This window comes from Paeniglutamicibacter sp. ORCA_105 (genome assembly GCF_045798545.1).
GTDB lineage: Bacteria > Actinomycetota > Actinomycetes > Actinomycetales > Micrococcaceae > Paeniglutamicibacter > Paeniglutamicibacter sulfureus.
Genome location: NZ_JBIXLM010000006.1, coordinates 56,427 through 112,747 on the forward strand (window position 1 = coordinate 56,427; position 56,321 = coordinate 112,747).

Consider the following 56,321-nt stretch of genomic DNA (forward strand, 5'->3'; position numbering starts at 1 on the left):
GTCCCATTCGTAGCGCCATTGCCGCCAGGTGTCCACGGAAGCCTCGGCGCCCAATTCCGTGTCCATCCAGTCGCCATCATCGATCTGAACTTGTACCTTCGAGATTCCCTTGGTCTGCGCCCAGGCGGTTCCTCCCATGACAACCGTTCCCGCCGGAACGCTTGCGAAGGACCGCGGCACATCCACCCGGGAGGAGAGCTTGATGGGACCGTGATCCGACCAGCCTCGCGTGGTCCAGTATGCGACCTTGTCTTCGAAGCGTGTGACTTCCAGGTCAACAACCCATTTCGTGGCGGAAACGTAGCCGTAGAGACCGGGCACCACCATGCGGACCGGGAATCCGTGCTCCAGCGGCAAGGGCTCGCCGTTCATGCCGATGGCCAGCAGGGCCATGCGGTCGTCGGTGAGAACCTCGAGCGGCGTGGAGGCACTGAAACCGTCAATCGATGTCGAGAGGACCATGTCCGCGCCGTCCTTGGGCACCGCACGCTCCAGGAGCAGGCGCAACGGATACCCCAGCCACTTGGCGTTGCCTACCAGCTGGCCGCCAACCGGGTTCGATACACAAGTCAGCGTCAGATAGCTTTCCACGAGGTCCTCGGCCAGAAGTTCCTCGAAGCTCATGGTGAATTCCTTTTCCACCATGCCGTGGACCCGCAGCGACCATTCAGTCGGGTTGATGCGCGGCACCGTAAGAGCGGTGTCGATCCGATAGAAGTCCTTGTTCGGCGTGATGAACTTCGGCATGCCCGACAATTCGACCTGTGCGCTTGCCGGTGGCGCCTGTGCCAGCACCTTGGCCGCGGGGAGCCCGAGGGCCGAACGGGCGGAATCGGCTACGTTGCGTGCGGTGGCCAGGGATTTTCCGACGCCCGTGGCGATTGCCGCGCCAACCAGGGAAAGTGCAGTGCCCAGCAGGAAGTTCCTGCGCGAGGCCCCGGGTGCCGGCACCTCTTCGGGTGTCGAAGGCCGGGCCTTCCCGGCGAGCGCCGAGAGCCAGCGCAGGGCGGCCAGGCCCGCGACGGCACCCAGGATGATGGGGGTCAGGTCCACGAGTCCGGTGGCCGGCCTGGAAAGCACGGCTCCGCCGATTGCCACGGCGAGGACCACGATGCAACCGGCCGCCAGGGCAAAGCTGCGCCTGGCGATCATTCCGTCCAATACCGCGGCGATGGCGGCAATCACCCCCATGGAGATGAAGAGTGCCAGTTTGTCATTGGTGCCGAACGTGGCAATGGCGAAATCCTTGAGCCATGGCGGCGTCAGGTCGATGAACACCGATCCCATCGCCACCAGGGGCGCCGATGATGTGGCGAAGAAGGCCGACACAAATTGAGCCACGGAAAAAAGCACGGCAGCCGACGCGAAGCCCGCGAGCCCGAAGGTGCCCAGGTCCCGCAGCCTCGTTGCTGTTAACTTGTTCATGAGTTCACCCACCCGTACGTTGTGATGCTTCCTCCCCGCGACTGCGGGGAACAACTAACCACTACGTATTCGGAACGGTACCACCGGCGGATTGGAAGACGGCGGCGTATTCTTTCAGGCGCCTAGAGTTCCTGGACGAGGATCGGTTCGGTCGTTGGCGCCGGGGATCCGGAAGCCGGTTCCACGGTGATGCCGAAGTGTGTCACGCCCTCCATCGCCCCGGAAACCATGACCATGCCATCGGCCTTGGTGCCGTCGACCATTCCGGCAGGTATCGCACCGGTGCCGGAGATGAGCCACAGTTCGTACCCCTTGTCGCTGGGCAGGGCAGGCAATCCGGCGGTGGTCACCGCCATCTTGCCCTCGGATGCCGAGTAGGCCAAGGTAACCGTGGCACCGTCGTCCAGTTGCTGGCTCTTGGACTGGACATCGGCGGCGGTCAGGATGCGGGTCAGCTCGTTTTGCTGCGTGCTGAGGGCAGCCAGCTGTTCCTCCAGCTTTCGCTGCTCCGCATTTTGGTTGACCACCACGCCGCTGAGCACGCCGGATGCCACCAGCAGCACTCCGGCCGCCAAAGCGAACATCCGTTGGTTGGTCTTGGCAGCCGCGGGCGGGCGCTGCGGGGCCGGCTCCTGCGACCGCTCCGATGCGCGGTCCTTCCCTGCTGCCTCTGCGGCGGGGCCCGAAGCCTCCGGGGCTTCGTGGCCAGGAATTTCCCGCTCGGCGTCGACCGGCGGCAACTGCGGGGTGTTCCGGATGGCGGACATGACATTGGCCTTGAGCCTGGCCGGAGGTGCGACGGGTTCGGCCGACTGGCCAAGAAGCGCCGCCGTTTCCTGCAGTGCATCCAATTCGGCACGGACCTCCGGGGAGGATTCTGCATGACGGATCAGTTCGTCGCGTTCGTCGTCGCCCAGTGCGTTCAGGGCGAAGCTGCCGGTCAGCTCGTTCTTGTGCTTGTCCATTACGCCACTCCCATCAGGTCTCGAAGTTTGTTCATTCCGTCGCGTATTCGTGTTTTCGCGGTTCCCACCGGGATCCTGAGCAATTCGGCCACCTCGATGTGCGTGTAGCCCCCGAAATAGGCCAGTTGAATGGCATCGCGCTGCGTCTCGCTGAGCCGTTCCAGGGCCTGGATGACGCGTCGGCTTTCATCATGCTGGATGGCCGTTTCCTCAACGTCATCGTAGCTCGCCTGGAATTCCTTGATGCCTTGGCGCAGGTCGCGGTCCTTGCTCGCCTGGCTGGCCCGGACCCGGTCGACGGCCCGGCGGTGTGCCAGGGTCAACAGCCAGGTGATCGCCTTTCCGCGGGCCGAGTCGTAGCGTGAGGCCTGTTGCCATGCTTCGACGAATACCTCTTGCGTGACTTCCTCGCTTTGAGCCTGGTCCTTCAGGATGCGTCGGACCAGACCGAAGACCTGGGGCGAGAGACGGTCGTAGAGTTCTTCAAAAGCGCTCTCATTGCCTGCCGCAATCCGGAGCATCAGTTCTTCGGTGGTCGGGGCCGAGGTCTGTTCCGTGCCACCGGGTAGATGTGAACTCATGCGATAAAGCGTCTCATGCATTCCAAACCCGTCCTTCATCCTTTCTGGTGCGGCGGCCGAAAAATATTTATCCGCCCTGCCGGAACCACCGGTCGACGCCTATCGACCGCAGGGGGTCGGTGCGTGATGGAAAGGACCATCAGACACCAACCCCCTGGTGGGTTGCCTTGCTGTGCAGCGGCTACTTCTTGGCCGGGGGCATCAGCACGGTGTCGACGAGATAGACGGTTGCGTTGGCGGTCTGGACGCCGCCGCAAACCACCGTGGCGCCGTTGACCATGAGCTCGTCACCGCTGCCGGTGACCTCCAGGTCCTCGCCCTGGACCGTTGTGTGGCTGCCGGGGATGTCGCTCGGTGCGATCTGGCCGGGGATCACGTGGTAGGTCAGGATGCTGCTCAGGGTGTCTGCGTCCGCGACCGCTGCATTGAGGTCCTTTTCCGGGATGGCTGCAAAGGCCTCGTCAACCGGGGCGAAGACCGTGAACTCGGCACCGTTGAGGGTGTCAACCAAATCGACCTTCGGGTTGAGCTTGCCTGACACCGCTGCGGTGAGGGTCTTGAGCAGCGGGTTGTTTGATGCGGCCACTGCGACCGGATCCTTGGCCATGCCGGCAACCGAGCCTTCTCCGCTGGGCACTGCCTCGGCGTATGCCGCGCAACCCGAGCCAACGAGGTTTGCTGCCGGGTCCATGGCCGCTTCGCTGGCCATTGCCGAGCTGCTCGGCGCCGCCGACGAACTGGACGGGGCGGCCGAAGATGCAGGTGCGGCGGTTTCGCCTCCGGTGCCCGCCGAGCAAGCGGTCAGGCCAACGGTGGCAACTGCAATCAGTCCGAGTGCTGAGGCAAACTTGCTGTTCATGCGCTTCATGTCATGCTCCTTGCTTGGCGTCGACCCCTGGCCTCCGCGCCTTCCCGACCACTGTTGGTGCGGGCTGTCATGGAGCATTCGGTGCCGTACGGCAAACGGATTGGAATCATGTCAAAAAAGTTTTCGGGCCTCCGCCACTACCCCCCCCCCAGAGCGGGCTCCCGTCAACACCTGGACATGGAAGAAGCGGAGAAGATGTCTGTTCTTCTCCGCTTCCGGTAAAACTATCTCCAATCATCAAGTTGCTCAGTGTTTCTTGATGTGGGTTACCTGCTCGGTCTCTGTCGCAGGTGCGTTCTTCGAGCGCTTCTCCGCGCGTCGCGCCTTGATCGACTTGCCGGCAGGCTTCTTGTGTTCATGTCTATGTGGTGATTTGTCTGGCATCAATTACCTCTCACCCTGGGGCGGGATCACTTACGACCGCGACTGGTCTCCCCACACATAGACGATACTCCTGAGCGCGCAGGGATGCCAGCACTTTTTGGGGGTCCCGCTTTCCTTGGCTTTCCCCGGGCGTCACCCCTGCCGCGACGTGCCCCTTTACCGCAACGGCATCGGGCCATAGGCTCGGTTTCATGCCGGTGATGATGAGAACCATCCAAACAGCAGTTCCGCCAACCATCCTGTACCAAGACAAGGCACGGGACGTTTTTGCCGCGCAACCCGGGCTGACCCGCCTGGGCCAACGACTGATCAACACGTCGTTTGACTCGGCCCAGATTTCGACCCGCCATACTGCGGTCACCGAATTCACCACCGAGACGGTGGCCGAGAACCCCCTCTTCTTCGACGCGGAGTCGGGGCTGCTGCTGCGACCCAGCACCAAGGAACGCAACGAGGTCTTTGCCGCCACGGCCCCCGGACTCTACATCGAATCGGCACAAAAGGCCCTGGATGCCTGCCCGGATCTTGCACCCGGCGACATCACCCACGTCATCACGGTCTCCTGCACCGGCTTCTACAACCCCGGGCCCGACTACCAATTGGTCAGGGCACTGGGCCTGAGCCCGGCAACCCAGCGATACCACCTGGGATTCATGGGATGCTACGCCGCCTTCCCGGCCCTGCGCGCCGCCAAGAGCTTTTGCGAGGCCGACCCCAACGCAGTGGTCCTGGTGGTCTGCGCAGAGCTGTGTTCCATCCACGTGCGCAGCTCGAACGACCCCGACACCATCATGGGCTCCGCGCTCTTTGCCGACGGTGCCGCGGCCGCCATCGTCACCGCCCGCCAGCACTCCGGGTCCGGCCTGCAGCTGGACCACTTTGAGACGGTGCTGACCCCGGTGGGCGAGGAGGCCATGGCCTGGAACATCGGGGACGAGGGCTTTGAAATGGTCTTGGGAACCTACGTCCCGCACATCATCGACGACCACATCGTTGGCGCCTTGGAACCGCTGCTGGCCCGGGACCCGACGCTGGGCGACGCCTATGCCGACATCCCTCACTGGGGCATCCACCCCGGCGGACGGGCCATCCTTGACCGCGTGCAGAAACGCCTGCAGTTGGGCGACGACCAATTGGTGCCGGCCCGACGGATCCTCAACGACTACGGGAACATGTCCAGTTCCACGGTGCTGTTCGTGCTCAAGGACATCATGGACGAGAACATTTCCCGGGCATCGTCATCCGGCGAGCGCGTGTGCTCCATGGCCTTTGGCCCCGGCCTCACCGTCGAGACGTCCCTGATGACCATGGTTTCCGGGAGGGAGGGCTAGGCGCCCCGGACATGCAACGCGACATTGCCGCACTGGAGGAAATGGACAGGCCCGATGCCGATCCGCTGATGCTGGAGCGGACCTACGCGCAGTTCCCGCTGGTGAACCGATGCGTGTCCGGGTGGCGGAGCGTGTACCTGGGGCTGGTTCGACCGGCGCTTCCGCGCAACCGCACCGCCACGGTCCTGGACATCGGCTGCGGCGGCGGAGACATTGCGCTGGCACTCCTGCGCTGGGCACGGGCCGACGGACTGAGCCTCAAGGTGACGGGCATCGACCCGGACCCGCGCGCCCACGATTTTGCCTCCCGGGCGGCTGCCGCTGCCGGCTTTGGCCCCGCGGAGCTCGAATTCCGGCGGGCGGCAAGCGCGGAGCTGGTGGCCGAGGGACAGGTGTTCGACGTGGTCATCTCCAACCACGTCCTGCACCACCTGGATCCGCCGGCGCTGTCAGGCGTCCTGGCCGACAGCCAGGTGCTCGCCCGCTCGCTGGCGATCCACAGCGACATCCGGCGCCGGCGCAGCGCCCTGCTGCTTTTCGGGCTGGCCGCCTTGCCCCTGGCCGGCACCTCGTTCATCCGGCGCGATGGCCTCACCTCCATCCGGCGCAGTTTCACCCGCGACGAGCTCGCCCGGGTGCTGCCGCGCGGATGGCACGCGCACGCCGCGGGGCTGTACCGGAACCTGGCCATCTGGCACGGGGAACCACCGGCCGGCCGATGATCGACGTCCTGATAGTCGGGGCCGGCCCCAGCGGGATGGCGCTGGCGATCCTGCTGCGCCAGGGCGGACACAGCGTGCGCGTGCTCGAGTCCCGGACCGGGGTCGGGGAACACTCCCGGGCCATCGGGATCCATCCGCCGGGACTCGCGGTCCTGGATGGGCTCGGGGTGGGACCGGCTGCCGTGGAGGCCGGCGTGCGGATCACCCGCGGGGTCGGCATCTCCCGCGGACGGACAGTGGCGGAACTGGGGTTCGGCTCCATCCCGGCCGGTCACCGGTTCGTGCTGTCGCTGCCGCAAAACCGGACGGTCGGGCTGTTGCGCGACCGTCTGCGGGAGCTGGATTCCTCGGCGCTGCTGGCCGGGCACGAATTCACCTCGTTCACCGCGCACCCGGGGTTCCATAGCGTCGAGGCCGCGACCGCTGGCGGACCCGCGCGGTTCGAATGCCGGTTCCTCGTCGGTGCCGACGGCACGCGGTCGGCCGTGCGGCGGGCGGCGCTGGTCCCGTTCCGCGGCAGGGACCTGCCCGATCGCTACCTCATGGGCGACTACCCGGACGGCACCGACTTCGGCCCGGTGGCGGCGCTGTTCCTGCACGAGCACGGGATCACCGAGTCGTTCCCCCTCCCGGGGAACCGGAGGCGCTGGGTATCCCGGCTCCGGGATGAGCGGTCCCCGTCGCTGCCCGAACTCATCGCGCGGCGGACCGGGCACCGGGTGGAGGCCGGCGAAAACTCCATGCTCAGCGAATTCGGGACCGCGAATTTCGCGGTGGGATCCATGAACCACGGGAACCTGGTCCTGATCGGGGATGCTGCCCACGAGGTCAGCCCCATCGGGGGCCAGGGCATGACGCTGGGGTTGCGCGATGCCGCCGCCTTGGCCCCCATCCTGGGGGCGGCGCTGGGCGGGGAGCAGCCCCGGGACCGGCTCGAGGAGCAACTCGCGGGCTTTTCCCGCCGGCGTCTGGCCGCTGCCCGGCAGGCCGGGCGGCAGGCGCAGGTGAACATGGCGCTGGGGCGCCCGCTGTGGGGCCCCGCCGTGGGGACACGCGATGCGCTGGCCCATGTGCTCTTCGGGTCGGAGCGGTTTTCGACCGCCGTTGCCGCCACGTTCACCATGACCGGCAAGGGCGGTTGAAAACGCGCGGGGCGTGGGGGGAAGAACGATTCTTCCCCCACGCCCCGCGGTTGGTTGGTGCCTCCGAGGTTATCCGTTGAAGGCAAACCGTGTCTGCAGGCGTTCGGCGGTGCGGTCCGGGTTCAGCAGCAGGACGCAGATGACACCCACGACGACCAAGTAGATCCCGATCATGGAGAATGACGAGTTCATGCCCTGGGCCAGCAACGAGGCCATTTCCGCGCTGTCGCGCACGCCCTTGGGACCGGGAATGTATCCGGCGCGGTCCATGAGCGATCCGACCATGGCCGGGGCAATGACGCCGCCGACCGAGGCCAGCCCGGTCAGCGTGGCCATGATGGCGGCACGCTGCTTGGAGGCGACACAGAACGCGATGGCGGTGGGGGCCAGCGGGTAGATCATCGCCAATCCGGCGCCAAGGGTCAGCGCCGTCACCGCTGCGTAGCCGTGCAGGTGCGGCAGCACGGTGAAGCAGATGCCCGAGACCAGCAGCGAAGCGCCGAACAGGGCGCCCATGGCCCAGCGCACCGTGACGCCGCGGCGCATCAGGTACCGCGAGGTGTATCCCAGCACCAGCAGCGCCAGGGCGCCGATGACCCACGGGAAGGTCGAGACCAGGCCGATCATCTCGGGCGAGAGGGCGACGACCGAGCCGAGGTATTTCGGCGACCAGGTGGTCAGGAAGCCCTGCGCCCAGAAACAACCCGCACCGGCCAGGACGGCAGCAATGAACATTCTCGAGCCCAGCACCCGGCGGATGGGGACGAGCTTGAGCAGATCGGCACGTTCGGTGATGCTTGCGCCCGGCTTTCCGGCGGCCGGCTGCTCCCGGGGCACCGCGGCTTCCGGGACCTTCGCCGGTTCCGCCTCGGTGGCGGCCTTCTTCGCGGTGATGTGGCTGTAGGGTCCGTCCCGCCCTACGAGGAACCAGACGACGCTCCAGAGCAGGCCCACTATGCCCAGGAACCCGAAGGCCCAACGCCAGCCGAGTGCCGGGTGCGCGATGATGCCGGCCAGGATGGGGGCCGCGATGATGGGTCCGAGCGTGGAGCCAATGGCAATGATGCTGGAGGGGAAGCCGCGCTCCTTGGCCGGGAACCAGCCGTGGACGTGTTGCAGGGAAATGGGGGTTGCCGGGCCCTCGGCCCCGCCGAGCAGGATGCGGGTGACCAGGAGGACCGCGGCGCCGCCCCCGAACAGCATCGGGAACTGCAGCACGGCCCAGCTGATGCCCATGGTCAGCAGGATCCAGCGGGTGGAGACCTTGCCGGCCAGGAAGCCCACGGCCACCGCGGCGATGGCGAAGAGGAAGAAGAATGCGCTGCCGATGAGTCCAAACTGGCCCGCAGTGAGGCCCAGTTCCTTGATGGCCGAGTCGGCGACAAGGCCGAGAACGGCCTTGTCCGCGAAGTTGATGATTTGGAAGACGACCAGCAAGGAGGTGACAATCCATGCCCGGCGATTCATTTTCCCGTATTTGACGGCCGCACGAAGGGTGTGCGGCTGGACGTGTTCCGAGGTGCTCATGCGCCTGCTCCGATGATTTCAAGTCCTGCGGTTTCAAGGTTAGTGGTTGCCCGGTCCCCGGGGAAGAAGACATCATTGTCCTCGGCAATGTGCACGGTGCCGGCGAAGTCCCGGCGGACCGCCTCGCCCATGGCCACCAGGTCGGCGGTGCCCGGGGTGTTGGGCACGATGTGGTGGAGCACCAGGGCCTTGACTCCGGCCGCGGCGGCGACCTTGCCGACCTCGGCAAAGGGAGTGTGCGATTCGCGCAGGTGGACCTCGATCCCCTCGCGGGTGGGCCCGTCGGGGAAAGTCGCCAGGATGGAGGGCAGGTCGATGACCTCGTGCAGCAGCAGGTCGGCGCCCCGGGCGAGCCTGATGCAGTTTTCCGAGTAGGCGGTGTCCCCCGAGATCACGACCGAGCCGTGGCGCGAGTCGATGCGGAACCCGAAGGCCGGGAAGCACAGCCGGTGGTCGACCAGGATGGCGGAAACGACCACGAGCTCGTCGCGGTAGATCTCGAACGGCTCCATCACCGGGTGCCTGTTGGCCACCGGGTCGGCACCCGCGGCCGTGGGGATCTCGATGTCGTGCCCGCGCACCCATTCGTGCGGCTCTCCGCGGCCCTCGTCGGCCATGCGGATGGCGATGTCCGAAGCGAACACAGTGTCGAGCAATGCGTCAACGATCTGCGTGGTTGAGGTCATTTCGCGATTGCCCACGCGGGCGTCGATGTCCCGCGCATGTTCTTCATCGAGGGCCGGGATGCGGGCTGGCTTTCCAGGGCCAAAGACCTCGATGGGTGCCGCGAAGGACTCCCCGGGCACCTGCCAGCCGGTGACCAGGAAGGAACCCAGGTCGTAGATGTGGTCGGAGTGGTGGTGTGTGAGGAAGATGCCGCGCAACTGGCCCCATTCGCAATGCGAGCGGTAGTTGCGGATGCTGCCCATGCCGCAGTCGAAGACGTAGGTGGCATCGTCGACCCGGACCGCGGTGCTGGTGCCGGCCCGGGAACTTGAGACGATCGGTCCACCTCCCGTCCCCAAGGTGTGCACACTCATGCCGCTGAAATTTTTTGTACTCACGCTGGCGCCTCGCTTCGTTTGGAAGGGCTGTCGGTTCATGGCCCGGTCTGTGGTTGGTTCAAGTACGCCGCGGCAATTTGACCTTGCAGCAGCGCACGCCCCCAAGCGTGATCCACATCATATGCACTAGAACTGGCGATCGCAATACCTATTGCATATGGTCGTGGTTTTCTGCCATGCTGGGTCAACCAAGGAAACATGCGACAAGGAGCTGCAATGGAAATCCAACAGGGCCAGGAAATCGTTCTCGGAGATCTACCCAAGGGCATCACCCTCGCCAGCGAGGCCATGGGCAACAAGACCTGGAACGTACTGGGACACACTTATCTATCCAAGGTGGAAAGCTCTTCGTCCTTCGCCTGGCTGTCCCTTGACCCGGCCGGCACCGGCGTTCCCCCGCACGTGCACCCCACGCAGGACGAGCACATCTACATCATGGAGGGCGTGTACACGCTCTATCTCGACGGCGAGTGGACCACCGCGGGCCCGGGCGACACCGTGCGCATGCCCATGGGGCTGCCGCATGCCTATTACAACAAGCACGAAACCCCGGGCAAGTCCCTCTTCTGGGTCAGCCCGGCGGGCCAGCTCTCCACCCTCTTCGACGAGCTGCACAATCTCACCGATCCCGAGGAAGTCGTCCGTCTCTCGGCCCTGCGCGACGTCAATTTCCTGCCGCCGGGAGCCGTTCCGGGCGCCTAGGCGTCCGCTAGAGTCGAGGGCAGTGCGGAACCCGCACTGCCCTCCCATCGTTTGCGCCAAGGAGTACATGACATGACCAGCACGCCCCCGCTATCCGGGATCCTGTCCTACGGCCCCGACGAGGCCCAGCACCTCGTGCTTTCACGGCCCGAGCCTGGAACCCGGCCGCGCGGCATCGCGGTTCTCATCCACGGGGGTTATTGGCGTTCACACCTCTTCGCCTCTTTGATGGACCCACTGGCCGCATCGCTGCGGGCCGAAGGCTGGATCACGGCCAACGTGGAATACCGCCGCGGCGCCACCGGCCGGTGGCCGGCCCCGCTGGAGGACACCACGGAGGCGCTGGAACGCATCGCCGCGTTCCAGCAGGCCGAGGGCATCGGCGGGCCTTTGCTCACGGTCGGCCATTCGGTGGGCGGGCAGCTGGCGCTGCTCACGGCCCGACTCGCGGATGGAGTTGTGGCCCTGGCACCGGTCACCGATGCGGAGCGGACCTACTTGGAGAACCTGGGAGACAACGCGGCGGCCGAATACTTCGGGGCCACCCCGGACCAGGCCCCCGAAATCTACCGCTCCGCCTCGCCGGTGCACCAGCCGCTCGGCACCACGCCAACGGTGATCCTTCATGGGGCAAATGACGACCGCGTGCCGATCGTGCATTCGAACGCGTTCATGGCCGCCGCGGGGTCACAGGGTTCCCCGGTGGAGCTACGCGAATTCAGGACCCTGGGCCACCTCGAAGCCATTGACCCGCTGGCCGTTCACTGGGCCGGGGCACTGTCCTGGATGGCCGAGGCATCGGGCCCCACGCCCCGAGCGGCCAAGAGCGAGTAGGCGTAGGACTTCGCGATGGGGGCAAGCAGCGCATCGATGGCCCAGAATGTGTGTTTGGCAGCGGGGGCCTTCCAACCCTCGGGAAGGAATTCCAAGGGCAGGTTGGGGTCCCGGTAGGGGAAGCGCCGCCACAGCGTCAGCAAGGGCACGTAGAAGGCAAATGCCTCCCTGGCCAACTCGGCGGCGGGATCGCCGCCGCTGCCGGCTTCGAGCCGCGCAGACCATTCCTCCTTCGCCGCTCCGTAAAGCCCAAGGAAATCCCGGTACTGCTCGTCCAGCTCCTGCAGGTCCCACCACTGGGGCACCTTCGCCTTGATGTCCTGCTGGCTCAGGTAGTCTGCGCTGAAGTATTCGACGTATCGGTCAAGTCCCCGGTCCTTCAGCCGCCGCATTGCCTGCGGCAGGACGTTGCTTGGTGCGATGGCAACGCCCGCGCCCACCGCCCCGAAGCCTAGGCTGTTCAGTTCGGTCCGCAGCTCATAGCGGCGGTTGCGTTCTGCTTCCGGCACGGAAAAGATGACCAACGACCAGGGGTCGTTGGGGTGCGAGCGTTCCGGGGCGTAAATCCGCTGGTCGCCCTCGTCGAAGGCATCGAGAACGTCCGCTGAGAGGCGGTAGCTGGCCGTGTTGCCGTCCCGGTGGCTCACGAGCACGCCGTTGCGCTTGAGCCTGGATACCGTCGAGCGCACAGCGGGCGGCTCGATACCCAGCGCGCCGAGCATGTCGACCAACACGGCCACCGGGAAGACGCCCCCCGTCGATCGGCCATAGAGCCCATAGAGGGTGACGATCAGCTGCTGGTGCTGCAGCTTCGACTGCCGTGTTTCCATGCCGGTGCGGATCCGCTTCTCGTAAAGTACCTCGTTGCCATACCCATCCTAGACACACTGCGGGACAGCGCCCGGTCACGCGGGGACGGCCAAGGGATTTCACCGTCCCGACAGGCAGCTTTCGGGACGATCACCGGTTCCCTATCCACACGGGCAGGTATTTTAGGTAGCTTTGGGGAAGCGGGTATTCGCACGCGAAACCAGCCCAGCGCCGAATCGAGGAGGAGACCATGCAGGCACCACGCCCCACGCCTCCATCCGCGCGGTTCATTCCCGCGGTCCAGACGGTCACCGAGCGCTCAGGGGTCACCGTCGAGGTCCGGCACCACAACCAGATCCTTTTTTGGGCAGTGGTTCGAACCACCGCGTTCCAGGTTGTCGGGCAACGGTGCGGAGTCCTGTCCGTCCAAGAATCAGGGCAGCGGCTCGGCGTCCTGGTCACCCATCTCGACAAGGCCATTCGCGCGGTGCGCTGCAATGCGTCAGAACCCGTGTATTGCGACAACGCGTTGCTGAACGGACATATTCGACTCCCCGAGGCATTGGCACAGCTGGGGTTCATGGTTTCGGAGCAGTTCCGTCCACTGGCCGGCGCGAAGGCGGCCACGGCACTGCTCCAGGAACGCATCGAGGACTACTACTCGGAGCTGACGATCACCACCGACGCCTCGCGCAGTTGGCACAGCCCGTTGATGGGCCATGGCTGGATCCTGGATTACGGCCGCGGTACAGCACCCATGATCAATGCCTTCGCCGCCACCGGCAAGGACATCCTTCAGGGCGAACTCAATTCCATCTACTACGCCCTGCTGGATGCCAGCAGGTACCGTGACGACCTGTTCGCCGGATCGGTTCGCTTTCGCATCCGTTCGGATTCGCTCATGGCCATTGACCTGCTCCACAATCCCCAAAGCCACGCCCGCACGAAGTCCGCGGAGGCGAGGACGATCGTGCACAAAATCCATGAGCTGCTCACGCGTTCCAAGGTCAGCTATGACTGGGTCAAGGCGCATTCGGGCGATCCCATGAACGAACTTGCCGACAGATTGGCCCTGGTGGCCAGGCGATGTTCCGCGGCGAACATTTCCTCCGTTGAGCGGCAACGCCTGCTGTTGCAGATCGCCGACGAAGGGGTCGACATTGGCAAGGTGATGCCCTTGCGCACCGGGAGGTTCTTCCAGGTCCAATAGGCGGGCGTCGCCCGCTTGTTTAGCGCCAGCGCAGGCGGGTGTCGGAATCGCTGCTCTTGCAGGTGTAGCTCTTCCCGGTCTTCTTGCCAATGCCCTTGGTGTCTTTGTCGGCCTGCGCACAGTAGGCACCGGGTGATACGTGCTTGGGCTTGGGCGCCGTGGTCGAGGGCTTCTTCGCTGGTGCCGCGTTGGTCCCAGGCGCTACGGTTGGCACCTTGGCAAGCGGCTTGAGCGGGGTCACTGAGGCGGCCTTTTGCTTCGGGCACGTGGAGAGCACGCGCTCCATGGCGTTCTTTTCGGACGCGGTCACAGACAGCGTGTACTTCTTCTTGACGCTGATCTGCGTTGCCACGTACCGACAGCGGAAAGACTTGTTGGCCGGCAACCACTCGGCGGCATTGGCATCGCCCTTGGAACGATTGGCCGATGCTTGCGAGGCCATGAGGTTCAACGGATCGTTGGCGAGACCCTGGCGTTGGTCCTGGGACAGCTGCATACCGCCTGACACCCATGCGTTCTTCAACGCCACCACGTGGTCGATGTCAACGGACCCGCTGTTCACCTTCCACTTAATGGTGGTCCCGGTGTACACGTCAGCCAACGTGCCGGAGGCGAGTTGGCATTTCTTCGCGTCCTTGAACTTTACAGACGACAAGTCGCGCTTGAGCGTGTCCTGGCGCTCGTCGCATTTGTTCCCGTTGAAGTCCTTCCAGCCATTGCCGAACTTCTGGTTCCGGTCGTAGCCGGTTGCCGGCGCCTTGCCCTTGACCGGCAAGGTGTTCAGCACCGACACCGCGGGTAGGCCATCAAGTTTGGCACCGGGGGTGACTCCCGCTCCGGCCACGGACGACGAAGTGCTGCCGGTCCCCAGGGTGGTGACATCAGTGGCTTGATCATTGCCAACAAGGGTGCCGAAATTCGCCACCAAGGCACCGGTCAGGATCAGGATGGAGACGATAATGCTTATCAGGTGCTTCAAAACGCTCTTTCAGGATGAATCAACAACGCACAACGCCGAAGGTACATATAAACACGCGTGGCCCACAGTTTGCCTGCCGGCCACGCGTGTGGATCAACAACCGAAAATGGGCCTAGCGCTTCGAGGCGCGGTATCCGGCCTTGCGTGCGTCGGAAGTGGTCTTGAAGCATTGCTCGGGAACCGTGATGCGATAGAACTGGCCGCCGGGAACGTGGTACTTCCATTCCTTGTTGCTGCCGGTCTGGTTGCCCTTGACGGGGTAGCCTGCGGGGCAGTTCTTGCCCTTTGCCGCGGCCCAAGCCTTCTTCACCTTGGCCTTCTTGACGACCAGGGTTTGCGTCTTGGACGCCGAGAGCTTCTTTTTGCCGATCTTGTAGTTCACCTTGGTCGTGACCTTGTAGGTCCCGGCCTTCAGTGAAACCGACGTTTTGTTCTTGGCAACGGTCTTCTTGCCTTGCTTGACGGTCAACACCTTTGAGGTGACCTTGACGCCCCTGGCCGCCTTGACCGACGGTTTGATGGTGGCCTTGGCGGAACCCTTAACCGTTTTGTTGGCGATCTTGTTGATCGTGATCGCCGGAGCTTTTTTGGCGGCCACCACATTGATCGCTTGGGTCGGCGCTACGGGCGCGGCTGCTGCCACGGCCGCCCCGGAAAAAACGATCGAAACAGCGGCCGCCAAAGCGGTGAGTGTGCGAGTAAATGACTTCATGTCTCCCCCAATATCCGGATGGCACCCCTGGCCATCCACATTCAACTCCCTATCAAACCACAGACCAAGGCCCAAACCGCGGCGAAAGGTGGTTCCACCTCCGTGCTCTTTCCAGCTGAGCACCGGATCCACGGCGACCCCCTTGGAACCGCATGCGCCGGAGCACGGCCGCGGAGAGGCGGGGTCAACCATTTCCATCGCCGCCGGCAACTCGCGTGTTTCGCCAGGTCGTGCGCAATCGTGCAGAGCAAAAGCGCGCATCATTTCACTATCTTGCCGCACGTCGAGGAACTGATACACTTCCTTCCATGGCCTGCCCACACGCACAGACGCCCGAGGGTGCACGCGAAATAGAAGACACCGTCCGTACCGACTTCAGCAACACCATGTCGTACGGAAGCTATTTGGACCTGGGGCGGCTGCTTTCGGCACAGCACCCCGTCAGTGTCCCTGAGCACCACGATGAGATGCTGTTCATCATCCAGCACCAGACCAGCGAGCTGTGGCTCAAGCTAATGCTGCACGAGCTGGTTGAGTCACGTCGCCTGATGGACAGCGACGAAATAGGCAAGTCGCTGAAATGCCTCGCCCGCGTCAAGCACATCCAGAAGACACTGACCGAACAATGGGCAGTTCTGGCCACACTCACCCCGCGTGAGTACGCCCAATTCCGCGGCTCGCTCGGCTCATCCTCCGGTTTCCAGTCGTACCAATACCGTGCCGTCGAGTTCATCCTGGGCAATAAGCACGAAGGCATGCTCAAGGTCTTTGAATCCGATCCCGATGCCCACCAGTTGCTATCCAAGCTCCTGCACGAACCAACCGTCTATGATTCCTTCCTCCGCGCCCTGGCCCGTTCGGGCTATGCCGTCCCCGAGGCGATCCTGGAACGCGATGTCTCCCAGCCGTGGGTCTTCCAAGAGGCACTGGTTCCCATCTACAAGGACATCTACGAATCCGACGACACCACCTGGAGCCTCTACCAGGCCTGCGAGGACCTCGTTGACCTGGAGGACAATTTCCAGGCCTGGCGCTTCCGCCACATGCGCGTCGTTCAACGCACCATCGGCTTCAAGAAGGGCACCGGTGGGTCCTCCGGCGTGGATTTCCTCAAGCGTGCACTGGACCTGACATTCTTCCCGGAGCTGTTTGCCGTCCGCACCGAGATCGGCAAATAGCGCCCGACCATGCTGACCGAGCTCGACGACCTGGATGCCCGCACGGGCAGCACCACCTCCCTGGTCCGCACCATCGTGGGCCTGTACCTGCGCGAGCTGGGCGGTTGGATTTCCTCGGCGCACATGATTGCACTGATGGACGCGCTGGGCACCACGCCCCAGGTGACGCGGACGGCCATCTCCCGCCTGAAGAAGAAGGGGATCCTCGACCAGCAGGCGCGCGGCGGCATCTCCGGACTCGAGCTCACCCCCACCGGTGAACGCATCCTCGCCCGGGGAGACAGGCGCATCTTCGAACCGCGCGCCATGGGTCCGGCGGATCCCTGGTGCCTGCTCTCGTACTCCATCCCGGAGGCCGAACGCGAGCGCCGCTACCAACTGCGCAAGTACCTGCAGGGCATCGGCGGCGGCCTGATGGCGCCGGGACTGTGGATCTTCCCGGACTACCTGCGCGCCGAGGTCTGGGAGATCCTGCGCGTCCTGGGCCTGGAGGACCACGCGACGGTCATCGTCTCCCATCTCCTGGAGTTCACCGGGACCGCCCAGGCGTCGGCTGTTGCATGGTGGGACCTGGATGCGCTTTCGGCGCTGCACCACGGCTTTCTTGACCAGAACAAGGCCGTGGCCGGCGCTGGACAGGCAAGCGCCGCCGAGAGCTTCGCCCTCTACGTGCGGGCCATTGATTCATGGCGGACCATTCCGTATTTGGATCCCGGGCTGCCGGAAAACTACCTCCCCGGGGACTGGCCAGGCCGCCAAAGCGCTGAAGTCTTCCTGTGCATCCAGGCCAGCCACTCCTCCGCGGCACGCTCCCACGTCGACGCGCTGACCGCCCTCGCGTAGGGGCGGGGGCACGGAGACGGAACGGCGGCATCCGGCCGACCAAAAAATTCCAAGGTCAGCACACCCACCTCTTGACTATCGGAAAACACCGGAGCATCGTTGTAATCAACCGAAAGGTTGATCAAGAAAAGAGTTGAATACGTGTCCTTCGACGAGCAAGATCTCAACAGGGCATTCCTGGCCCTTGCGGACCCGACGCGCCGGCAAATCATCGCCAGGCTGTCCACCGGTCCCGCCACCGTCAACGAACTCGCCGAACCGTTCAAGATGTCCATCCAAGGCATCTCGAAGCACATTCAAGTCCTCGAGCAGGCGCATCTGGTGACTCGCACGCGCGAGGCGCAACGGCGTCCGGTCCACTTGAATCCTGCACTGCTCACGGAGCTGACCGGCTGGATCGACAAATACCGGCTACTTGCCGACCAGAAATACAACCGCTTGGACGCCGTGCTCAAAGGCCAATCCGCACGCCACGGATAAATACACGAAAGTCCCATCATGACCAACCCACTGAACCTCAGCATCCCGGAAGGCACGCCCTTCATTGATTTCACCCGGGAATTTGACTTTCCCGTCGCGGCGGTCTTCGAGGCGCACCGCGACCCCGCCCTCATTGCCCAATGGCTCGGACCCTACGGGCTGAAAATGGAAATCGAGACCTACGACTTCCGCACCGGGGGATCCTACAAGTACACCCACTCCAACGAATCCGGGACCTACGGATTCACCGGGGTGTTCCACACCGTCCGCGAAAACGAGTTCGCCATCCAGACCTTCGAATACGACGGCCAACCCGACGTAGTCGCCATGGACTACATGCGTTTCGAAGCATTGGAGGGCGACCGCTGCCGACTTGTCGGACACTCCGTCTATCCCACCGTTGAGGCTCGCGACGGCATGGCCGCCTCAGGCATGGAAGGCGGCATCACGGAGGGGTACGAGCGACTGGACACCCTGCTGTCCACCAAGTAATGACGGGGCTCCGCGGCTTGGGGCGATTCCGTCCAATCCCCAAGCCGCGCAGCCGTCAATCGCAACCTTGTCCAGCCACTCCTTCGGGCACCGATCCGCGAGTGACGCACCGCGTGCGTGGCAACCAAGATGCCCACCGAGCAGAAGATACTGCATCGCGCCATGCAAAAACTAACTCCAATCATCCACCCTCACCCATGGTCAGTAAGCGAAACCACGCCATATTATTTCGGTTTTTTGATTTAAAACATAACCCTTACGAGCGGAATTCCATCGAACCCAAGGAACGCGATCGCTTCGGCTTGCAACCAACAAAATTGGATATCCGCATTGGACAATAATTCTTATACTTAAGAATTATTTTCAATACGAAACAACTTTTGCGCGTCTTCAAATAGAACACACGATTTGACTATTTAGCCGAGGCCTGTTGTCATGGATGTAGAGCCAGTCAACCCACATCGGGCCGAGCGCTGGTTCGTTCGGAACCGCAACGGCCATTATCAGTCGGTCTTTTTCTGTTATTGCGGTGCCTCTCCCCCGAGCGGGATCGAGGCCCCCGGGAGCTATTTGCCATGTGGCGCGTCAGGCGCCTGACCTCATATCCAGGGGAGAGTTCATACTTTCCCCGAGGATCGCATTTCCCGCTGTCGCCCTTCACCGGGACAGTACCGAATTACCGCGATTCGCGGGTATTGAATCGGTCCGATAAATGAGGAGAAAAGCATGAGTTTGCGAGTCGGAATCATTGGAGCAGGACCCAGCGGAATGGCACAGCTGCGGGCATTCGAAGCCGCGCGCGCAAAGGGTGCGGAAATGCCCGAAATCGTTTGCTTTGAAAAGCAGTCGGACTGGGGCGGCCAGTGGAACTACAGCTGGCACACAGGGATTGACGGATCCGGCGAAACGGCCCACTCCTCCATGTACCGCCACCTCTGGTCCAACGGCCCCAAGGAATGCCTGGAGTTCTCCGACTACACCTTTGATGAGCACTTTGGCCGACCGATTTCCTCCTTCCCTCCGCGGGCGGTCCTCTTTGACTACATTTCCGGCCGCGTCGAGAAATCCGACGTGCGCAAGTACATCCGGTTCAACACTGCCGTCCGCTGGGTGAACTATGACGAGGCCAGCAAGGAGTTCACGCTCTTCAGCCAAGACGTCAAGACCGGGGAATCGGAGACCTACATCTTCGACAAGCTGGTCGTCTCCACCGGCCACTTCTCCACCCCGAACATCCCGGACTTCGAAGGGATCAACACCTTCCCCGGCGAGGTCCTGCATGCCCACGATTTCCGCGGCGCCGAGCGATTTGGCGGCAAACGCCTGCTGTTGATCGGTTCCTCGTACTCCGCGGAAGACATCGGCATGCAGGCACACAAAATGGGCGCCGCCAGCGTCACCTTGAGTTACCGCAGCGGACCCATGGGGTTCGACTGGCCGTCAACCACCGTAGAGCGTCCACTGGTTACCCGCTTCGACGGGTCCACCGCCCATTTCGCCGATGGCACCACCGGCGAGTTCGATGCGGTGGTCATGTGCACCGGCTACCTGCACAAGTACCCGTTCCTGCCTTCGGACTTGGCAGTTGATTCGCCGAACGTCCTCTATCCGGGCAACCTCTATAAGGGCGTCGTATGGCAGCAGAACGTCAATCTGTTCTATCTGGGTGCCCAGGACCAGTACTACACCTTCAACATGTTCGACGCGCAGGCATGGTTTGCCCGCGATGTCATGACCGGCAAGATCGCACTGCCCTCCGCCGTGGACCGCGCCGCAGACATCAGCAACTGGCTCGAGGCGCAGGCGGCCCTGGCCGACCACGACGCCGAAGCCGATTTCCAGACCGAGTATGTCCGCGAACTGATCAAGGCGACCGATTACCCGGAATTCGACTTGGACGCGGTAAGCACCCTCTTCAAGGACTGGATGCGCCACAAGTCCGAAGACATTCTGGGCTACCGGGACAAGGCCCACCGCTCGGTGATCACCGGAACCATGGCCGAGGTCCACCACACCCGCTGGATCAACGCGATGGACGACTCGCTTGAGCGGTATCTCACTGGGCCGTCCCAGGACCTGGACACCAATGCCATGGAAGCGATTCAGGCAATGGACGTGCTCACCGAGCAGAAATAGGCTGCTCGCCCGGCACCGAGGCCCATGCCCCGTTTTCCCATCCCCTGATGGGCCGGCGGGGCATACCTCGTTAAGCGGCAATGGCCGGCAATCGCAATCGTTTTACGCTTCAACTTGCCTTCACGAGACGCCGGATGTCTAATACATAGTAGATCTATGTAAGGAGGCATCGTGCGCATCGATAAGGACCTGGTCGCCGCATCGGCGACCCCGCTCGTGCTGGGGATCCTGGAGGGGGACGAAATGCACGGCTACGCCATCATCAAGCGCGTGAGCGAGCTTTCCGGCGGGGACATGCAGTGGACTGACGGAATGCTCTATCCGCTGCTGCACCGTTTGGAGCGGCTCGGCTACCTGCGTTCGTCCTGGGGCGTTTCGGAGGCAGGGCGGCGACGCAAGCACTACGCCATCACCGAGACTGGTCGTGCCGCCCTGGCCGAACGCCAAGGGCAATGGACCGTCGTCGCCGAGGCGCTGCGACAAGTGTGGCATTCGGCGCAGCGCCCGCCGGCCGCGGAAACCGGATGGGCGTAATGGAGCAGCACGCAGGGCTTGAAGCCCAGATTCAGGTGTGGCGCGGCTACGTAGCCCGCCGCCGGGCCATCTCCCCCGCCGACCTCGATGAGCTCGAGGACCACCTGCGCGAGCAGATCGGCGACAGGCGTGCGGGAGGGCTCGACGACGACGAGGCCTTCCTGGTGGCGATCAAGCGCATGGGAAACCTCGATGCGGTCTCTCGAGAATTCGCGAGCGAACATTCGGAGCGGTTGTGGAAACAGCTCGTCCTTCTTCCGGAGGGACCCGCAGTCGCCGGTGCCCCGCCCCGGCGTGAGCTGGCCGTTGTCCTGTCCCTCGCGGTCGGGGCCGGCCTGGCGCTGAAGGCGGGACTCACCTGGCTGGGCGAAGACGCCGCCCTGCTGCGTAACCTCGGGCTGCTGGTCATCCCGTTCGTGGTCGCATACTTTGCGTGGAAGCGGCGGATTTCGGTGCCCACGGCGCTCGCGCTGGCCATCCCCTTCGCCATACTGGTGCTCGCGCTCAACATGTACCCGTTCGATTTTGACGGCTCCACGTGGCTGCTCGCGGGGCTGCATGCCCCGGTGGTCCTGTGGCTGCTCGCGGGGGTCGCCTACGTCGGCGGGCGGTGGCGGTCCGATGGCAGGCGCATGGACTTCGTGAGGTTCACCGGCGAACTTGCCATCTACTTCATCCTGTTGGCGCTCGGCGGCGGCGTGCTCATTGGGCTTACCTTCGCCGTGCTCCAGCTGGTGGGCCTTGACCTGGAACCGGTACTGGAAGGCTGGATCCTGCCGTTCGCCGTTCCGGGGGCCTTGGTGGTAGCCGCCTGGCTGGTTGAGGCCAAGCAGGACGTCATCGAGAACATCGCACCTGTCCTGACGCGCGTATTCACGCCCCTGACGATTGCGATGCTGCTGGCCATGCTCATCGTGCTCACGACCGCCGGCGGACTGGTCGACGTCGACCGCGGCCTGCTTATCCTCATGGACGCGATCCTGGTGCTGGTGCTGTGCCTCTTGCTCTACGCGCTGTCCGCCCGCGACCCGCTGGCCCCGCCGGGGTTCTTCGATGCGCTGCAGCTGGTCCTCGTCGCGGCGGCCCTGGCCGTGGATGCAGTGATGCTGGCTGCGATGCTGGCCAGGATCGCGGAGTTCGGCTTCAGCCCGAACAAGGTCGCCGCTCTCGGCCTGAACCTGCTTCTGTTGGTGCACCTGGTGCGGGCCGCTTGGCTGTCCGCCGGATTCCTGCGCGGCAGGCGTCCGTTCACGACGCTCGAGCGCTGGCAGACGCGCTATCTGCCGGTTTACGGTGCGTGGGCCGCTGTGGTGGTACTGGTATTTCCGCCGGTGTTCGCCTTCGCCTGAGTCCGCCCGCCGGAACCTAGGAATTTCAGGCGGATACGCAAAAGAACTGCTCCGCAGCCACTTGGGGGTTGACTACGGAACAGCTCTCCTGGCCGTTCGTCCGCTCTCGCGAGGGACCGGTTTACTTGGTTGGCAAGTCCAGCGACTGTCCAACAAAAATGAGGTCGGCGCTGGGCGCGACGTCCTGGTTCAGGGCGTGCAGGTCCTGCCAGCTGCTCAGGCCCTGGGACTGGGCGATCTTGAACATGGTGTCCCCGGCCTTGACGGTGTAGTTCTTGCCCGAGTCCTTGACGTTGACGCTGATTGCCGGTGCCTTGGCCACCGGGGCAGCTGCGCGCTTGCCGCTGGAGGCGTAGCTCTTGGCGGGAACCGACTTGGTCTTGTAGGACTTGGTGGAAGAGGTCTTGTCGCTCGACTCGCTCGACTTCTTCACGGTTTCCTTCTTCGGAGCAGACTCGTAGGTCTTGGCTACCGAGCCCTTGCCGCCGGAAAGTCCAAGCTTGGCCGAGCAAGCGGGCCATGCGCCCCAACCCTGGCTGGCCTTGACGCGTTCGGCAACGCGGATCTGCTCGGACTTCGAAGCGTTGTTCGCGCTTCCGCTGCCGCCAAAGGCGCTCCAGGTCGAGCTGGAGAACTGCAGCCCGCCCTTGTAGCCATTGCCGGTGTTGATGGACCAGTCTCCGCCGGACTCGCACTGTGCCAGTGCGTCCCAGGTGCTGGTGCTGGCTGCCGAGGCAGGTGCCACCGACATTGCCATGGCTCCCCCGGCCAAGGCCAGTGCGGCAACAGAAGCTGCGCCGCGGCGAATGTTTTTGCTCTTGGAATTCTGCTGGATCATGTTTCTCCAGTGCCATCCTCCGCATAGGTCGTCCAGGACCATCATGGCGGCGTTGTCCGGCGTCGCAATCGACGATTCGAGTGGCTACCGCCGCAATGGACAACGCACAGATATCCGGCGGTAGTTGAGACGTGTTCCGTAACCTGATGTTATAGAAACGTTACTCAACGACGGTACGACACCACCCCGGGGCCGCGTCAAGCCGAGAGTCCTCCAGGGATCCATTCAACCTAGTCAGAGTGCTAAAAAAAGTTAATCACACGCGACAAAACGCCCCGGAGACCACAATCGACCCCGGGGCGCTGTTACCAAAACGATATTATTTGGGGCTGACTAGTGAAGACTCGAGAACGCCGGGAAGGTCCTTGACACCGTCCAACACCCAGCTGTGCGGGTGCTGCTCGAGATCCTCGCGGCCCAGTGCCCCGGTGAGGACGCCCAGCCCGTGCACCCCGGCGTTGCATGCCGCCAAGAGGTCGACCACCGTGTCACCGCCGGCCACGACGCGGCGCACATCGTGCACGCCGGTGTCTTCCATGACCCGGTGGATCATGTACGGCGCAGGCCTGCCTGCGGCGACTTCGTCGCTGGTGACCACGGCATCGAGCAGCTGGCCTTCACCAATCCCCCAGCCCAGGGTTTCGAGGATCGGGCCCGCAACATCCCGCGAGAACCCAGTGGTCAGTCCGACCTTGATCCCCCGGCCCTTGAGCTCGCGCAGGGCGTTCTCCACGCCCGGAAGGGCGACCGGCGGGTTGGCCGCGTAGCGCTCCGCCAAAAGGGCGCGGAAGTGGTCGAACTGCCGGGCAACCCGCCCGGAGTCCGCCGTGATGCCCCCTAGTTCCATCAATGCGGCAATGGCCTCGGTCTTGTCGGCACCCATCCAGGTTTGCAGGTCGGCGGCATCGACGCTGGCTCCGGTGTCCGTGACCGAATCCTCGAGGGCGCGGTAGACGATCCCATGCTCATCGACGGTGGTTCCGGCCATGTCCAAGACGACAAGTTCAATCATTGTTTCCATCCTTTGGTTGGTTTATCAGATATCAGGCGACCAGCGGGACGCGCACCAAAGCCGCCCTGGACGCCCTGGTGTTTTCGATGACGAAGTTCGCAAGATGCGGAAGGTACCGGTCATCCGAGCATTCAAGGATGCGTCCGTCCGCGGCGTAGGTCAGCCGATGCTCGCGCAACAGCGGCGATCCGGCGGCCACGCCCAGCAGGGAGGCATCCGTCTCATCGGCACCGACGGCATCAATGACATGCCGGCCCCGGCTCAGGTCCACGCCTCGGGATGTCAGGTAGCCGAAGATCGAGCCGCTGTCGGTGTCGAAGTCGAAGAGTGCGTTGCCGACGTCGGCGACGAAATTGCTGCGTTCCACCATGGTCGGATTCCCGTCAAGCGAGCGCAGGCGCAACACCTGGATGACGGGATCTCCCGGTTGAAGGAGCATTTTTCCCGCCAGGTCTTCTCCCGCCGGGCGCCGTGCGATCTCCAGCGTCCGCTGTCCCGGTTCCCGGCCCAGCGAATGGGCCCACTCGGTAAAGGACATGAAGGTGGCAAACGATTGGGAGGGCACCGGGTGGGCGACCACCGGGGGCTTTCCGCGACCCCCGGTGATCAGGCCCTCGCTACGCAGGCTCGCCAGCGCCTGACGGACGGTTCCACGGGAAACACCGTTCTGCGCACAGAGCTCCGCCTCGCTGGGCAGTGGCCTGCCCTCTTTCCAGTCGCCGGAGGAGATCCGTTCACGGAACAAATCGCTGAGACGCTGGTGGATGGGTTCTTCGGAAGTTGACAGCACGTACTTGATCATACAAGTGGAATCGGCGGCATCCCGGGGACTTTGGTGAACCGCGAATGAACAGCTCATGAAGGGACCGGTGGCCAAATGAACCGTTGGTGAACTTGTCTGGACAAGTGCTGTTCTGGCTTGAAAACAGGTCTTGGGACCGGCAAATATCAATGCCGTGAACATCTTCGAAATGAAATCCGGGGCCACCGTAGAACCGGTGGCTAGCACCGACGTCGTGGTGGTCGGCGCAGGCATCATCGGCCTGGCCCATGCCGCGCTTGCGCAACAAGCCGGCCTGAGCGTCACCGTCATCGAACGCGACCACCGTGCGGTGGGCGCATCGGTGCGAAACTTCGGCCATGCCTGCATCACCGCCCAACACGGCGACCTCTACGACCTTGCCCAGGCCGGCCGAAGGCACTGGCTCGATTTCTCCGCCAAGGCCGGGTTCTGGGCCATCGAAGCCGGGGCCTTGGTGGTTGCCGCCACCGAGACCGAGCTCCAGCTGCTGCGCGAATTCTCCGATTCCCGCCCCGAGGGCCAGGTGAGCGTGCTGGGTGCCGAGGAAGTCCGGGCCAAGCTCGGCCGCGAGAACACCGACGGCATCCGCGGCGGCGCCTTCCTCGCCGATGACCTGAGGGTTGACCCGCGCAGCACGGTGGGCACGCTGGCGGGCTGGCTCCACGAACAAGAAGGGGCAGCGGTCCACTTCAACACCGCTGCCTTGGGGTTCGGGCAGGGTTCCGAACGCCGGGCCCGCGTCAACACCAGCCGCGGCGACTTCGAGGCCGACCAGGTGTACATCTGTGTCGGCCACGACGTGGACTACCTGTTCCCGCAGATCGCGGCCGAGCACCGCATCGAACGGTGCGCGCTGCAGATGACGGCCGCCGGAGCCCCGGAAAGCACCACCATCGTCCCTGCCGTGCTCACCGCGACCTCCATGCTGCGCTACGACGCGTTCACGCACATGCCCTCGGCGAGCGCACTGCGCGCCGAGGTCGCCGCGACGCACCCCGACCTGCTGGGGATCGGCGCCAACGTGATGTTCACCCAGCGTCCGGACGGAACCTTGCTGCTCGGGGACTCGCACTCCTATGACCTGACCCAGGACCCGTTCCTCGATGAATCCACGTCCGGGATCCTGCTCCGGGCCGCGGCGAAGGTGCTGGATGTGGAGTCGTTCGCCACCACCGAACGCTGGCAGGGCATCTACGCCTCCTCCGACGTTTCCCCCGTTCTGGTCCGCGACATCGGCGAGGCCATCACCCTGGTTTCCGTGACCAGCGGCATCGGCATGACCATCTCCTTCGGCCTGGCCGAGGCAAACCTCACCGCACGTCCCCTCCCCCGGCCCACCGCCACCGTCACTCGCTAAGGACCCGCCGCACCATGAAAATCCCACGCACCCTCGCCATGTCCCTTGCCGCCGTCGCCGCCCTCGCCCTGGCCGGCTGTTCCTCCACCGAGGCCCCGGCCGCGGCCGACGCCGGGTCGTTCTGCCCCTCCGGCGAACTGAAATTCGGCATCGAACCCTTCGAGGACCCGACCAAGCTCGAACCCGCCTACAAGGTCCTCGCCTCCGCCCTGGGCAAGGAACTGAACTGCAAGGTCGAGGTCCAGGTGGTCGAGGACTACGCGGCCGAGGTGCTCTCGATGCGCAACGGCAAACTCGACATCGGACAGTTCGGGCCCATGGGCTTCGTCTTCGCCTCCACCAAGGCCAACGCCGAGCCGCTGGTCTCCTTCGGCACCGCGGACGGCAAGCTCTCCTCCTACACCGCCGGCATCTGGGTTCCCAAGGATTCCGCCATCAAGGCCATCGATGACTTGCGCGGCAAGGACCTCGCCCTGGGCTCGGTCGGCTCCACCAGCGGGGACGTGCTGCCCCGCTTTGGCCTGAAGAAGGCGGGCATCGCCGAGGACGAGCTGAACATGAACTATGCCGGCGGGCACCCCGAGGCATTGTTGGCCCTGACCAAGGGCACCGTCGACGCGGCCCAGATCAACTCGCAGACCCTGGCCAGCGCCATAGATTCAGGCAACTTCGATCCGACCGGCTTCCGCCAGGTCTGGAAGAGCGAGGCCATCCCGAACGACCCCATCACGGTCTCCGCCGACGCCGACCCGGCCTTCAAGGCGGCGGTCAAGGACGCCCTGCTGAACCTGGCGCCCGCGGACATCGAGGCCGTCGGCAAGTTCCTTGACGTCACCCCGGCCGGACCCCTGATAGAGGTCACCAAGGAAACCTACAACCCGCTCTTCGACCTGGCCGAGACCATGGGCCTGACCGAGAAGGACATCTAATGACCAAGCTACGGCTGCCGCATCGCGCATTGCACCCGGCCGCTCCGGCCGGCGAGGAGATCATGCAGGTCAGGAACCTGACCAAGTCGTTTGGCGGGCGCATCGTCCTTGACGGGGTCGATTTCACCCTCGCCCGCGGCTCCATGCTGGCGTTCCTGGGCGCCAACGGCTCGGGCAAATCCACCACGCTCAAGTGCATCATGGGCCTGGAAACCCCCGAGGCCGGATCCATCACGCTGGACGGCACCGAGCTGTCCACGCTGCGCGGCACCGAACTGGCCAGGGCACGGTCTTCGGTGGCCATGGTCTTCCAGAAGATCCACCTGGTCCCGCGGCGCACGGCGTTGGAGAACGTGTGCGCCGGTGCCCTGGGCCGGCTGCGCGGCCCCGCCTCCGTCAGCCCGATGTTCTTCCCCCGCGAGCTGAAGGAAGAGGCCATGGCGGCCTTGGCCCGCGTCGGCATGGCCGACCGCGCCCACGAGAAGGCCGGCCGGCTCTCCGGCGGCCAGGCCCAGCGCGTGGCTGTGGCCCGCGCCCTGTGCCAGCGCGCCTCGGTGCTGCTGGCCGACGAGCCGGTCTCCGCACTCGACCCGCGCGCCGCCGAGGAAGTCATGGCCTTGCTGGCCGAACTTGCCCATGCGGAGAACCTAGCGGTCGCGGCGGTCCTGCACCAGCCGGAGTTGGCCCTGCGCCACGCGGACAACGTCATTGGTCTGGTGGATGGCCGCATCGAATACTCCGGGGACATCTCCGGACTCGACGCCTCCATGCAGTCCCGCCTCTACACCCCGAATCGAGCAGCGGCATGAGCACGCAGGTTCCCGCCCTTTCAGTCCCCAAGGTCCCCAACGCCGGGTGGCGGATCACCTCGATCCTCACAGCCATCGCGGCGTTCATCGTCCTGCACGTCTTCGCGCTGCGCGGCACCGACTTCGAGGTGTCGGCACTGGTCACGGGCGCCGAGGGCATGGCCGCGTTCCTGGGCGACGCCTTCCCGCCGGACCTTGACTGGGAATCGGTCCTCGCCCCGGCGCTGAAGGCGACCACCGTGACCCTGTGGATCGGGTTGCTGGGCACCACCCTTTCCATCCCGACGGCATTGTTGCTGGCGGTGTTCGCCTCGCGCACCACCACGCCGCACCGGATCGTCTACCAGCTCTCCCGCGCGGTCCTCTCCTTCTTCCGGGCGGTGCCGGACATCGTCTTCGCGCTGATCTTCGTCACCGCGGTGGGACTTGGCCCGTTTGCCGGCGTGCTCGCGTTGATCTGCCACAACACCGGCGTCATGGGAAAACTGTGGGCGGAGTCGATGGAGGAAACCGATTCCGGCCCCCAGCAGGCGTTGGCCACGGCCGGGGCCTCGCGGTTCCAGCAGGTCACCCATGCCGCGCTGCCCATGGCACTGGGCCAGTTCGTGGGATTGCTGCTGTACCGCTTCGACGTGAACGTCCGCTCCTCGCTGGTCCTGGGGCTGGTCGGGGCCGGCGGCATCGGGTTGCTGATCAACCAGTCCATCAAGTCGTTCCGCTTCGATGCGATGGCCACCCAGATCGTGGTGGTCCTGGTCCTGATCATCCTCGTCGACCAGCTCTCCTCGGTTATCAGGCGAAAGCTGGAAGTCTAGTTGGGCCAAGCCCGGAACGTTGCTCCCCTAGACTGAAACACCAAGTCGAATACGAATTACGGAGCGTCATCGATGAACCGCGGCGTTCTTGCGTCCCTGTTGGCTTCAGCATTGTTCGCCACCGTCTTCCTGATTTCCGGTTCCCTAAAGGACATCGGCCACACGGAAGTCTACGGTTGGCGGATTGTCTTGACCCTTCTGATCGTTGCCCCGGTCTATGCGCTGGTTCCGGCCCGCCGCTCCCAGATGATTGCCTTGCTTGGACGCATCAGGGCCAGGCCCGGCTTGCTGTTTTACGGGGCCATCGCCAGTTCCCTGGTCGGGGTGCAGCTCTGGCTGTTCATGTACGCGCCCATGAACGACTTCGCGCTGGCGACCTCTCTCGGCTATTTCCTGCTTCCCCTGGTCATGGTGGTCGTGGGGCGTGCAGCCTTCTCCGAGCGGCTGTCCCGGGGACAGAAAGTCGCGGTGGCATTGGCGGTGGTGGGTGTCGGCCACCAGTTGCTCTTCGCCGGCGGCCTGGCCTGGCCCACCTTGCTCATTTGCCTCGGGTATCCCATTTACTTTGCAGCCAGGCGCGCCGCACGCTTTGAGTCCAATGCCGCGTTCACGCTGGAGATCCTGTTCCTCACGCCGCTGGCCGTCTATTTCATCCTCACCGGAGTCCGCGGGCCGGAGGCGGCCATCGTTCCGGTGCTGTCCATCGGGGTGTTCGGTGCCTTGGCAATGTTCTTCTACCTGGGTGCCGCCTCCATGCTTTCCCTCTCGCTTTTCGGGTTGCTCAGCTACGTCGAACCGGTGTTGCTCCTGGTCGCCGCCGTTGCCATGGGCGAGCAGCTCTTCGTCCGTGACGCATTCACCTACGCACCCATAGTCCTGGCCCTGGTCATCTTGGCCGCCGACGGATTTCGGTCCGCACGTTCCTTGCGCAGGGGAACCTAGGAAGTAAGGTGGGAAAAGACCATGCCAGCCTCGCCGGAAGCAGGTGGATTGCCCAGTGGACCAGACACAAAGCAGTGAACTCGAACTACGCAGGGATTCCTGGCTCTATGCCATAAAGCGAACGGCACGGGAGTTTTCCCGGGACGGGGCCACCGACCTTGCGGCCGCGCTGACCTATTATTCGGTGCTTTCAATGGTTCCGGGGATACTGGCACTGCTCTCGATGCTCTCAATGATCAGCAGCGGACCCGAGACCAGGGATTTCATGGTCCAGACCATCAGCCAGATCAGCACCGCCGAGATGGGCGCCAACGCCGAAACCCTGTTGACACAGCTCGGCCAACAGACCGGGGCCGGGTGGACGTTGATTGCCGGTTTGCTGGTGGCCCTGTGGTCGGCCTCGGCCTACGTGGGCGCCTTCGGCCGGGCTTTGAACCGCACCTATTCCACCGCCGAAGGCCGTCCCCTGTGGAAGCTGCGGCCCCAGATGTACCTGTTGACGCTGGTGATCCTGTGCCTGGCGGTGTTGGCCATTGCCCTCCTGGTCCTTTCGGGACCCGTCGCCGAGGGAATCGGCTCCGTGCTGGGCCTGGGCGAGGCGACGCTCTTGGCGTGGAACATTGCCAAGTGGCCGGTGCTCGTGCTGATTGCGGTGCTCATGGTCGCACTGCTCTACCATTTCACCCCGAACGTCAGGCAGCCCAAGTTTCGCTGGATCAGCGTCGGGTCCCTGGGCGCCTTGGTGATCTTGGCTATCAGTACCACGGGATTCTTCTTCTACGTCGTGAACTTCAGCAAGTACCAAAGCGCATACGGCGCCCTGGGAGGCGTGATCATCCTGCTGTTGTGGATCTGGCTGGCAAATATCTCGCTGCTGCTGGGTTCCGAGCTAGATGCCGAAGTCGAACGAGTCCGGGAATTGCGCGCAGGTCTGGCTGTGGAGGATGAACTGGCGTTACCAACCCGCGACGACACGGGAATCGCCAAGGCGCAATTGGCCCTGCTTGATGACCATGAAGCGGCGCGTGCCCTGCGGGTTCGCGCGGGCGGGGACGCGCACCCCGACGCGGAGTTGCCAGGTCCGAGAGTGCCCTGGGGACTGCTGTCGGCGGCCGCCGGCACCATCGGGGCATATCTGGTGGGCAGACGCCACGGTGCCGACCGCTAGGGGCGCACTGCTAGAAATGCCCCAGCACGTGACGCAAAGCCGATTCCAGATCCGGATGCCTGAACAGGTAGCCGCTGTCCTCGATCTTGCGGCCGGAGACGAGCTGGTCCGCGAACGCCAGTTCCTCGGCACCCTGCTTGCCCAGCAGTAGCCTGGGCCCGAACGCGGGGATCGGGATGCGGGCGGGCCGGCGCAAAACCTTGCCGAGGACCTGCGCATAATCCTTGGCCTGCACCGGGTGCGGAGCGACCGCGTTGACGGGTCCGGCCAGCGAATCGGTCAACAGCGCATGGGCATAGATGCCCACCACGTCATCGATGCTGATCCAGGACTGCCAGGCCTCCGAGCCCAGGGGCCCTCCCAGCCCCAGGGCGTAGAGCGGCAGCATCCGTTGCAGGACACCGGTGGCCGGCGACTGCACCAGGCCGGTACGCACATTGACGACGCGCACCCCAGCCTCGCGAGCGGGCGAACATGCGTCTTCCCAGGCCGCGCAGACCTCCGCGAGGAAATCCTTTCCGGGTTCCGCGTCCTCCCCCAGCGGAACAGCCCGCCCTGCGACGTGAGGATTCGCCCCATAAATGCCAATGCCCGAGGCCACGATGAGGCTGCGTTGTTTCCCGTCGTTGGCGAGGGATGCCAGCGCGCGGGCGAGCAGACCGGTTCCCAGCACGCGCGAGGAGCGTATTTCCTCCTTGGCACTTGCAGTGAACCTTCCGCCAATGGTGTGTCCTGCCAGGTTCACCACGGCATCGACATCGCGCAGTTCCTCGGCGTCGAGCACCGCGTGATCCGGCGCCCAGAAGATCGTGTCCTCGCCGGTGGCCGCGTGCCGGTCGCGCACCAGTCGCTTGACGCGGTGCCCGCCACCGCCCAGCAGGGCGCAGAGCTGGGTGCCGATCAGGCCGGAGGCACCGGCCACGGCAATCGTCAGTGGCTTGGCGTCATGACTTGCGTGGAAGGCCAGGTCCGCCCTGAGCATCCGTTCCCGGTACCGGAAGACCTGGGTGAGTTCGTGCTTGAAGGCCCGCTCGGCGATTTTGTGTGCGCGGTCCAGCGGCAGCCTGCCCATGAGCGGGAGCTCGTACTCCACGACATCACGCATCACGGTGCCGCGGTTCTGCCCGTCGCCGGCGTCGGTGAATAGGTGCTGGTGTTCCCAGCGGGCCAGCGGCCCTGACTCCATGATGTCGGTGAAGTCGTGCCCGGGGTTGAGGGAAATGTGCTTGGCATGCCACGGGATTTCGGCGCGCACCCGGCCGGGAAGTCCCAGCGCCTGTGCCCCCGCGGCGACGGCGGCGGCCAAGCCGGTGCCCAGTGTCCCCGGTGCCGCCACATCCATGACGGCCCGCGATCCCACGGCAATCCCCTTGTCCGGTTCCTGCCTGATTGAACCGCTAAACGGAGCGCAAAGCCGAGGCAAGGCGCCGGGTCGCTCAAACCAGCGGAAAACCGTTTCCCGCGGGTAGGGCAGGTGGGTCGTGTATTCAAAGATTGCCATGGCTGTGTGCATCCTTTATCTCGCGGCGGTTCCCCCTTCCACCCACACTAGGCGAAAGATATGCCCCGCAGCAGATCCCTTGAGTGCGTCGCGGCCTTTCGTCACCGGCCAAAGTGTCTGTGCCGTGCTGTTGAATGTACTTATCGACCCAGTCTGAAGGGAGCGGTGACCATGCGTATTGGCATGCCCGCCTATCCAACCCTCATGGAGCTGCGCACCGCCGGGTGGACGCTGGAACAAATATCCAGGGCCTATGAGGTGGACGAACCTGATATCCAGAGGGCACTTGCGTTGCATTTCATCCAAAGACAGCCTGCTGGCCGGCGGCCTGTCCTGGGCGCAACATCCAAACCGCGGCCTGCGTAATCGACATTGCCGTACGGGGTGGCCGGTGAGCCTAACGCTCCGCATCCCGCGGGCCACCCATGCCGTCCAGCCGGCTCGGTGGATGGGGGAGAAAATGACCGGACGCTAGCGCAGCATCAGAGCGATCATCCAGCCCGCAATCAACACCGAGCCGCCAATCACGACGGTGAAGCCAAGAAGCCAAAACCAGGCCGGCAACCAACTTCGCGTGGCAAGGATGTAGGCGTCCGAAGAGGCGACCAATCCGCGCCGGCGGGTGTGTACGCCAATGACCTTGAACAGGTCTCGCACCGATCCGACCAAGAGCATCAGGCCCAGTCCAAGCACTACCCAGGCGATGGCCCTGACGGGGGTGTAGACCACCAGCAGCTGCGCTGCCAGCGCAGAGCAAAGCGCCACCGCGATGCCCGCCCAATTGCGCAGGAAGATCAGCGAACCCAACAGGACGAGGGCGCCGATGGAAAGTGCCGCGGAAGCATGGCCGTAATACGTCGAGGCGACCAGTGCCAGGCCCACCACCGCAGGTGTCGGGTAACCCCAGAAGCCGCTGAACACCGCGGAGAATCCCGGTTTGCCGCTACTGGCCAATTCCCCCGAATGATCCAACCGGATCTTCAATCCGTGGATGAATCTTCCTGTCAGCAACGCAGCAAAAGCATGGCCCAGTTCGTGCACGAATGTCACGTACAGCCCAAAAATCCGCCAGGTTGCCCGCGGCACGGTCAGCAGCACGCACAAGGCAGCCAAGCCCAGCAACGGCCAGGGGGTCAGTGTCAACGGATCGCTACTGTTGAAGCCCGCGAGCACCGCTTGCCACCACCGCTCAATGATTTCCATTCAGCCAGCCTATGTCTTGCCCCGCGCGCCGATTGCACCAGCCGCGTTGGGGATGAGGTATCCCAACCTGGCTCACAGCTAATGCACAACTGACGTTTATATCGTTGATTCCTCAACTAACAATTTTCACCGGACTTGAAGGGCGGCATGTGCATGAAGCGATTCATTGGACTGCTGCTTGCCCTGGCCTTGATGCTGCCCCTGGGTCAGTCCCTGGGTTCCGATCCCAAGGGGTCCGCGTCCCCGATTCAAGCAATTACGGCACAGACGGCCGGAACATGGCATTGCCCGACGGATTCGCCCACCCAGCACCTTTGCGAACCGATCGTGGACCCCCAGCTCAACGTCGCCCAGATTGCACCGCGCCCCGACACCTCGGGAGCCTATGGCGCCGCGCCGGCAGGCCCGGCTGCACATGGCCACATGTCGGACCAGCAGCAGGCACGGGCACCGGATTTGCACGAACTCTCCATTTCCCGAACGTAGACAACGGCTTCCTCCTCCTGCCGTCCGCGTGCCCGATTCCGGGTGCACCGCCTTCTTCGTTCCGAGGACCCACTATGTCCGAACCGAAAACTTCCCGCGCCCTGGTCATTGCCGTGGTGGCACTCATGCTGGCCATGGCCACCGGCGGCTGGATCCTGGGATCCGCCAATCCGCGCAGCAATTTACCCTCCGAGGCCTCCCCCGAGGCAGGCTTCTCCCGGGACATGCAAACGCACCACCACCAAGCGGTGCAGCTTTCCATGGTCATTCGTGAAAACTCGACCAACCCTGCCGTGCGCTCGATGGCCTACGACATTGCGTTGACCCAGCAGCAGCAATCGGGTCAGATGTTTGCCTGGCTTGAGACCTGGGGCCTGGCCCAAACCGGTGAATCCATGACGTGGATGAGCGACCTCCTCAACGAGGACGCCTCGCATGCCGGCCACGGGAGCGTCGCCCCCGGCGAACCCCACACCATGGCCTCCATGGGCATGGCCAGCGAGGCCGACATCCAAAAGCTCACCGCCGCACGCGGCACGGCCGCGGACCGGCAATTCCTGACACTGATGATCGCCCACCACAAGGGCGGAGTCGAAATGGCCGAGGCCTACCTGCAACGTGGAGACAATCCCATGGTTGCCGCGTTCGCCAACAAGATCGTCAAGACCCAACAGGCCGAAATCTCGGCCCTGACCCAGCTGCTTGCACAGCTGAGCTAAAGGACACACTCCCATGAACAAGCGCGAAGAAGCCCAAATGGTCCTTGCCAAGGCAAAAGCCAAGGAAAAACGAACCAAGCTGCTGACCGTGGCCCTGGTCGCCGCCGCCGCCCTGGCCATCGTCGTCCCCACCGCGGTCGTCCTCAGCGGCGCCGCCCAGGAAAAATCGGCCGCAGTTGCGGAGGCCGCCGCACCCATCGACGGTGTCAAGACCTACGAGGTGGCCTCGGCGAACCACGTCAACACGACCGTCACCTACGACCAGATGCCTGGTGTGGGCGGGGACCACAATCCCGTTTGGCTCAATTGCGGGATCTATGAGACCCCGGTGCCGGAGAACAATGCGGTCCACTCCATGGAACACGGCGCCGTGTGGATCACCTACGACGGCATCAGCGATGCGGAGGTTTCCGCACTGAAGGACACGGTGGGAGACAAGACCTACCTCATCCTGAGCCCCTTCCCCAGCCAGGACGGGAAGATCAAGCTGACGGCCTGGGGCGAACAGCTCAGCGTCGATTCCGCGGATGACCCCCGCATCAAGACCTTCATCACGAAGTACCGCCAAGGACCCCAGACCCTCGAACCCGGCGCCCCGTGCACCGGCGGCATCGGCGTCTAAGCTAAATGGAAAAAGGAGAACCACCAACCATGTCATTTTTGCCCTCGGCAATTGCCGGAACCGGACTCATCGGCGGCTTCGCCACCGCCCGCACCACCAAGAACCGCCCGCTGGGCGGCGCGGTGCTTGCCGCCGCGGGAACCGGAGCCTTCCTTCTGTGGAAAGCCAACGCCGGAACCCCGAGGGCAGCTGCCCTGACAGGGCTCTACCTTGCAGCATTCGGGGCATCCCATCCGCTCGCCAAAAAGATCGGCGCCTGGCCCGCGGTCAATTCCGTCACTGCCGCAGTGATTCTCGCCTCGCTGGTGGCCGGACGGCGCAAGTAACCGCACCGCATTCCATCCCCGCTCACGGCGGCTTTCCCGACGAATCCTCGTTCGGAAAGCCGCCGTGACTTGTCGCACCCGGGAAGCAATCGTTGCAGGAACGAGTCCGAATCAGGGACCCGCGGCCACTACGATTAATGCAGGAAAGGGGCAACACCTTGGGAACTCGCAAACCCTTCTTGATACTTGCATGCATGGCCGTCTTCGTGGGGCTGCTGGGTCTGTCCGGCATGCCGCGCGCAGATGAGCCGGTGCCGCAAGCCTTCGCTGTTCCGGCGGGCGGAAACCACAACACCTTCATGGTGGCCGGGGACTCGATCACGGCGGCGGGAAGCCGCAAGGTGGCCGCCGGCCACGTCGGCGAAGCCTCCTGGGTCAGGTACGTCAACACACCCGGCACGCCCGCCACCCTGGCATGGACCGGCGGTTGGGCTCTGGGCGGTGCCCAAAGCGGGGACATGGCCGTGGCCCTGCGTGCCGGAAGCGCGGATTCCCTGGTCATCCTGGCCGGCACCAACGACCTCGCACACGGCACCAGCCACACATTGATCGGAGAGAACCTGGCGCGCATCGCCCGCATCGTACGCGCACCCATGGTTCTGTTGAGCAGCATTCCTCCCCGCGACGACGCCGTTGCGGCAACGGTGGCCTACAACGAATTCCTGAAAACCTTCGCCGGCGAGCGCGGCTGGATATACGTGGACGCGTCGGCCGGATTGCGCAGCGAGGCGAACACCTTCATTGAAGGACTCAGCGACGACGGGGTGCACCCCAATGTCGAGGGCGCCAAGATCCTCGGAGCTGCCATCGGACAGGCCCTGACCACCAAGCCCATGCAGGCCATCGCGGACACGGCGGGCGTCGAACCCCTAGGCTAGGAGTCATGCGCTCCCCCATCGACAGCTACCTCGCGGACCTCCATGCCGACCTTCTGGATCTCACGGCAGGAACCCCCTACCAGGGCATCCCGGCGATGGCCGACGCCGATCCCTCGAAGTTCGCCATTGCCATGGCCACCGTCGACGGCCACGTGTACCGGATCGGGGATGCCGACCTGGAGTTCTCCATCCAATCCATCTCCAAGCCGTTCTCCTACGCGTTGGCGCTGGACGACATCGGGCTGGAAGCGGTGGATACGAAGATCGATGTGGAACCCAGCGGGGACGCGTTCAACGAGATCTCGCTGGCCCGGGGCAGCGGGCGCCCGGCCAACGCCATGATCAATGCCGGGGCCATTGCCACGGTTTCGCTGATCCGGGACACCGACGCCCCGCGCTTCGAGCGCATCCTGGAACACTTCTCCACTGCCGCCGGGCGACGGTTGGACCTGAGTGATTCCATCTACGCCTCCGAGGCGCTCACCGGGCACCGCAACCGCGCACTGGCCTACCTGCTGCGCTCCTTCGACATCATCGAGTCCGACCCCACACCGGTGCTGGAGGACTACTTCCGCGCCTGCTCGGTCATGGTCAACACCCAGGACCTGGCCATGATGGCAGCGACGCTGGCCAATGGCGGCACCCAGCCGCGCACCGGGATTCAGGTCATGAGCAAGGAAGCGGTCCAGCGCACGCTGTCGGTCATGACAACCTGCGGCATGTACGACGATGCCGGAGCATGGATCTCCGCCGTGGGGCTGCCCGCCAAATCGGGAGTCGGCGGCGGGCTGATTGCCGTGCTTCCTGGCCAGGTGGGACTAGCCATCTACTCCCCCGCCCTGGACCTCCACGGTTCCTCCGTGCGCGGGGTCGCCGCCAGCGAACGCATCAGCGCCGACATGGGGATGCACTTCGTGCGCGCCGCCCGCCTGGGCCGCTCGGTAATCCGCGACCACTTCGACATCACCGATGCCCCGTCCTACACCCGCTACACCGATGCCGCCAGCAAGCTGTTGGCCGAGTACGGGGAACGGGCGCACATCGTGGAGCTGGCCGGCGACCTGCTCTTCGCCGGCACCGAGTCCATGGTGCGCGAAGTCAGCCAACTGGACACTTCCGTGGAACTGGTGATCCTGGATCTGCGCCGGGTCGATGACATCGACCGGATCGCGGTGCAGATGATCCACCAGCTCGGCCGGGAATTTGAGGCCGAGGGCCGAACCATGGTGTTGGTGCAGGAAAAGGCCTTCGAACCGCTGGAGTCGCTGCGCTGCTTCCCCAGCCGAAACGACGCAGTGGAATGGGCAGAGACCACGTTGCTGCAGCGCTACGGCGGCGACGACCTGGTGCCCAGCGAGGTCGCGGTCTGCGACTTCGCGGCACTGGCACCGCTGGACGCCGCGGACATCGACCTGCTCGAATCCCTGATGGAGGAGACCCGGATCGAGGACGGTCGGATTATCCGCCGGCCCGGCCAGGAATTCGGCGGCGTCTACTTCATCCTCAAGGGCAAGGTGGTCACCTCGACCCTGCAGAACGGCAAGCCGGTGCGGCACGCGACGCTTTCGGCGGGCATGACCTTCGGCGAGATCGCCCTGGGCGGTGAGGGCGAACAGACCACCCGGGTCACGGCCGTTGGCAGGCTGCACCTGAAGGTGCTCTCGGCCGCGTCGATCGCCACGCTGGAGGCCGATGACCCGGGAACTGCCTTGCGTTTCTGGAAGGCTGTCGCCCGCGATGCCTACACCCGGGTCGAGGCGAACATCAAGGATTCGAACTTCCCGCTGCACTAAGGCCGGCGGGGCAGGTTCCTATCTGTCGGCCACGCCAAGGGCCTCGGCTTCGAAGAGTGCTTCGTCCCGCGGCGCGGCTTCGTGCCGCTCCGCGTGTGCCAGTAGGCGCTTGAAAGAAAACAGCAGGATCGCAGCCAGCAACACGCAGGCCGCGCCCATGAAGTACGGAATGGCCATCGTGAAGGCGGCCGCCAGTGCCGCCGCAACCGGAGGGGCGACCGCGCCACCCAGGAAGCGGATGCCGGAGTAGCTGGACGAGGCCACCGAGCGTGGTAGGTCGGTGGCCTCCATGACGACTTCGGTGAGCACGGTGTTCATGATGCCCAATTCGAGGCCGGCAACGACCATCATCACCACCAGTGCCCGCGGGGAATCGATGAACAGGGCGAAGGCCACCAGGGTCAGGCTCAGCAGTGCCAGCGTCGCGATCAGTACGGTGGTCCGCTTGAAACGACGCGTCAGTAACGGCGCCCCGAAGACGGAGGTCAGGGCCAGGCCCACGCCCCAGCCGGTGAACACCAAGCCGATGCCCATGGCTGTGAAGTGCAGCGGGTAGGCGGTGAATGACATGATCACGAAGAAGCCGATGTTGTAGAAGAACGCGACCAGTGCCATGACCAGCAGAGCGGGGTTGGCCAGTGCCTTGAATGGCGCGCCGATAGGGGTCGGTTCGTTCTTGGCGGTGGCCCCGCGCATCATGGTGGCCAGCAGGATGAAGCCCAGGGCCATCAGGACCGAGGTCCCGTAGAACGGCGCTTGCCAGGCAACCGAACCCAGCATCCCGCCGACCAGCGGGCCGATGGCCAGGCCAAGCCCGAGGGCAGCCTCGTAGAGGATGATGGCCGAGCTAGGGTTGCCCGTGGATTCGGAAATGATGGTCGACAGTGCAGTGGAAATGAACAGGGCATTGCCCAGTCCCCACACGGCGCGGAAGGCGATGATCCCTTCAATGCTCCCCGAGGAGCCCGCGCCGAAGGAAGACAGGACAATGACCGCCAAACCGATCATCAGTGTCTTGCGTGCCCCGATGCGGGAGGAAATGAAGGAGGTGAAGAGCATGGCCACGCCGGTGATCACCAGGTACGAGGTGAAAAGCAGCGAGGTCTGGGTGGTGGTCGCCCCCAGCTCCTCGGTGATGGAAGGAAGGATCGGGGAAACCAGCCCGATGCCCATGAAGGCAATCATTGAGGTGAACGCGACCGCCCACACAGCCTTGGGTTGCTTCATTTGGTTTCTGCGCTCGCCTTGTCAGGTTTGGAATCGAGGATTTCCGCAGCCTTGGCCAGAACCGCGATCTGTTCCTCGGTGAGATCGTTGAAGTCATCCTTGAGAACTGCGGCCAGGTCCTTTCCGCGCTGGATCAGGGTCTGGCGTCCGGTGTCCGTGATCTCGATGAGCCAAGCCCTTGAATCGGCATCGTCCTGCACCCGTTCGACCAGCCCCTGGGCCTCGAGGGACGCAACGATCTTGGTCATGCCCGGTTGGGAGATGCGGTTTTGTTCAGCCAATTGGCCGATCCGCATGGATCGGACGTCACGCAGGATCCCCAGCGTTCGGTAGTGCGAGGCCGACAGCCCGTGGTCGAGGCGCACCACAGCACTGCGCGAGAGTCGGTGGGTGGCCGCCAGCAGCTTGAAAAGGACCGGGCCGAGTTCGGAAGACATGAAACAAGTATAACGCAGTTATATAACTAAGTTAAGTAAATTGCGGTATCCCCGCCCCCTCATGGGCAAGGGGCACCGGGGCCGGTTAAAGCAAGGGTTTTCCGCGCTCGGCCGGCCGCCGGGTGGTGCTGCCCACCGGGGTAACCGGAACTACGCTTGAAGCATGAGCCTGGAACTGAACATCCCGTGCGAAACCGGAATCGTCACCGCTTTGCTTGATAACGCCGAAAATCCCACGGCGTTCTTGATCCTGGCCCACGGATCCGGGGCCGGAAAGGACCACGAATTCATGTCCGGCTATGCCCGGGCCGTTGCGCGCGAGGGTATCTCGGTGCTGCGATTCAACTTCCCGTACATGGATGCAGGCAAGAAGTTCCCGGACCGGGCGCCTCTGGCAATCAGCACGTGGAAACGGGTGCGCGAGTGGGCCGGATCCAACGTTTCCGGCGGACTAGCGGTATTCGTAGGCGGGAAATCATTTGGCGGTCGGATGGCATCGCTGGCAGTCGCCGAGGGCATGGACAGCCGGTCACTGATTTTCTTGGGCTACCCGTTGCATGCGCCAAAGAAGGAAAACAAGCTACGTGACGAGCACCTCTATCCATTGCAGGTGCCGATGCTCTTCCTCGAAGGCACCCGCGACCCATTCGCGAATCCGGAAATATTGAACCGTGTGGTCTCCGAACTAAACGAAGACAGCGAAGTCGTCTGGTTCGAAGGCGCCGATCACTCGTTCAAGGTAGCCCGCTCCGGCCGCACCATTTCCGAAGACGGAGCCGGGCTCGCCGAGACCACCGCAGATTTCATCCGCAGGCAACTGAACGCGGACTAGTCCATCAACCACCGGCCACCGCGTGGTCGGCACCGCCGGCATTCGCACCCAAATCCGAATTGTCGGTGGCCGGATGCTAGTTTCAGAGCTACGCCTAGGCAAAAGGAGCACCCGTCCCGTGTTTTTCCTCGATCAGGACCTGATCTACTCCGCATCCGACCTCGTGGTGGCCGCAAGCTGCGAATTCGCCTCGCTGAGCAAGCTCGACGAACGCCTGGGGCGCAGCGACAAGGCCGACTTCGGACCCGATGAAATGCTCGACCGCACCGCGGTGCTTGGCGACGCCCATGAACACAAGGTCCTGAAAGAGCTGCGCGCACAATTCGGCGACTACGACCCAACCACCGGCCGCGGCGTCAAGATGCTCGCCGCCGGAGTCCGCGGGGATCGGGCCTCGCTGGAGCAGGCACACGAGGAAACGCACCAGGCGCTGCTCAAGGGCGCCGACGTGGTGTTCCAGGCGACCTTCTTCGACGGGGAATTCGTCGGCTTTGCCGACTTCCTCATCCGCGAGGCCGACGGCTCCTACGCGGTGTGGGACACCAAGTTGGCCCGCCACGCCCGCGTCACGGCCCTGCTCCAGCTGGCTGCCTACGGCGACCAGCTCATCACCGCTGGAATCCCGGTCGCCGCAAAGACCACCCTGGTGCTCGGGGACAATACGCATTCGGTGCACCAGATGCATGAGCTGCTCCCGGTGTTCAAGGAGCGCCGGGCCCGCTTCAAGGCCCTCACCGCAGCCCACCGGGCCGCTTCCGACCCGGTGGCTTGGGGCCAGGACGGCATCGGCGCCTGCGGTCGCTGCGACTACTGCGCCGAGCAGGTGGCCAAGCACCGCGACCTGCTGCTGGTCGCCGGCATGAGCACAGTCAAGCGCAGGAAGCTCATGGAAGCCGGAATCACCACCATTGACGAGCTCGCCGCAGGCAACACCAAGGCACGCGACCCGCACCACAAGCTTGCCGAACAGGCCCGCATGCAGGTCGGGCTCGGAACCAGCGACGGGACCATCGGCGGGGTTGCCTACAAGGTCAGTGCCGGCCAGACCATTTCCCGGCTCCCGGAACCCAACACCGGGGACATCTTCTTCGATTTCGAAGGCGATCCGCTGTGGCAGGATCCTTTTGACGAGTCTTGGGGACTGGAATACCTCTTCGGCGTCATCGAGATCGATACGGCCGAACCGGTGTTCAAACCCTTCTGGGCGCATTCCCGGGCCGAGGAGCGCAAGGCCTTCACCGACTTCGTCGCCTACGTTGAGGCGCGCCGAGCGGTCTTCCCCCAGATGAAGATCTACCACTACGCGCCCTATGAGAAGAGCGCCCTTCGGAACCTCTCGCTGCGCCACCTGGTCGCCGAGGACACCATCGACCAGTGGCTGCGCGATGGGCTGCTGGTGGACCTCTACGACACCGTCCGCCACTCGCTGCTGATCTCCGAGCGCTCCTATTCGATCAAGAAGCTCGAGCCGCTCTACATGGGCGAGCACCTGCGCGGCGGGGACGTCAAGGACGCTGGCGCCTCCGTCGTCGCCTACGCCAAGTACACCGAGCAGCTGGGCGTTGAAGATGCCGAGGCCGGGCGGATCCTGGAATCCATCCGCGACTACAACGAATACGATTGCCTCTCCACGCTACGCCTGCGCGACTGGCTGCTGGGCCTGGTCCCGCACGAAACGCGCACCGAGTGGGTGGACGAGACGCCCCTTCCCGGCGTCGACGACGTCGAGCCCAGCGCTGAGGAAATCGCGCTGCGCGAGTACCTCGAATCCCTGCCGCAGGACCGGGCGCTGTCCAACGACGAGCGGGCCATCGCCATGGTTGCCGCCGCCACCGGCTACCACCGCCGCGAGGCCAAGCAATTCTGGTGGGAGCACTTCGACCGGCTCGATGCGCCCTTCGATTCGTGGGCCGAGACCCGCAACGTGTTCGTTGTCGACGAGGCAACGGTGCTCGAGGACTGGCACAAGGCAAGCACCAGGGCCAGGGTTGAATCCCGGGTCACCGAGCTGAGCGGCACCATGGCCGAAGGTTCGGACTTCAAGGTCGGCTCGAGCTGGTTTGCCATGTACTCCCAGCCGTTGCCTCCCGAACTCGAACCGAGCATGGCCGGGCGGGCAGGGCTGTTCAACGCCACTGTGAAGGAGAACGACGAACGAGTCGTCATCACCGAAAAATCCAACACCAAGGTCCCGCCGTTTGGCACCCTTCCGGTGGCGCTGACCCCGGACCAGCCGATCAACACCACCTCCCTGCGTGACGCACTGGCCGAGCTGGCCCGCACCGTCGGCGGTGCGCTGCCTTCCCTGCCCAGGCACCCGGGGATCGACATCCTGCGCAAGTCGGCACCGCGCTTCAAGACACTTTCCACCCCGCCGGTGCCCAACATCGTCAACGGGCACCCCGACATCGTGGGTGCCATCATCGAGGCATTGGGTGACCTGGACCATTCCTATCTGGCCGTCCAGGGACCCCCCGGCACCGGCAAGACCTACGTGGCATCCCACGTCATCGCGGCCTTGGTGAAACAGGGCTGGAAGGTCGGTGTGGTGGCCCAGTCCCACTCGGTGGTGGGCAACGTGCTCACCAAGGCCATCACCAGCGCCGGGGTGCATCCGGAGCAGGTCGCCAAGAAGCTTAAGGCCGGGGACAAAACCGAGGTCCCGTGGTCCGGCACCACCGACGACGCGGTTGAGGATCTGCTGAACTCAGATCAGGGGGCACTGATCGGCGGCACCGCCTGGACCATGACCGGCAAACGGGTCCCCGAAGGCTCCCTGGACCTGTTGGTCATCGACGAGGCCGGACAGTATTCGCTGGCCAACACGCTGGCGGTCTCCCGTGCCGCCACCCGCCTGCTCCTGCTGGGTGACCCGCAGCAGCTGCCGCAGGTCACCCAGGGTTCGCACCCGCAGCCGGTGGACGAGTCCGCGCTGGGCTGGCTCAGCGCCGGGCACCCCACGCTGCCCGAGGAGCTGGGCTACTTCCTGGCCGATTCGTGGCGCATGCACCCGGAGCTGTGTGCCAAGGTCTCGGCGCTGAGTTACGAGTCCAAGCTGCACTCGGCCTCCGCGGCCGCACAGCGTTCGCTCTCGCAGGTCCCCGCCGGGGTGGCCACCGTTCTGGTGGAGCACCGCGGAAACACCACCCAGTCCGTGGAGGAAGCGCACGAGGTCATCAACCAGGTGCGCGCCCACATGGGATTGTCCTGGGCCGGAGGCGAGGCAGAGTCCCCGAGGCCGCTGTTGGCAAAGGACGTCCTGGTGGTCGCCGCCTACAACGCGCAGGTGAACCTGCTGCGCATCGAGCTCGACGCGGCAGGGTTGGAAGACGTGAAGGTCGGCACCGTCGACAAGTTCCAGGGGCAGGAGGCGCCGGTGGTCATCGTCTCCATGGCGTGCTCCTCGGCCGATGACGCGGCCCGCGGCATCGACTTCCTGCTGAACCGCAACCGGATCAACGTGGCAGTCTCGCGCGGACAATGGCGGGCGGTCATCGTGCGCTCCCCCGCGCTGACGCACTTCCTGCCGTCCACCCCCGCTGCCTTCGCACAGCTCGGGGCGTTCCTGGCTCTGGGGTCCTGAGCCAGCGGGCCGACCAACCCGGCGGCACCCCCAGGGATTCATGTCCGGTTCGCCGGTGGGACACGTCCGTTGGAGAAGATTGGGCATGACCAATTCACATGCACCGCTGGACAGCCGTATTTTCGCCACCCAGCCTGTCGCCGTGCGCGCGTTGGCCGAAGAATTGCGGCGCAGCCCCCGTGCGTCCGCGGCCATGTGCACTCCCTTGGCGTCCACCCGAATCGGAGCACGCCCACCGGTTCCGGGCCAGCGCCACCAGGACGGCGCCATGCACCCGGACAGAGAGGCCGGAACGGCGGGCGTCGAGACAAACACCTGCTCTCCGAGCATGACGAAGTGATGCGCGGTGATGGGCGCGCGGTCGGCGTCGCGTGCTAGAAATGAACCCATGAATACGCGTGTACTGGCAGGCAAGAACGTCAATCCCCTGGGCTTCGGGGCCATGAACATCGCCCATGGCTACTCGGACTTCCCCACCGACCGGGAAGCCGGGCGGCTGCTGCACGACGTGCTGGATGCCGGGGTCGACCACCTTGACACAGCAACCCTGTACGGCGGGCACCGCAGCGAAAACCTCATTGGCCAGCACCTGAAACAGCGCCGCGGCGAGTACCTGCTGGCTTCCAAGGGCGGGCTGGCTCTGGTCGATGGCCGCGGGAAGATCGACGGGCGCCCCGAAACTCTCCGCGCCCAGGTCGACGCCTCGCTGCAGCGCCTGCAGACGGAGCACATCGACCTCTATTACCTGCACCGGCTCGACCCCACGGTCCCGATCCAGGAATCGGTCGGCGCGCTGGCCGAGGCCGTGGCCCAGGGGAAGATCGGCGGCATCGGGCTTTCCGAAGTTTCGGTCGCCACGCTGCGGATTGCGCACGAGGTGCACCCGATTGCCGCGGTGCAAAACGAATACTCGCTGGCCACCCGCAACCCGGAGCTGGGCATGGTGGAGGCCTGCGCCGAGCTGGGGACGGCGTTCGTGGCATTCTCCCCGCTCTACCGGGGCTTCCTTTCGGGCAACCTGCGTGGCATCGACGCGCTGGCCGAAGGCGACATGCGGCATCACATGCCACGCTTCAGCGAGGAAAACTACCCGCACAACCTCGAGCTGGTCGACCGCCTCGCACGATTGGCAACACGCCTGGGGACCACCGCCGCCGCGCTCTCGCTGGCCTGGGTGCTGGCGCAGGGCGAGCATGTCCATGCCATCCCCGGAACCAAGAACCCCGGCCACTTCGCCGAGAACCTCGGTGCACTCCGGCTTTCGCTTTCCCCCGCCGAGCTGGCGGAGGCCGGGGAGATCATCAACCAGTCCACGATTGCCGGGGCGCGGTACAACGTCCACCAGCAAAAGACCATCGACAGCGAGGAATTCCAGGAGGCCAGGTAGGCAGGACCGTCTACTTCGACTTGGGCCGCTTGGGGTCTATGACCTTTTGCGCCTCGGCCCCTTCGATTCCGGTCAGGGCCGTGGTCGCGGCCACATAGTCGTAGCCCGCCTCCCGCCTGGTCGCCCGTTCGATGCTCCGTCTCGGTCGGGCCTTCCTGTTCCTGACTGGGGAGAACCATGACGCACCCGGAAAGGACCAGTCCCGAGGCTGCCAGCAGTGCGAGCGCCGTTGCCGACCGACGACGCGGTTTCATCACCTTTCCCTCGCAGATAGCCCAGGAACGAAGGAAAAACCATCCGCCGGCCCGGTCACCGGTGTGGTTCAACCGACCATACCCGGCTGGTCCCGGGCCTTAATTCGCTGCGCCGATGGACTAGGATTGTTTGGTCAATCCCCAGCAAAAGGACCGTGATGCGACCTACCCACCAAGCGAGCCCGCTGTGGAGTCAGACGCAACAATTCAGGTCGTCCGCCGCCTGGAAATTGCTCTCCACCGCACCTTGGGCCGTGGCCTTCCTGCGCGCCGAGTTCACCAGCGCCAAACCCCGCGTGGGACTGGAGGTCTTCCACGCCTCCCTCGAATCCTTCCTCAAGGTCGTACGCTCCGAAGACCCGGGCTTCAATGACTCAATGGGAGCTGCCCAATACGCCGATGCCTGGGTGCGCAGCCAGTTCCTGGCCCGCCCGCTGGTCGACGGACACTTCGTCTACGAACCGACGGCGCAAACCGCACGGGTGCTGAAATTCCTGTCCGATTTCTCCGGGGACCGTACCAACCTGAACTCCTCGCGGCTGAACACCCTCCTGGTGTCCCTCGAATCGCTGGCCCATGAGACGGACCCCGATCCCGCCGCACGCATCCGCGCCCTGGAGGCGGAGATCGCCCAGCGCCAGGAAAAAATCGCCTCCCTGCGCGACGGGACCTCCCCGGCGGTGCTGCCGCGCGAAGGCGCCCTGGCCGCCACCCGCTCGGTGCTGGACATGGCCTCGGGGTTGCCTGCCGACTTCAAGCGCATGCGCGACGGCGTCCAGGAGATGCTCCACGCCCTACGCGGGGAAATCATGGAGTCCTCCTCCGCCAAGGGCGTGGCCGTTGGCGCGGTGCTGGAGGGCGACAAACAGCTGCGCAGCACCCCGCAGGGAGAGACCTTCCGCGGCTTCACGGAGTTCCTGAACTCCCCCGAGGCCCAGGTCCGGTTCCGCGAGGCGGTCAATGAGGTCCTCGAACGCGACTTCGTGGACGCACTGGACAACCAGGAACGCCACACCCTGGCAAACCTGCTGCGAGAATTGCGCCGCCAGGCCTCCGAGGTCCACCAGTCCTACGGCAGGCTCTCGGAGTCGCTGCACGCCTACGTGCAATCGGCCGAGTTCAAGGAAGCGGCCATCCTGCGCGAGGCGGTGCGGGCAGCGGAAGTCGCCGTTTCCTCCTCGCGCGTCCTGCACTCGCGCACGCCGGTGGCCCCCATCCGGCTGTACGCACCGCGCTTCACCTCGATTGCGGCATTGGGCATCTACGATCCCGACGAACATGTCGCCCCGCCGAAGCTGGCAGCCCCGCCGCCCCTGTCGGTCGCCGACATCCGGCGCACCCCTTCCACCCCGGGTCCCGACATCCCGGTGCTGAAGAACGCGATCGCCGCTGTCCGCGCCGCCTCCGGTGGTTCGGCGGGCCTGAGGGAAACCTACAACAGCCTCGGCGATGAACACCGGCACCTGAACACCATCAGGTACCTCATCGAGGCGGCCCGCAACGGCGGGGACCGCATTGACGAGTCCACCCTCGAGGAAATCAGCTTCACCCAGGTCAACGGTGTCACGCGAACAGCGTTGGTGCCGGCCATGAGCTTCACGAAGGATCCCGCATGAGCAGCCCACTTCCCACCGGCGCGATCGACGAACGCCGCCTCTTCGAGGGCGACACAGGTTCGTTCGAACTGCCGCTGCGCCAGCTGCTGGTGCGCCTGTTGCGCGGCCCCTATCTGGACGGCGTTGCCGAACCCCGGCTCTGGCAGTTGGTGCTGGACCGGCGGGCCGACATCGCCGCCTACGTCGCCGAGATCTTCCTGGTGCTCGAGGTGGACGCCAACCGCAAGATCGCGCTGCTGAGCCCCGTGGACTTGGAAGCGGCCCACACCACCGCGATTGCCCCGCGCCGTGCCCTGAAGCGCGAGGAGACCCTGCTTGCATTGCGTCTGCGGCTGCTTCTTGAACGCCATGCCGGTTCGGGCACGGACGCTGTCATCACCCGGGAAGCCGCACGGGAGATCCTGTTGGAGCACCGTGCCCCCGGGGACACCGACGACAAGAAGCTGGAAGAAAACACCGATGCGGCCCTGACCCGGCTGCTGAACCTGAAACTCATCCTGCCCACCGAACTGGGCGATGAGTACAAGGTCTCCGGAGCGCTGGCGCTGGCCTTGCCATTTGCCGCGATCGAGGAAATCCCCGAATACATCAAGGCCATTGAGCGCGTGGGCACCGATGACACCGAAGAATTCGAGTTGGAGACAGAAGAGCTATGAGCATTGAAATGACCCTTCCGCTCTCGGACGCGCTGAACCCCGGGCAGCACCGGCTGACCCAGATCCAGGTCATCAACTGGGGTACCTTCCATGGCCGGCACACCCTGTATGTGGACCGCGCCGGGACCTTGCTGACCGGGCACCCCGGCGTGGGCAAGTCGACCCTCTTTGACGGCATCGGGCACATCTTCCATGCCGCCCCGCGGCTCAATGAGTCCGCGCACGAGGCCTCCACCCGCAAGGACCGGCGCACCACCTACTCCTATATGCGCGGGCGCCGTTTCAAGACCGAGGCCGGCACCCTGTACCAGCGCCCCGGCGCCACTTGGAGCGCCCTGGCGCTGGTGTACGAGGACGGGCTGGGCTCGAACGTGTGCATCGGAGCGATCTTCGACCTACCCGCCAACGGGCTGGAGGGCCAGGTCGGAAAGCACTACGTCATGGGCGACCGGGTGCTGGACACCGCGGCCCTGGAGGAACACGGGGCACGCCGATTCACCCCCTCCTCGCTGCAGAAGTCGCTGCCCGGCTTCGAGGCCTTCGACGTGCACCGTGCCTTCGCCGAGAAGTTCCGTCGCCGCTTGGGAATCGACAACGACAAGGCGTTTTCCCTGCTGCGTACCCTGCAGAACGGCAAGGGACTGGACAAGGGGGTGAACCAGTTCTTCCGCTACGAGGTACTGGAAATCCCCGCGACCATGAAGGCCGCCACCGGGGCCATCGAAGACTTCTCGCACCTGCGAGGCATCCACCGCCAGCTGGAGGAGGCCCGCGCCCAACGCGACGCGCTGGCCTCGGTACCCGAGCAGAAGCTGCGCCACGATGAGCTGAGCGCCGAACTCGCCACACTCAACACCCTGGTATCCACCCAGCTTCCGGCCTTCGGCGCCCAATTGGCCACCCGGGCATTGCAGGGCGAAACCGCCATGCTCAGCGCCGCGGTCGAGACCAATGCGGCGCTGATCGAGGAAAGCGGCGTTCGCAAGGCCACCCTTGAAGCCAAGGTCGCGTCGCTCACCGAGCAGCACGAGGCCGGTGGCGGAGCCGGGCTGGCATTGCTGGAGCGCGAGGCCGAGTCCGCCCGCAAGAACCTGGCCGACCGCGAATCGGTCCTGCGCACCCTGCGGGAGAACTTCGAGGCCGTGGGCCTGAAATTCACGTTCACCGCCTCCGGCCTGCAGGCCATGCGCCGGCAGGCTGCCGTCAGCGCCGAGAATCTGGCCTCGATTGCCAAGGACGCGCGCACCATGGAATACGAGGCCATGGCATCGGTCATGAATTTGAAGGACCGTGCCAAGAAGCTGCGGCTGCAGATCGATTCCTACGCCAAGCGCGGCTCCAACATCGATGACAGGTCCATTGCCGCCCGCCGCGCCATTGCCGCCTCCACCAACCTGGACATCGAGGACCTTCCTTTTGCCGGGGAACTGATCGACCTGTCCCCCGCCCACGGCCAATGGCGGCCGGCCGCCGAAAAAGCCCTGCGTTCCCTGGCCACCACCCTGTTGGTGCGCGGCGAAGACATCAAAGCCGTCACCCGCGCCATTGATTCGCTCTCGGGACTGGGCCGGATCCGTTGGATGGACATCTCCAGGACCCCGCGCGATGTCGTCGCCGGCCCCGGGGACCTGGTGGGAAAGCTCGATTTCAAGCATTCGCCGGCCGGCACCTGGCTGCATGCCAAGATCGCCGCCGACTACCCGCTGGCCTGCGTCGATTCGGACGCAGGCTTGCACGTGCACGACAAGGCCATCTCCCTGGCCGGAACCATCAAGACCGGTGCGGGGACCTTCGAGCGCGACACCCGCGGCGTGGCGGCCTCCGACTACCTGCTCGGCTTCACCAACGCCGAGAAGATCTCCGAGTTGGAGACCAAGCTGGCGAAGCTCGAGGCCGAGACCACCAAGGCCGCCTCGGTGGCAGATGACCGTTCCGCCGCCAAGGACCAGCTGGCGGCCAAGCTGGCGCTGTTGGGCACCCTGGCCAGCGATGACCGCAGCTTCGCCTCGCTGGATGCCTCCGGCGCCCTGAACACCCTGCAGGACCTCGAAGCGCGCATGGCCGAAGCGCTGTCCCAATCCGGGGACCTCTCCCACGTGCGCCGCTCCCTGGAAGCGGCACGTGCCGAACTCGAGGAATGCGTCGGCACCCTGGCAGTGGCCCGCGCTGAAGCCACGACGCTCTCCGCCGCCTTGGAAAAAGCGCAAACCGCGCTGCGCGCCGCGGGCGTGCGCGACACGGCGACCGAGGACTGGGCAGCGGCGAAGCTTGCCGCCAGCGAGCAGCTGGCGCCGTTGGTCAGCCGACTGGACGAGGGCTCCCCGGTGGGCAGCGCCGAGCTGGAGGCCGCGCTGAACGCGCTGGCCCTGTCGCTGTCCGAATCCGGGGCCGAGCTCAAGCGCGAGGCGTACACGCTGGAAGCCTCGCTGAAGGACACCTTCCGGGCCTTTGCCCGCGAATTCGGCAATTCGGCCGCAGTCTCCTTCGGCACCTCGGTGGAGGCCGCCGGGCACTATGTCGCCCTGCACCAGGGCATCATCGAGCAGGGGTTGCCGCAGCACGAGGAGGAGTTCCGTGAATACTTCTCCAACCGCTCCTACGAGCGCTTCTCAGATTTGTTGCAGCTACTGGAAGAGGAACGCCGCTCGATTGCCGAGCGCATCTCCCCGCTGAACCAGATCCTCGCGGACGTCACCTTCGAGCACGGCTCCAAGCTGGCCCTCGAGGTCGCCACGACGATCCCTGACGAGGCCCGCGCGTTCCGCCAGGCCTTGAAGGACGCCTTGGCCGGTGCGTATTCCTCGCGCGGGGCGGGAACGCTCAGCGAGAGCTACAAGGCACTCGAGACCCTGGTGGATGCCCTGGATGATTCCTCGCGTGCGGCCTGGCGCGACACCGTGCTGGACGTACGCCAACACGTGACCATCAGCTGCAATGAGCACAAGCCCAATGGCGAGGTCGAGACCGGCCTGGAGCCCGGCACGCTTTCGGGCGGCGAGGGCCAGCGCTTCACCTCGTTCATCATGGGAGCCGCCCTGGCCTACCAGCTGGGCTTCGCCACGGCCGGGTTCACCGCCTATGGCACCGTGATGATCGATGAGGCCTTCATCCAGGCGAACTCCGAATATGCGGCAGCCGGCATCAATGCGCTGCAGGAATTCGGCTTCCAGCTGCTGCTCGCGGCCCCGGAGGACAAGATCGACCTGTCCCGGCACCTTGGTTCGGTCTGCGACATCATCAAGCACCCCGAATCCAATGTCTCCGGCTTCGTGGCCTCGGGCCGCTCCCCGGCCGTGGCCACGAGCATCATTTTGCGATAGCACCTCACAAAATGGTCCGCCGGCGCGTTTACAGGGTATGGAGATGACAACGAACCCCGCCTTCGAGCTGGTGGTGCGCCGGCACGGTACCACGGTGCTGCGCATGTGCACCGCACTGCTGGGCCCGGGAGCGGACGCGCAGGATGCCTGGAGCGAAACGTTCCTGGCGGCCTTGCGCGCATATCCGGGCCTGGCCAAGGGCGCCAACCTCGAGGCGTGGCTCATCACCATTGCCAGGCACAAGGCCATCGATATCCTGCGGGCGAACCATCCCGTGCCCATCGGGCAGCTCCCGGAAACCGTGGCGCTTCCCGAGGGCCTGGGACAGCTGGAGCTGCTCGAATCCCTGGGCTCGCTCAGCGAGCTGCAACGCAAGGTGATCGGCTACCACTACCTGCTCGGGTTTCCCTACGCGGATATCCCGGCGTACCTGGGCGGCAGCGCAGCTTCCCTGCGCCGGGCCGCGTCCGACGGGATCAGGGCCCTGCGCAAGGAACTTATCGAAGCGGAGGAAGAATCATGAGCGAACTTGAAATGCTGAAGAAGGACCTGGCCGAGCGCGCCGCCGCCGAGGGTCTGTTGGATGTCTCCTACCGGCTCGTGGACTCCCCGCTGGGACAGCTGTTGCTTGCTGCAACCGAACGGGGAATGGTGCGCGTCGCCTTCGCCCGCGAGGGCTTTGACACGGTGCTGGATTCCTTGGCGGCCAAGGTAGGCGTGAGGATCCTCGAACGCCACGCCCCGCTGGATGCTGCGGCGCGGCAATTGGAGGAGTACTTCACCCACCGGCGCGCCGGATTCGAGCTGGGGCTGGACCACTGCCTCAGCAGCGGGTACCGGCTGCAGGTGCAGCTGGCGCTGCCCTCGATCGCGTACGGGCACACCGTGAGCTACAAGGAACTGGCCCTGGCCACCGGCCGTCCGGCGGCCGTGCGGGCGGTGGGAACCGCGTGCGCCACCAACCCGTTGCCGATCGTGGTGCCCTGCCACAGGGTGTTGCGCAGCGACGGAGGCCTTGGTGGATACCTGGGCGGGGTGGATGCCAAGAGGGTCCTGCTCGACCTCGAACAGGACCCGCCGGGCTAGCTCTTTTTGCTAGGTCCGGGACACCGACGACAGAGCACGCGTCCCGGATTCGTGGCCGTCGGCAGCGGCTGTGTTCGGCTCGGAGCGGCGCACGGCCAACACCGTGACGTCGTCGGGGTTGTTTGATTCGGAGGCCAGGGCGTGCACGGCGTCAACGATGTCCTGGGCCGAGCCGGCGCGGCACGCCAGCTCCCCGACGCGGGCGACGGCGGCCAGTGTCCCGTCATAGAGATCCAGCACCCCGTCGCTGACGCTCACGATCATGTCGCCCGGAGCGAGGGTGATTTCCCGTGAGGTCCAGGTCGCGTCCGGCATCAGCCCGACGGGCAGCTCGCCCGAGGTCAGCCGCTCCCAGGTCCCGTCGGCGCGGACCAGCAGGCTCAGGCCGTGCCCGGCGTCGGAAAAGACAACGGTGCCGTCCTGTGCCCGGAGTCTTGCATGGAAGAGCGTGGCGAAGGCCGCGGCCTGGCTCAGTTCGGTGGCCAGGCAGTCGGAGGTCAGCGTCAATGCCGTCACGGGGTCTTCAATATTGCGGGCACTGCGAATCACCGCGCGCGTGGTCGCCGCGATCATGCCGGCCCCGGCACCCTTGCCCATGACGTCCCCCAGGGTGAACCCGATGCCCCCGTCGATCGCGTACCAGTCGAAGAAGTCCCCGCCGACGGCCTTGGACGGAATGCAGGCCCCGGCGGTTTCGTAGCCTTCGAGGATGGCTGCCTTCTTGGGCAGCAGGAACTTCTGGATTTCCGCCGCCCGGCTCAATTCCTCCGCGGCCGAGGCGGCCTCCGCGCGGGCGCTGCCCAGGTGCCTCCGGGCCCGAGCGGCCAGCTCGTTGACCACGGCCGCACCGATGGCGAAGACGGTGGCGCTGAAAATGCCGCGCGCCAGCTCATTGGGGTTGTTCTCCAGGTGCGCGCCCAGGGCGAAGGGAATCAGGACCGTCGAGATGGTCCCCAGCACCGCATAGAGGACGTAGCGGCGCCCCGGCCGGGAAGCGAACCAGAGCACCGGCAACAGGAGCAGCGAGGAGTAGATCGAGTGGGACTCTCCGGTCCCGTGCCGCAAAAAACCGGCGGCGATGAAGTCCAGCGCGGGGACGATGGTGGCAAAGCGCAGCAAAGCGGGACCGCGGAAGACCACCGCCAGCACCGTCGCCCCGGCCACCAGCACGAGCCCCACCAGCAGGGAGACAGGATTGCTGATGACCACGGTCGGTATCGCCATGGACATCAGCCCAGCGGCGATGAACAGTGCCGCGAAGGGCACCTGCTTGCGCAACGGGGAAAGTTCGTCGAGCCCGACCAGAACACGGGCAGCGTCTACGCCCACGGGTCGACCCCGCCTGCCGCGGATTCGGCGGGAAGGCGCCGGACCAGGACCGCGGTGAGGTCATCGTCGGGGACCTGCCGACAATTTAGTTCTCGGAGCGCGGCAGCCACCGTGGACGGCTCGGCCCCGGCAATCAGCGCGGCGACTTCGTCGAGTGCCGCCAAGGTGCCGTCATAGAGGTCCAGCACGCCGTCGGTGAAGCTGGCCAGGGTGTCCCCGGGCCGTAGCACCGCGGTGGAGGTCGCCCAGGATCCCGGCTCGCCGAGCCCCAACGGCAGCCCGTTGCCGTGCAGGCGGGTGTATGAGCCATCAGGTGACACGATCATGCTCAGGCCGTGGCCTGCATCGGCGTAGCTCAGCGTTCCAGTGCCCCTGTCCAGAGTGGCCAGGAAGGCCGTGGCAAAGGTGGCCGTTCGTTCGAGATCCCGGGTGAGCAGGTCGCTGGCGATGTCCAAGGCGGTGCCTGGATCGGAGGCGCCGGTGCGGTGTATCGCTCCCCGGACGGTCGCTGCCATCAAGGCAGCCCCCGTGCCGCTGCCCATCACATCGGCAATGGCCAGGTGGAGCATGGGGCCGTCTTCCTTCCACGAATAGAAGTCACCGCCGACTTCCGACCGGGGAAGGAACATGCCCAGGACTTCGTATCCTTCGGCGGCGGGGGCGGCCGACGGCAACAGCGCCTGCTGGATGCTCCGGGCCCGGTCGCGGTCGGCAGAGTCCTGGAGCTCGGCCTCGGCCCAGGCCCCCAGTTCGTCGAGTTGGCAAAGTTGGTCGGCACTCAGTTCGCGCGGACTGGTGTCATAGAGGCACAGCGTTCCCACGCGCATGCCCGGGGCGGCGTTGAGGGGCCTACCCGCATAGAAGCGGATACCAGCAGGCCCGCTCACGCCGGGCAGCTGCGCAAACCTCCGGTCGGCCGTCGCGTCGGGCACCACGAGGATTCCCGGGTCGGTGATGGCCTGGTTGCAAAATGATTCTTCCCGGGGGATGACCAATGTTGTCTGGGGGGACTTCACGTGGAGATTTGCGTCATCCACCAGGGTCACCGCGGCGATCGGGACATCGAACAGGTTCTTGGCCGTCCGCGTGATCCGGTCAAAGCGCTCCTCCGCAGGCGAATCAACAAGATTCAGCCGTTGCAACGCCGCGACACGGTCCCGCTCGGTCACGGTTGGTTCCTGGGCATGATGCACGTTTTTCTTCCTTTCTTCAGGTTCCAACTTGTCGATCGGCCCAGTGGTCAACAGGGTGTCGAATCCCTGGAAAGGACCCAGGTGTTGGTGCTGTCCTCACGTGAAAAAGTGAACGAGGTGACAAGGGCATGGATCAGTGCCAGGCCTCGTCCCGACTCGGCCTCGGGGCCGGGCATGCCCTTGGCATCGGTGTCCAGCTGGGGGTCGGTGGCGCCGAAGGCGCTGATCTCCGCCCGCAGGCTTTGGGTTCGGACGCTGATCTCGACGCCCAGTTCCACGGGTGTCGGGAACTCCGGCAGGGCATGCTGGACGATGTTCGAGGCGGCCTCGATCACCGCGGTCGCAAAGGTCATCCGGTCCATGTCCGGGACGAAGGGTGCATCGGCCCACAGCTCGTCGAGCAGGACATGGATCGCCTCGACGGACTCAGGGATGGCCTCGTCACGGAAGCTGCGGCTGGCGATCATCTCATTCATTCCCGAAAGCCTCCTCGGCCGAAGGATAGGCGGTCAGCACCCGGTCCATGCTTGTCAGTTCCAGGACCATCTTCACCTGGGGCTGCACTGCCGCGATGCGCAGGTCCCCGCCCGCCTGCCGGGCAGCCTTCAGGCACCCGATGAGCGCGCCAAGTCCGGAGGAATCCATGAAGGTGGTCTGGGCCAGGTTGATGACGATGCGGTGCGATCCGGAAGCCACAACCTCGCTCACGTAGGATCTGAGGCTGGGCGCGGAGACCATGTTCAGCCTTCCGGAAGCCACTACCTCCGTATACGTCCCATTGGCCTTGTGGCTAATCTCCATCGAGGTTCCTTTCTAGTTCCAACCGGGGCAACCGGCGATGCGTTCCTTGGATCGGACTACTTCCCGCTCGGCGTATAACCCCGGTACCGCACGGCCTTGAACAAGACGCTGAGCACCAGCAGGTCGAAGACG

The 56,321-nt window shown here is 64.8% G+C and carries 55 protein-coding genes (2 of these 55 cut by a window edge); 34 read left to right on the plus strand and 21 right to left on the minus strand.

What is annotated here, in order from left to right:
* The 4 genes from ACIPUB_RS04490 to ACIPUB_RS04505 form a co-directional block, all read right to left on the minus strand.
* On the minus strand, nt 1–1,425 hold the 5' portion of the coding sequence (locus ACIPUB_RS04490; protein ID WP_407606274.1) for a molybdopterin-dependent oxidoreductase. It extends 135 nt beyond the left edge of the window; 1,425 of the gene's 1,560 nt are visible here — the first part of the coding sequence; its start codon is at nt 1,423–1,425; the stop codon falls past the left edge of the window.
* A 122-nt stretch (nt 1,426–1,547) separates the two neighbouring features.
* On the minus strand, nt 1,548–2,390 hold the full coding sequence (locus tag ACIPUB_RS04495) for an anti-sigma factor domain-containing protein (protein ID WP_407606275.1): 843 nt from the start codon (nt 2,388–2,390) through the stop codon (nt 1,548–1,550).
* Nucleotides 2,390–2,971: an ECF RNA polymerase sigma factor SigK gene (sigK, locus tag ACIPUB_RS04500; RefSeq protein ID WP_407606276.1), complete on the minus strand. Its 582-nt coding sequence runs from the start codon at nt 2,969–2,971 to the stop codon at nt 2,390–2,392. The genes ACIPUB_RS04495 and sigK overlap by 1 nt, the downstream gene beginning before the upstream one ends.
* Before the next feature lie 181 nt (nt 2,972–3,152).
* On the minus strand, nt 3,153–3,839 hold the full coding sequence (locus ACIPUB_RS04505) for a fasciclin domain-containing protein (protein ID WP_407606277.1): 687 nt from the start codon (nt 3,837–3,839) through the stop codon (nt 3,153–3,155).
* A gap of 575 nt (nt 3,840–4,414) precedes the next feature.
* Here ACIPUB_RS04505 and ACIPUB_RS04510 point away from each other — a divergent pair.
* The 3 genes from ACIPUB_RS04510 to ACIPUB_RS04520 are packed head-to-tail and all read left to right on the plus strand — an operon-like array spanning nt 4,415 to nt 7,418.
* Nucleotides 4,415–5,554, plus strand: a complete 1,140-nt coding sequence (locus tag ACIPUB_RS04510) for a type III polyketide synthase (RefSeq protein ID WP_407606278.1) — start codon at nt 4,415–4,417, stop codon at nt 5,552–5,554.
* 11 nt (nt 5,555–5,565) lie between these two features.
* The gene (locus ACIPUB_RS04515; protein WP_407606279.1) at nt 5,566–6,276 is read left to right on the plus strand and encodes a methyltransferase domain-containing protein; all 711 of its coding nucleotides are present in this window, start codon (nt 5,566–5,568) and stop codon (nt 6,274–6,276) included.
* Nucleotides 6,273–7,418 carry an FAD-dependent oxidoreductase gene (locus ACIPUB_RS04520; RefSeq protein WP_407606280.1) on the plus strand — a complete coding sequence of 382 codons (1,146 nt, stop codon included), beginning with the start codon at nt 6,273–6,275 and terminating at the stop codon, nt 7,416–7,418. Before ACIPUB_RS04515 ends, ACIPUB_RS04520 begins: the two co-directional genes overlap by 4 nt.
* Before the next feature lie 69 nt (nt 7,419–7,487).
* Here ACIPUB_RS04520 and ACIPUB_RS04525 read toward each other — a convergent pair whose 3' ends face one another.
* Nucleotides 7,488–8,945 carry an MFS transporter gene (locus ACIPUB_RS04525; protein WP_407606281.1) on the minus strand — a complete coding sequence of 486 codons (1,458 nt, stop codon included), beginning with the start codon at nt 8,943–8,945 and terminating at the stop codon, nt 7,488–7,490.
* On the minus strand, nt 8,942–10,009 hold the full coding sequence (locus ACIPUB_RS04530) for an MBL fold metallo-hydrolase (RefSeq protein WP_407606282.1): 1,068 nt from the start codon (nt 10,007–10,009) through the stop codon (nt 8,942–8,944). Before ACIPUB_RS04530 ends, ACIPUB_RS04525 begins: the two co-directional genes overlap by 4 nt.
* 216 nt (nt 10,010–10,225) lie before the next feature.
* On the opposite strand from ACIPUB_RS04530, the gene ACIPUB_RS04535 reads away from it, so the two are divergent.
* Entirely contained in the window at nt 10,226–10,711 is a 486-nt protein-coding gene (locus ACIPUB_RS04535) for a cupin domain-containing protein (RefSeq protein ID WP_264268376.1), read from the plus strand.
* 72 nt (nt 10,712–10,783) lie between these two features.
* On the plus strand, nt 10,784–11,545 hold the full coding sequence (locus tag ACIPUB_RS04540) for an alpha/beta hydrolase (protein WP_407606283.1): 762 nt from the start codon (nt 10,784–10,786) through the stop codon (nt 11,543–11,545).
* Here the strand turns inward: ACIPUB_RS04540 and ACIPUB_RS04545 are convergent.
* Nucleotides 11,473–12,375: a PaaX family transcriptional regulator C-terminal domain-containing protein gene (locus ACIPUB_RS04545; RefSeq protein WP_407606284.1), complete on the minus strand. Its 903-nt coding sequence runs from the start codon at nt 12,373–12,375 to the stop codon at nt 11,473–11,475. The two genes, ACIPUB_RS04540 and ACIPUB_RS04545, sit on opposite strands and share 73 nt — an antisense overlap.
* 230 nt (nt 12,376–12,605) lie before the next feature.
* Here ACIPUB_RS04545 and ACIPUB_RS04550 point away from each other — a divergent pair, with 230 nt between their 5' ends.
* Complete coding sequence (locus ACIPUB_RS04550; protein ID WP_407606285.1) at nt 12,606–13,565, plus strand: ribonuclease HI; 960 nt, start codon at nt 12,606–12,608, stop codon at nt 13,563–13,565.
* Nucleotides 13,566–13,584: 19 nt separating this feature from the next.
* On the opposite strand, the gene ACIPUB_RS04555 is transcribed toward ACIPUB_RS04550, so the two are convergent.
* Together ACIPUB_RS04555 and ACIPUB_RS04560 are read right to left on the minus strand one after the other, a co-directional pair.
* Nucleotides 13,585–14,544 (minus strand): HNH endonuclease family protein, encoded by a 960-nt coding sequence (locus ACIPUB_RS04555; protein WP_407606286.1) that lies wholly within the window; start codon nt 14,542–14,544, stop codon nt 13,585–13,587.
* Between the two features lie 112 nt (nt 14,545–14,656).
* Nucleotides 14,657–15,556, minus strand: coding sequence for a hypothetical protein (locus ACIPUB_RS04560; protein WP_407606287.1), 900 nt, complete (start codon nt 15,554–15,556; stop codon nt 14,657–14,659).
* Between the two features lie 8 nt (nt 15,557–15,564).
* On the opposite strand from ACIPUB_RS04560, the gene kynA reads away from it, so the two are divergent.
* From kynA to ACIPUB_RS04595, 7 genes are all read left to right on the plus strand, one after another.
* Nucleotides 15,565–16,434, plus strand: a complete 870-nt coding sequence (kynA, locus tag ACIPUB_RS04565; RefSeq protein ID WP_264268383.1) for a tryptophan 2,3-dioxygenase — start codon at nt 15,565–15,567, stop codon at nt 16,432–16,434.
* A 9-nt stretch (nt 16,435–16,443) separates the two neighbouring features.
* A complete protein-coding gene (locus tag ACIPUB_RS04570) occupies nt 16,444–17,277 on the plus strand; it encodes a PaaX family transcriptional regulator C-terminal domain-containing protein (protein ID WP_407606288.1) in 834 nt (277 codons plus the stop codon).
* Nucleotides 17,278–17,418: 141 nt separating this feature from the next.
* Nucleotides 17,419–17,757 carry a helix-turn-helix transcriptional regulator gene (locus ACIPUB_RS04575; protein WP_264268385.1) on the plus strand — a complete coding sequence of 113 codons (339 nt, stop codon included), beginning with the start codon at nt 17,419–17,421 and terminating at the stop codon, nt 17,755–17,757.
* An 18-nt stretch (nt 17,758–17,775) separates the two neighbouring features.
* Entirely contained in the window at nt 17,776–18,249 is a 474-nt protein-coding gene (locus ACIPUB_RS04580) for an SRPBCC family protein (protein WP_407606289.1), read from the plus strand.
* Nucleotides 18,250–18,975: 726 nt separating this feature from the next.
* Nucleotides 18,976–20,385: an FAD-dependent oxidoreductase gene (locus ACIPUB_RS04585; RefSeq protein WP_407606290.1), complete on the plus strand. Its 1,410-nt coding sequence runs from the start codon at nt 18,976–18,978 to the stop codon at nt 20,383–20,385.
* 171 nt (nt 20,386–20,556) lie between these two features.
* Entirely contained in the window at nt 20,557–20,919 is a 363-nt protein-coding gene (locus ACIPUB_RS04590) for a PadR family transcriptional regulator (RefSeq protein ID WP_264268387.1), read from the plus strand.
* Nucleotides 20,919–22,268 carry a permease prefix domain 1-containing protein gene (locus tag ACIPUB_RS04595; protein WP_407606291.1) on the plus strand — a complete coding sequence of 450 codons (1,350 nt, stop codon included), beginning with the start codon at nt 20,919–20,921 and terminating at the stop codon, nt 22,266–22,268. Before ACIPUB_RS04590 ends, ACIPUB_RS04595 begins: the two co-directional genes overlap by 1 nt.
* Before the next feature lie 121 nt (nt 22,269–22,389).
* Here ACIPUB_RS04595 and ACIPUB_RS04600 read toward each other — a convergent pair whose 3' ends face one another.
* The 3 genes from ACIPUB_RS04600 to ACIPUB_RS04610 all read right to left on the minus strand — a co-directional run bounded on the left by ACIPUB_RS04600 (nt 22,390) and on the right by ACIPUB_RS04610 (nt 24,908).
* Nucleotides 22,390–23,106 carry a transglycosylase family protein gene (locus ACIPUB_RS04600; RefSeq protein ID WP_407606292.1) on the minus strand — a complete coding sequence of 239 codons (717 nt, stop codon included), beginning with the start codon at nt 23,104–23,106 and terminating at the stop codon, nt 22,390–22,392.
* A gap of 319 nt (nt 23,107–23,425) precedes the next feature.
* Complete coding sequence (locus ACIPUB_RS04605) at nt 23,426–24,118, minus strand: phosphonatase-like hydrolase (protein WP_407606293.1); 693 nt, start codon at nt 24,116–24,118, stop codon at nt 23,426–23,428.
* A 31-nt stretch (nt 24,119–24,149) separates the two neighbouring features.
* Nucleotides 24,150–24,908, minus strand: coding sequence for a GntR family transcriptional regulator (locus ACIPUB_RS04610; RefSeq protein ID WP_407606294.1), 759 nt, complete (start codon nt 24,906–24,908; stop codon nt 24,150–24,152).
* 166 nt (nt 24,909–25,074) lie between these two features.
* On the opposite strand from ACIPUB_RS04610, the gene ACIPUB_RS04615 reads away from it, so the two are divergent.
* The 6 genes from ACIPUB_RS04615 (at nt 25,075) to ACIPUB_RS04640 (ending at nt 30,940) form a co-directional block, all read left to right on the plus strand.
* Nucleotides 25,075–26,277 (plus strand): TIGR03364 family FAD-dependent oxidoreductase, encoded by a 1,203-nt coding sequence (locus ACIPUB_RS04615; protein WP_407606295.1) that lies wholly within the window; start codon nt 25,075–25,077, stop codon nt 26,275–26,277.
* 14 nt (nt 26,278–26,291) lie between these two features.
* Complete coding sequence (locus ACIPUB_RS04620; RefSeq protein ID WP_407606296.1) at nt 26,292–27,206, plus strand: phosphate/phosphite/phosphonate ABC transporter substrate-binding protein; 915 nt, start codon at nt 26,292–26,294, stop codon at nt 27,204–27,206.
* Entirely contained in the window at nt 27,206–28,015 is an 810-nt protein-coding gene (locus ACIPUB_RS04625) for a phosphonate ABC transporter ATP-binding protein (RefSeq protein ID WP_407606297.1), read from the plus strand. Before ACIPUB_RS04620 ends, ACIPUB_RS04625 begins: the two co-directional genes overlap by 1 nt.
* On the plus strand, nt 28,012–28,830 hold the full coding sequence (phnE, locus tag ACIPUB_RS04630) for a phosphonate ABC transporter, permease protein PhnE (protein WP_407606298.1): 819 nt from the start codon (nt 28,012–28,014) through the stop codon (nt 28,828–28,830). The genes ACIPUB_RS04625 and phnE overlap by 4 nt, the downstream gene beginning before the upstream one ends.
* A gap of 72 nt (nt 28,831–28,902) precedes the next feature.
* A complete protein-coding gene (gene rarD, locus ACIPUB_RS04635) occupies nt 28,903–29,772 on the plus strand; it encodes an EamA family transporter RarD (protein ID WP_407606299.1) in 870 nt (289 codons plus the stop codon).
* A gap of 55 nt (nt 29,773–29,827) precedes the next feature.
* Nucleotides 29,828–30,940 carry a YihY/virulence factor BrkB family protein gene (locus tag ACIPUB_RS04640; RefSeq protein WP_407606300.1) on the plus strand — a complete coding sequence of 371 codons (1,113 nt, stop codon included), beginning with the start codon at nt 29,828–29,830 and terminating at the stop codon, nt 30,938–30,940.
* 10 nt (nt 30,941–30,950) lie between these two features.
* Here ACIPUB_RS04640 and ACIPUB_RS04645 read toward each other — a convergent pair whose 3' ends face one another.
* Together ACIPUB_RS04645 and ACIPUB_RS04650 are read right to left on the minus strand one after the other, a co-directional pair.
* On the minus strand, nt 30,951–32,441 hold the full coding sequence (locus tag ACIPUB_RS04645) for a TIGR01777 family oxidoreductase (RefSeq protein WP_407606301.1): 1,491 nt from the start codon (nt 32,439–32,441) through the stop codon (nt 30,951–30,953).
* A gap of 471 nt (nt 32,442–32,912) precedes the next feature.
* Nucleotides 32,913–33,644, minus strand: coding sequence for a M50 family metallopeptidase (locus ACIPUB_RS04650; RefSeq protein WP_407606302.1), 732 nt, complete (start codon nt 33,642–33,644; stop codon nt 32,913–32,915).
* A gap of 153 nt (nt 33,645–33,797) precedes the next feature.
* Here ACIPUB_RS04650 and ACIPUB_RS04655 point away from each other — a divergent pair, with 153 nt between their 5' ends.
* The 6 genes from ACIPUB_RS04655 to glsA all read left to right on the plus strand — a co-directional run bounded on the left by ACIPUB_RS04655 (nt 33,798) and on the right by glsA (nt 38,468).
* Entirely contained in the window at nt 33,798–34,130 is a 333-nt protein-coding gene (locus ACIPUB_RS04655; RefSeq protein ID WP_407606303.1) for a hypothetical protein, read from the plus strand.
* 74 nt (nt 34,131–34,204) lie between these two features.
* Nucleotides 34,205–34,849: a DUF305 domain-containing protein gene (locus ACIPUB_RS04660; protein ID WP_407606304.1), complete on the plus strand. Its 645-nt coding sequence runs from the start codon at nt 34,205–34,207 to the stop codon at nt 34,847–34,849.
* Nucleotides 34,850–34,862: 13 nt separating this feature from the next.
* Complete coding sequence (locus ACIPUB_RS04665) at nt 34,863–35,471, plus strand: DUF3105 domain-containing protein (RefSeq protein WP_407606305.1); 609 nt, start codon at nt 34,863–34,865, stop codon at nt 35,469–35,471.
* Between the two features lie 29 nt (nt 35,472–35,500).
* A complete protein-coding gene (locus ACIPUB_RS04670) occupies nt 35,501–35,797 on the plus strand; it encodes a hypothetical protein (protein ID WP_302263434.1) in 297 nt (98 codons plus the stop codon).
* A 194-nt stretch (nt 35,798–35,991) separates the two neighbouring features.
* Nucleotides 35,992–36,675: an SGNH/GDSL hydrolase family protein gene (locus ACIPUB_RS04675; RefSeq protein ID WP_407606306.1), complete on the plus strand. Its 684-nt coding sequence runs from the start codon at nt 35,992–35,994 to the stop codon at nt 36,673–36,675.
* 5 nt (nt 36,676–36,680) lie between these two features.
* Entirely contained in the window at nt 36,681–38,468 is a 1,788-nt protein-coding gene (gene glsA / locus ACIPUB_RS04680; protein ID WP_407606307.1) for a glutaminase A, read from the plus strand.
* A gap of 18 nt (nt 38,469–38,486) precedes the next feature.
* On the opposite strand, the gene ACIPUB_RS04685 is transcribed toward glsA, so the two are convergent.
* Entirely contained in the window at nt 38,487–39,695 is a 1,209-nt protein-coding gene (locus ACIPUB_RS04685; protein ID WP_407606308.1) for an MFS transporter, read from the minus strand.
* Nucleotides 39,692–40,132 carry a MarR family winged helix-turn-helix transcriptional regulator gene (locus ACIPUB_RS04690; RefSeq protein ID WP_407606309.1) on the minus strand — a complete coding sequence of 147 codons (441 nt, stop codon included), beginning with the start codon at nt 40,130–40,132 and terminating at the stop codon, nt 39,692–39,694. Before ACIPUB_RS04690 ends, ACIPUB_RS04685 begins: the two co-directional genes overlap by 4 nt.
* Nucleotides 40,133–40,295: 163 nt before the next feature.
* Here ACIPUB_RS04690 and ACIPUB_RS04695 point away from each other — a divergent pair, with 163 nt between their 5' ends.
* From ACIPUB_RS04695 to ACIPUB_RS04735, 9 genes are all read left to right on the plus strand, one after another.
* On the plus strand, nt 40,296–40,964 hold the full coding sequence (locus tag ACIPUB_RS04695) for an alpha/beta family hydrolase (RefSeq protein WP_407606310.1): 669 nt from the start codon (nt 40,296–40,298) through the stop codon (nt 40,962–40,964).
* A 118-nt stretch (nt 40,965–41,082) separates the two neighbouring features.
* On the plus strand, nt 41,083–44,547 hold the full coding sequence (locus ACIPUB_RS04700) for a TM0106 family RecB-like putative nuclease (protein WP_407606311.1): 3,465 nt from the start codon (nt 41,083–41,085) through the stop codon (nt 44,545–44,547).
* A gap of 85 nt (nt 44,548–44,632) precedes the next feature.
* Nucleotides 44,633–44,887, plus strand: a complete 255-nt coding sequence (locus ACIPUB_RS04705) for a hypothetical protein (protein WP_407606312.1) — start codon at nt 44,633–44,635, stop codon at nt 44,885–44,887.
* 48 nt (nt 44,888–44,935) lie between these two features.
* On the plus strand, nt 44,936–45,934 hold the full coding sequence (locus ACIPUB_RS04710) for an aldo/keto reductase (protein ID WP_407606313.1): 999 nt from the start codon (nt 44,936–44,938) through the stop codon (nt 45,932–45,934).
* 412 nt (nt 45,935–46,346) lie between these two features.
* Complete coding sequence (locus ACIPUB_RS04715; RefSeq protein WP_407606314.1) at nt 46,347–47,804, plus strand: DUF3375 domain-containing protein; 1,458 nt, start codon at nt 46,347–46,349, stop codon at nt 47,802–47,804.
* Nucleotides 47,801–48,460: a DUF4194 domain-containing protein gene (locus tag ACIPUB_RS04720; protein WP_407606315.1), complete on the plus strand. Its 660-nt coding sequence runs from the start codon at nt 47,801–47,803 to the stop codon at nt 48,458–48,460. Before ACIPUB_RS04715 ends, ACIPUB_RS04720 begins: the two co-directional genes overlap by 4 nt.
* Complete coding sequence (locus ACIPUB_RS04725; RefSeq protein ID WP_407606316.1) at nt 48,457–51,780, plus strand: ATP-binding protein; 3,324 nt, start codon at nt 48,457–48,459, stop codon at nt 51,778–51,780. Before ACIPUB_RS04720 ends, ACIPUB_RS04725 begins: the two co-directional genes overlap by 4 nt.
* Before the next feature lie 43 nt (nt 51,781–51,823).
* Complete coding sequence (locus ACIPUB_RS04730; protein WP_407606317.1) at nt 51,824–52,303, plus strand: RNA polymerase sigma factor; 480 nt, start codon at nt 51,824–51,826, stop codon at nt 52,301–52,303.
* Nucleotides 52,300–52,866 carry a methylated-DNA--[protein]-cysteine S-methyltransferase gene (locus ACIPUB_RS04735; RefSeq protein WP_407606318.1) on the plus strand — a complete coding sequence of 189 codons (567 nt, stop codon included), beginning with the start codon at nt 52,300–52,302 and terminating at the stop codon, nt 52,864–52,866. The genes ACIPUB_RS04730 and ACIPUB_RS04735 overlap by 4 nt, the downstream gene beginning before the upstream one ends.
* Nucleotides 52,867–52,875: 9 nt before the next feature.
* Here ACIPUB_RS04735 and ACIPUB_RS04740 read toward each other — a convergent pair whose 3' ends face one another.
* The 5 genes in view from ACIPUB_RS04740 to ACIPUB_RS04760 are tightly spaced (at most 56 nt apart) and all read right to left on the minus strand, a layout consistent with a single transcriptional unit that may run on beyond the window.
* Entirely contained in the window at nt 52,876–54,195 is a 1,320-nt protein-coding gene (locus tag ACIPUB_RS04740; protein WP_407606319.1) for a PP2C family protein-serine/threonine phosphatase, read from the minus strand.
* Nucleotides 54,186–55,388, minus strand: coding sequence for a PP2C family protein-serine/threonine phosphatase (locus ACIPUB_RS04745; protein ID WP_407606320.1), 1,203 nt, complete (start codon nt 55,386–55,388; stop codon nt 54,186–54,188). Before ACIPUB_RS04745 ends, ACIPUB_RS04740 begins: the two co-directional genes overlap by 10 nt.
* A gap of 47 nt (nt 55,389–55,435) precedes the next feature.
* Nucleotides 55,436–55,864, minus strand: a complete 429-nt coding sequence (locus tag ACIPUB_RS04750; RefSeq protein ID WP_407606321.1) for an ATP-binding protein — start codon at nt 55,862–55,864, stop codon at nt 55,436–55,438.
* Nucleotides 55,857–56,189, minus strand: coding sequence for an STAS domain-containing protein (locus ACIPUB_RS04755; protein ID WP_407606322.1), 333 nt, complete (start codon nt 56,187–56,189; stop codon nt 55,857–55,859). Before ACIPUB_RS04755 ends, ACIPUB_RS04750 begins: the two co-directional genes overlap by 8 nt.
* A 56-nt stretch (nt 56,190–56,245) precedes the next feature.
* Nucleotides 56,246–56,321, minus strand: the 3' end of a protein-coding gene (locus ACIPUB_RS04760; RefSeq protein WP_407606323.1) for a glycosyltransferase family 2 protein. 1,859 nt of this gene lie beyond the right edge of the window; only the last 76 of its 1,935 coding nucleotides appear in the window; its start codon lies off the right edge, out of view; the stop codon is at nt 56,246–56,248.

Coding starts and splice junctions, on each gene's coding strand:
- kynA (WP_264268383.1), top strand. CDS start 15,565: ATGGCCTGCCCACACGCACAGACGCCCGAGGGTGCACGCGAAATAGAA.
- ACIPUB_RS04695 (WP_407606310.1), top strand. CDS start 40,296: ATGAGCCTGGAACTGAACATCCCGTGCGAAACCGGAATCGTCACCGCT.
- ACIPUB_RS04670 (WP_302263434.1), top strand. CDS start 35,501: ATGTCATTTTTGCCCTCGGCAATTGCCGGAACCGGACTCATCGGCGGC.
- ACIPUB_RS04655 (WP_407606303.1), top strand. CDS start 33,798: ATGAAGCGATTCATTGGACTGCTGCTTGCCCTGGCCTTGATGCTGCCC.
- ACIPUB_RS04650 (WP_407606302.1), bottom strand. CDS start 33,644: ATGGAAATCATTGAGCGGTGGTGGCAAGCGGTGCTCGCGGGCTTCAAC.
- ACIPUB_RS04675 (WP_407606306.1), top strand. CDS start 35,992: ATGGCCGTCTTCGTGGGGCTGCTGGGTCTGTCCGGCATGCCGCGCGCA.
- ACIPUB_RS04580 (WP_407606289.1), top strand. CDS start 17,776: ATGACCAACCCACTGAACCTCAGCATCCCGGAAGGCACGCCCTTCATT.
- ACIPUB_RS04570 (WP_407606288.1), top strand. CDS start 16,444: ATGCTGACCGAGCTCGACGACCTGGATGCCCGCACGGGCAGCACCACC.
- ACIPUB_RS04620 (WP_407606296.1), top strand. CDS start 26,292: ATGAAAATCCCACGCACCCTCGCCATGTCCCTTGCCGCCGTCGCCGCC.
- ACIPUB_RS04730 (WP_407606317.1), top strand. CDS start 51,824: ATGACAACGAACCCCGCCTTCGAGCTGGTGGTGCGCCGGCACGGTACC.
- ACIPUB_RS04515 (WP_407606279.1), top strand. CDS start 5,566: ATGCAACGCGACATTGCCGCACTGGAGGAAATGGACAGGCCCGATGCC.
- ACIPUB_RS04645 (WP_407606301.1), bottom strand. CDS start 32,441: ATGGCAATCTTTGAATACACGACCCACCTGCCCTACCCGCGGGAAACG.
- ACIPUB_RS04665 (WP_407606305.1), top strand. CDS start 34,863: ATGAACAAGCGCGAAGAAGCCCAAATGGTCCTTGCCAAGGCAAAAGCC.
- ACIPUB_RS04505 (WP_407606277.1), bottom strand. CDS start 3,839: ATGAAGCGCATGAACAGCAAGTTTGCCTCAGCACTCGGACTGATTGCA.
- ACIPUB_RS04735 (WP_407606318.1), top strand. CDS start 52,300: ATGAGCGAACTTGAAATGCTGAAGAAGGACCTGGCCGAGCGCGCCGCC.
- ACIPUB_RS04725 (WP_407606316.1), top strand. CDS start 48,457: ATGAGCATTGAAATGACCCTTCCGCTCTCGGACGCGCTGAACCCCGGG.
- ACIPUB_RS04520 (WP_407606280.1), top strand. CDS start 6,273: ATGATCGACGTCCTGATAGTCGGGGCCGGCCCCAGCGGGATGGCGCTG.
- ACIPUB_RS04595 (WP_407606291.1), top strand. CDS start 20,919: ATGGAGCAGCACGCAGGGCTTGAAGCCCAGATTCAGGTGTGGCGCGGC.
- ACIPUB_RS04545 (WP_407606284.1), bottom strand. CDS start 12,375: ATGGAAACACGGCAGTCGAAGCTGCAGCACCAGCAGCTGATCGTCACC.
- ACIPUB_RS04720 (WP_407606315.1), top strand. CDS start 47,801: ATGAGCAGCCCACTTCCCACCGGCGCGATCGACGAACGCCGCCTCTTC.
- ACIPUB_RS04600 (WP_407606292.1), bottom strand. CDS start 23,106: ATGATCCAGCAGAATTCCAAGAGCAAAAACATTCGCCGCGGCGCAGCT.
- glsA (WP_407606307.1), top strand. CDS start 36,681: ATGCGCTCCCCCATCGACAGCTACCTCGCGGACCTCCATGCCGACCTT.
- ACIPUB_RS04690 (WP_407606309.1), bottom strand. CDS start 40,132: ATGTCTTCCGAACTCGGCCCGGTCCTTTTCAAGCTGCTGGCGGCCACC.
- ACIPUB_RS04540 (WP_407606283.1), top strand. CDS start 10,784: ATGACCAGCACGCCCCCGCTATCCGGGATCCTGTCCTACGGCCCCGAC.
- ACIPUB_RS04710 (WP_407606313.1), top strand. CDS start 44,936: ATGAATACGCGTGTACTGGCAGGCAAGAACGTCAATCCCCTGGGCTTC.
- ACIPUB_RS04510 (WP_407606278.1), top strand. CDS start 4,415: ATGCCGGTGATGATGAGAACCATCCAAACAGCAGTTCCGCCAACCATC.
- rarD (WP_407606299.1), top strand. CDS start 28,903: ATGAACCGCGGCGTTCTTGCGTCCCTGTTGGCTTCAGCATTGTTCGCC.
- ACIPUB_RS04535 (WP_264268376.1), top strand. CDS start 10,226: ATGGAAATCCAACAGGGCCAGGAAATCGTTCTCGGAGATCTACCCAAG.
- ACIPUB_RS04715 (WP_407606314.1), top strand. CDS start 46,347: ATGCGACCTACCCACCAAGCGAGCCCGCTGTGGAGTCAGACGCAACAA.
- ACIPUB_RS04685 (WP_407606308.1), bottom strand. CDS start 39,695: ATGAAGCAACCCAAGGCTGTGTGGGCGGTCGCGTTCACCTCAATGATT.
- ACIPUB_RS04550 (WP_407606285.1), top strand. CDS start 12,606: ATGCAGGCACCACGCCCCACGCCTCCATCCGCGCGGTTCATTCCCGCG.
- phnE (WP_407606298.1), top strand. CDS start 28,012: ATGAGCACGCAGGTTCCCGCCCTTTCAGTCCCCAAGGTCCCCAACGCC.
- ACIPUB_RS04525 (WP_407606281.1), bottom strand. CDS start 8,945: ATGAGCACCTCGGAACACGTCCAGCCGCACACCCTTCGTGCGGCCGTC.
- ACIPUB_RS04705 (WP_407606312.1), top strand. CDS start 44,633: ATGACCAATTCACATGCACCGCTGGACAGCCGTATTTTCGCCACCCAG.
- ACIPUB_RS04755 (WP_407606322.1), bottom strand. CDS start 56,189: ATGGAGATTAGCCACAAGGCCAATGGGACGTATACGGAGGTAGTGGCT.
- ACIPUB_RS04495 (WP_407606275.1), bottom strand. CDS start 2,390: ATGGACAAGCACAAGAACGAGCTGACCGGCAGCTTCGCCCTGAACGCA.
- ACIPUB_RS04660 (WP_407606304.1), top strand. CDS start 34,205: ATGTCCGAACCGAAAACTTCCCGCGCCCTGGTCATTGCCGTGGTGGCA.
- ACIPUB_RS04625 (WP_407606297.1), top strand. CDS start 27,206: ATGACCAAGCTACGGCTGCCGCATCGCGCATTGCACCCGGCCGCTCCG.
- ACIPUB_RS04585 (WP_407606290.1), top strand. CDS start 18,976: ATGAGTTTGCGAGTCGGAATCATTGGAGCAGGACCCAGCGGAATGGCA.
- ACIPUB_RS04605 (WP_407606293.1), bottom strand. CDS start 24,118: ATGATTGAACTTGTCGTCTTGGACATGGCCGGAACCACCGTCGATGAG.
- ACIPUB_RS04750 (WP_407606321.1), bottom strand. CDS start 55,864: ATGAATGAGATGATCGCCAGCCGCAGCTTCCGTGACGAGGCCATCCCT.
- sigK (WP_407606276.1), bottom strand. CDS start 2,971: ATGAGTTCACATCTACCCGGTGGCACGGAACAGACCTCGGCCCCGACC.